General features: G+C 72.0%; 50 protein-coding genes (2 of these 50 only partly in view). 22 read left to right on the top strand and 28 right to left on the bottom strand.

Annotated elements, in window-relative coordinates; genetic code table 11:
• From ACFWZH_RS08105 to ACFWZH_RS08070, 8 genes are all read left to right on the top strand, one after another.
• On the top strand, positions 1–529 hold the 3' portion of the coding sequence (locus ACFWZH_RS08105) for a helix-turn-helix domain-containing protein (RefSeq protein ID WP_384426922.1). The gene continues 305 nt to the left of window position 1, outside the view; only the last 529 of its 834 coding nucleotides appear in the window; its start codon lies off the left edge, out of view; the stop codon is at positions 527–529.
• Positions 511–804 carry a DUF397 domain-containing protein gene (locus ACFWZH_RS08100; protein ID WP_384426921.1) on the top strand — a complete coding sequence of 98 codons (294 nt, stop codon included), beginning with the start codon at positions 511–513 and terminating at the stop codon, positions 802–804. Before ACFWZH_RS08105 ends, ACFWZH_RS08100 begins: the two co-directional genes overlap by 19 nt.
• A gap of 243 nt (positions 805–1,047) precedes the next feature.
• Entirely contained in the window at positions 1,048–2,478 is a 1,431-nt protein-coding gene (locus ACFWZH_RS08095; protein WP_384426919.1) for an ATP-binding protein, read from the top strand.
• A 2-nt stretch (positions 2,479–2,480) separates the two neighbouring features.
• A complete protein-coding gene (locus tag ACFWZH_RS08090; protein WP_384426917.1) occupies positions 2,481–2,909 on the top strand; it encodes a roadblock/LC7 domain-containing protein in 429 nt (142 codons plus the stop codon).
• On the top strand, positions 2,906–3,268 hold the full coding sequence (locus tag ACFWZH_RS08085; protein WP_384426915.1) for a DUF742 domain-containing protein: 363 nt from the start codon (positions 2,906–2,908) through the stop codon (positions 3,266–3,268). Before ACFWZH_RS08090 ends, ACFWZH_RS08085 begins: the two co-directional genes overlap by 4 nt.
• Positions 3,243–3,869 (top strand): ATP/GTP-binding protein, encoded by a 627-nt coding sequence (locus ACFWZH_RS08080; RefSeq protein ID WP_384426913.1) that lies wholly within the window; start codon positions 3,243–3,245, stop codon positions 3,867–3,869. The genes ACFWZH_RS08085 and ACFWZH_RS08080 overlap by 26 nt, the downstream gene beginning before the upstream one ends.
• Positions 3,866–5,284: a cytochrome P450 gene (locus ACFWZH_RS08075; protein WP_384426911.1), complete on the top strand. Its 1,419-nt coding sequence runs from the start codon at positions 3,866–3,868 to the stop codon at positions 5,282–5,284. Before ACFWZH_RS08080 ends, ACFWZH_RS08075 begins: the two co-directional genes overlap by 4 nt.
• Positions 5,209–6,438 carry a cytochrome P450 gene (locus tag ACFWZH_RS08070; protein WP_384426909.1) on the top strand — a complete coding sequence of 410 codons (1,230 nt, stop codon included), beginning with the start codon at positions 5,209–5,211 and terminating at the stop codon, positions 6,436–6,438. The genes ACFWZH_RS08075 and ACFWZH_RS08070 overlap by 76 nt, the downstream gene beginning before the upstream one ends.
• Positions 6,439–6,594: 156 nt before the next feature.
• On the opposite strand, the gene ACFWZH_RS08065 is transcribed toward ACFWZH_RS08070, so the two are convergent.
• From ACFWZH_RS08065 to leuA, 3 genes are all read right to left on the bottom strand, one after another.
• Positions 6,595–7,302 (bottom strand): TerB family tellurite resistance protein, encoded by a 708-nt coding sequence (locus ACFWZH_RS08065; RefSeq protein ID WP_384427322.1) that lies wholly within the window; start codon positions 7,300–7,302, stop codon positions 6,595–6,597.
• A gap of 172 nt (positions 7,303–7,474) precedes the next feature.
• The gene (locus tag ACFWZH_RS08060; protein WP_384426907.1) at positions 7,475–8,515 is read right to left on the bottom strand and encodes an SGNH/GDSL hydrolase family protein; all 1,041 of its coding nucleotides are present in this window, start codon (positions 8,513–8,515) and stop codon (positions 7,475–7,477) included.
• Between the two features lie 186 nt (positions 8,516–8,701).
• Complete coding sequence (leuA, locus tag ACFWZH_RS08055; protein ID WP_384426905.1) at positions 8,702–10,480, bottom strand: 2-isopropylmalate synthase; 1,779 nt, start codon at positions 10,478–10,480, stop codon at positions 8,702–8,704.
• 334 nt (positions 10,481–10,814) lie between these two features.
• Between leuA and ACFWZH_RS08050 the strand changes: the two genes are divergently transcribed.
• From ACFWZH_RS08050 to ACFWZH_RS08035, 4 genes are all read left to right on the top strand, one after another.
• Positions 10,815–11,900 carry a M4 family metallopeptidase gene (locus ACFWZH_RS08050; protein WP_384426903.1) on the top strand — a complete coding sequence of 362 codons (1,086 nt, stop codon included), beginning with the start codon at positions 10,815–10,817 and terminating at the stop codon, positions 11,898–11,900.
• A 121-nt stretch (positions 11,901–12,021) separates the two neighbouring features.
• Positions 12,022–12,288, top strand: a complete 267-nt coding sequence (locus ACFWZH_RS08045) for a protealysin inhibitor emfourin (protein WP_384426901.1) — start codon at positions 12,022–12,024, stop codon at positions 12,286–12,288.
• Between the two features lie 112 nt (positions 12,289–12,400).
• Complete coding sequence (locus ACFWZH_RS08040; RefSeq protein WP_384426899.1) at positions 12,401–13,795, top strand: GH1 family beta-glucosidase; 1,395 nt, start codon at positions 12,401–12,403, stop codon at positions 13,793–13,795.
• Entirely contained in the window at positions 13,792–15,042 is a 1,251-nt protein-coding gene (locus ACFWZH_RS08035) for an MFS transporter (RefSeq protein WP_384426897.1), read from the top strand. Before ACFWZH_RS08040 ends, ACFWZH_RS08035 begins: the two co-directional genes overlap by 4 nt.
• Before the next feature lie 32 nt (positions 15,043–15,074).
• Here the strand turns inward: ACFWZH_RS08035 and era are convergent, their stop codons facing one another.
• The 3 genes from era to ACFWZH_RS08020 form a co-directional block, all read right to left on the bottom strand.
• The gene (gene era / locus ACFWZH_RS08030) at positions 15,075–16,013 is read right to left on the bottom strand and encodes a GTPase Era (protein WP_384426895.1); all 939 of its coding nucleotides are present in this window, start codon (positions 16,011–16,013) and stop codon (positions 15,075–15,077) included.
• A 139-nt stretch (positions 16,014–16,152) separates the two neighbouring features.
• Positions 16,153–16,509, bottom strand: coding sequence for a cytidine deaminase (locus ACFWZH_RS08025; RefSeq protein ID WP_384426894.1), 357 nt, complete (start codon positions 16,507–16,509; stop codon positions 16,153–16,155).
• Positions 16,510–16,552: 43 nt separating this feature from the next.
• Positions 16,553–17,380, bottom strand: coding sequence for a helix-turn-helix transcriptional regulator (locus ACFWZH_RS08020; RefSeq protein WP_384427320.1), 828 nt, complete (start codon positions 17,378–17,380; stop codon positions 16,553–16,555).
• 153 nt (positions 17,381–17,533) lie between these two features.
• Between ACFWZH_RS08020 and ACFWZH_RS08015 the strand changes: the two genes are divergently transcribed.
• A complete protein-coding gene (locus ACFWZH_RS08015) occupies positions 17,534–19,036 on the top strand; it encodes an MFS transporter (protein WP_384426892.1) in 1,503 nt (500 codons plus the stop codon).
• A 278-nt stretch (positions 19,037–19,314) separates the two neighbouring features.
• On the opposite strand, the gene ACFWZH_RS08010 is transcribed toward ACFWZH_RS08015, so the two are convergent.
• From ACFWZH_RS08010 to ACFWZH_RS07995, 4 genes are all read right to left on the bottom strand, one after another.
• On the bottom strand, positions 19,315–20,640 hold the full coding sequence (locus ACFWZH_RS08010) for a hemolysin family protein (RefSeq protein ID WP_384426890.1): 1,326 nt from the start codon (positions 20,638–20,640) through the stop codon (positions 19,315–19,317).
• Between the two features lie 10 nt (positions 20,641–20,650).
• Positions 20,651–21,148, bottom strand: coding sequence for an rRNA maturation RNase YbeY (ybeY, locus tag ACFWZH_RS08005; protein ID WP_128506079.1), 498 nt, complete (start codon positions 21,146–21,148; stop codon positions 20,651–20,653).
• A gap of 43 nt (positions 21,149–21,191) precedes the next feature.
• The gene (locus ACFWZH_RS08000) at positions 21,192–22,196 is read right to left on the bottom strand and encodes a PhoH family protein (protein WP_384426887.1); all 1,005 of its coding nucleotides are present in this window, start codon (positions 22,194–22,196) and stop codon (positions 21,192–21,194) included.
• 174 nt (positions 22,197–22,370) lie between these two features.
• A complete protein-coding gene (locus tag ACFWZH_RS07995) occupies positions 22,371–23,516 on the bottom strand; it encodes a carbohydrate kinase family protein (RefSeq protein WP_384426885.1) in 1,146 nt (381 codons plus the stop codon).
• A 66-nt stretch (positions 23,517–23,582) separates the two neighbouring features.
• On the opposite strand from ACFWZH_RS07995, the gene ACFWZH_RS07990 reads away from it, so the two are divergent.
• Positions 23,583–24,920, top strand: coding sequence for a 6-phospho-beta-glucosidase (locus ACFWZH_RS07990; RefSeq protein ID WP_384426884.1), 1,338 nt, complete (start codon positions 23,583–23,585; stop codon positions 24,918–24,920).
• Positions 24,921–25,003: 83 nt separating this feature from the next.
• On the opposite strand, the gene ACFWZH_RS07985 is transcribed toward ACFWZH_RS07990, so the two are convergent.
• The 3 genes from ACFWZH_RS07985 to ACFWZH_RS07975 form a co-directional block, all read right to left on the bottom strand.
• A complete protein-coding gene (locus ACFWZH_RS07985) occupies positions 25,004–25,633 on the bottom strand; it encodes an MBL fold metallo-hydrolase (RefSeq protein WP_384426882.1) in 630 nt (209 codons plus the stop codon).
• Positions 25,633–26,718, bottom strand: coding sequence for an S-(hydroxymethyl)mycothiol dehydrogenase (locus tag ACFWZH_RS07980; RefSeq protein ID WP_384426880.1), 1,086 nt, complete (start codon positions 26,716–26,718; stop codon positions 25,633–25,635). Before ACFWZH_RS07980 ends, ACFWZH_RS07985 begins: the two co-directional genes overlap by 1 nt.
• Before the next feature lie 146 nt (positions 26,719–26,864).
• Complete coding sequence (locus ACFWZH_RS07975) at positions 26,865–28,262, bottom strand: enolase C-terminal domain-like protein (RefSeq protein WP_384426878.1); 1,398 nt, start codon at positions 28,260–28,262, stop codon at positions 26,865–26,867.
• A 252-nt stretch (positions 28,263–28,514) separates the two neighbouring features.
• Here ACFWZH_RS07975 and ACFWZH_RS07970 point away from each other — a divergent pair, with 252 nt between their 5' ends.
• Positions 28,515–29,330 (top strand): HAD family acid phosphatase, encoded by an 816-nt coding sequence (locus ACFWZH_RS07970; protein WP_384426876.1) that lies wholly within the window; start codon positions 28,515–28,517, stop codon positions 29,328–29,330.
• Between the two features lie 69 nt (positions 29,331–29,399).
• Here ACFWZH_RS07970 and ACFWZH_RS07965 read toward each other — a convergent pair whose 3' ends face one another.
• Positions 29,400–30,305: a ribonuclease Z gene (locus ACFWZH_RS07965; RefSeq protein WP_384426874.1), complete on the bottom strand. Its 906-nt coding sequence runs from the start codon at positions 30,303–30,305 to the stop codon at positions 29,400–29,402.
• 6 nt (positions 30,306–30,311) lie between these two features.
• Positions 30,312–30,671: a histidine triad nucleotide-binding protein gene (locus ACFWZH_RS07960; protein WP_384426872.1), complete on the bottom strand. Its 360-nt coding sequence runs from the start codon at positions 30,669–30,671 to the stop codon at positions 30,312–30,314.
• Between the two features lie 173 nt (positions 30,672–30,844).
• Here ACFWZH_RS07960 and ACFWZH_RS07955 point away from each other — a divergent pair, with 173 nt between their 5' ends.
• A complete protein-coding gene (locus ACFWZH_RS07955; protein WP_384426871.1) occupies positions 30,845–31,276 on the top strand; it encodes an OsmC family protein in 432 nt (143 codons plus the stop codon).
• 265 nt (positions 31,277–31,541) lie between these two features.
• On the opposite strand, the gene ACFWZH_RS07950 is transcribed toward ACFWZH_RS07955, so the two are convergent.
• The 4 genes from ACFWZH_RS07950 to hrcA all read right to left on the bottom strand — a co-directional run bounded on the left by ACFWZH_RS07950 (position 31,542) and on the right by hrcA (position 35,615).
• Positions 31,542–32,285: a 16S rRNA (uracil(1498)-N(3))-methyltransferase gene (locus ACFWZH_RS07950; RefSeq protein ID WP_384426870.1), complete on the bottom strand. Its 744-nt coding sequence runs from the start codon at positions 32,283–32,285 to the stop codon at positions 31,542–31,544.
• On the bottom strand, positions 32,282–33,370 hold the full coding sequence (locus ACFWZH_RS07945) for a nitronate monooxygenase (RefSeq protein WP_384426868.1): 1,089 nt from the start codon (positions 33,368–33,370) through the stop codon (positions 32,282–32,284). Before ACFWZH_RS07945 ends, ACFWZH_RS07950 begins: the two co-directional genes overlap by 4 nt.
• Positions 33,371–33,458: 88 nt before the next feature.
• On the bottom strand, positions 33,459–34,598 hold the full coding sequence (gene dnaJ / locus ACFWZH_RS07940; protein ID WP_384426866.1) for a molecular chaperone DnaJ: 1,140 nt from the start codon (positions 34,596–34,598) through the stop codon (positions 33,459–33,461).
• A complete protein-coding gene (hrcA, locus tag ACFWZH_RS07935) occupies positions 34,599–35,615 on the bottom strand; it encodes a heat-inducible transcriptional repressor HrcA (RefSeq protein WP_384426864.1) in 1,017 nt (338 codons plus the stop codon).
• Between the two features lie 194 nt (positions 35,616–35,809).
• Here hrcA and ACFWZH_RS07930 point away from each other — a divergent pair, with 194 nt between their 5' ends.
• Both ACFWZH_RS07930 and ACFWZH_RS07925 read left to right on the top strand, forming a co-directional pair.
• The gene (locus tag ACFWZH_RS07930) at positions 35,810–36,544 is read left to right on the top strand and encodes an MBL fold metallo-hydrolase (protein WP_384426863.1); all 735 of its coding nucleotides are present in this window, start codon (positions 35,810–35,812) and stop codon (positions 36,542–36,544) included.
• 109 nt (positions 36,545–36,653) lie between these two features.
• Positions 36,654–37,487 (top strand): DUF3097 domain-containing protein, encoded by an 834-nt coding sequence (locus tag ACFWZH_RS07925; RefSeq protein WP_384426861.1) that lies wholly within the window; start codon positions 36,654–36,656, stop codon positions 37,485–37,487.
• A 108-nt stretch (positions 37,488–37,595) separates the two neighbouring features.
• Here the strand turns inward: ACFWZH_RS07925 and hemW are convergent, their stop codons facing one another.
• From hemW to lepA, 4 genes are all read right to left on the bottom strand, one after another.
• A complete protein-coding gene (gene hemW, locus ACFWZH_RS07920) occupies positions 37,596–38,828 on the bottom strand; it encodes a radical SAM family heme chaperone HemW (RefSeq protein WP_384426859.1) in 1,233 nt (410 codons plus the stop codon).
• A gap of 420 nt (positions 38,829–39,248) precedes the next feature.
• Entirely contained in the window at positions 39,249–41,360 is a 2,112-nt protein-coding gene (locus tag ACFWZH_RS07915) for a SpoIIE family protein phosphatase (protein ID WP_384426857.1), read from the bottom strand.
• 367 nt (positions 41,361–41,727) lie between these two features.
• On the bottom strand, positions 41,728–43,617 hold the full coding sequence (locus tag ACFWZH_RS07910) for an AMP-dependent synthetase/ligase (protein ID WP_384426856.1): 1,890 nt from the start codon (positions 43,615–43,617) through the stop codon (positions 41,728–41,730).
• Between the two features lie 516 nt (positions 43,618–44,133).
• Positions 44,134–45,996: a translation elongation factor 4 gene (lepA, locus tag ACFWZH_RS07905; RefSeq protein ID WP_384426854.1), complete on the bottom strand. Its 1,863-nt coding sequence runs from the start codon at positions 45,994–45,996 to the stop codon at positions 44,134–44,136.
• Between the two features lie 450 nt (positions 45,997–46,446).
• On the opposite strand from lepA, the gene rpsT reads away from it, so the two are divergent.
• Together rpsT and ACFWZH_RS07895 are read left to right on the top strand one after the other, a co-directional pair.
• Positions 46,447–46,713 (top strand): 30S ribosomal protein S20, encoded by a 267-nt coding sequence (gene rpsT, locus ACFWZH_RS07900; RefSeq protein WP_384426852.1) that lies wholly within the window; start codon positions 46,447–46,449, stop codon positions 46,711–46,713.
• Positions 46,714–47,304: 591 nt separating this feature from the next.
• Positions 47,305–48,198 (top strand): hypothetical protein, encoded by an 894-nt coding sequence (locus ACFWZH_RS07895; RefSeq protein WP_384426850.1) that lies wholly within the window; start codon positions 47,305–47,307, stop codon positions 48,196–48,198.
• Positions 48,199–48,389: 191 nt separating this feature from the next.
• Here the strand turns inward: ACFWZH_RS07895 and holA are convergent, their stop codons facing one another.
• Positions 48,390–49,373 carry a DNA polymerase III subunit delta gene (gene holA, locus ACFWZH_RS07890; RefSeq protein WP_384426848.1) on the bottom strand — a complete coding sequence of 328 codons (984 nt, stop codon included), beginning with the start codon at positions 49,371–49,373 and terminating at the stop codon, positions 48,390–48,392.
• A 129-nt stretch (positions 49,374–49,502) separates the two neighbouring features.
• On the opposite strand from holA, the gene ACFWZH_RS07885 reads away from it, so the two are divergent.
• Positions 49,503–49,778: a hypothetical protein gene (locus tag ACFWZH_RS07885; RefSeq protein WP_384427318.1), complete on the top strand. Its 276-nt coding sequence runs from the start codon at positions 49,503–49,505 to the stop codon at positions 49,776–49,778.
• 102 nt (positions 49,779–49,880) lie between these two features.
• Here the strand turns inward: ACFWZH_RS07885 and ACFWZH_RS07880 are convergent, their stop codons facing one another.
• Together ACFWZH_RS07880 and ACFWZH_RS07875 are read right to left on the bottom strand one after the other, a co-directional pair.
• Complete coding sequence (locus ACFWZH_RS07880; protein WP_384426847.1) at positions 49,881–50,681, bottom strand: arylamine N-acetyltransferase; 801 nt, start codon at positions 50,679–50,681, stop codon at positions 49,881–49,883.
• Positions 50,681–51,166 carry an RrF2 family transcriptional regulator gene (locus tag ACFWZH_RS07875; RefSeq protein ID WP_384426845.1) on the bottom strand — a complete coding sequence of 162 codons (486 nt, stop codon included), beginning with the start codon at positions 51,164–51,166 and terminating at the stop codon, positions 50,681–50,683. Before ACFWZH_RS07875 ends, ACFWZH_RS07880 begins: the two co-directional genes overlap by 1 nt.
• Positions 51,167–51,422: 256 nt before the next feature.
• Here ACFWZH_RS07875 and ACFWZH_RS07870 point away from each other — a divergent pair, with 256 nt between their 5' ends.
• The gene (locus tag ACFWZH_RS07870) at positions 51,423–52,952 is read left to right on the top strand and encodes a PstS family phosphate ABC transporter substrate-binding protein (protein ID WP_384426843.1); all 1,530 of its coding nucleotides are present in this window, start codon (positions 51,423–51,425) and stop codon (positions 52,950–52,952) included.
• Here ACFWZH_RS07870 and ACFWZH_RS07865 read toward each other — a convergent pair.
• Both ACFWZH_RS07865 and ACFWZH_RS07860 read right to left on the bottom strand, forming a co-directional pair.
• Complete coding sequence (locus ACFWZH_RS07865; protein WP_384426841.1) at positions 52,882–55,377, bottom strand: ComEC/Rec2 family competence protein; 2,496 nt, start codon at positions 55,375–55,377, stop codon at positions 52,882–52,884. The two genes, ACFWZH_RS07870 and ACFWZH_RS07865, sit on opposite strands and share 71 nt — an antisense overlap.
• A 611-nt stretch (positions 55,378–55,988) precedes the next feature.
• Positions 55,989–56,352: the 3' portion of a helix-hairpin-helix domain-containing protein gene (locus ACFWZH_RS07860; protein ID WP_384426840.1), read on the bottom strand. 623 nt of this gene lie beyond the right edge of the window; the window shows 364 of its 987 coding nt (coding positions 624–987); its start codon lies beyond the right edge, outside the window; its stop codon occupies positions 55,989–55,991.

Below are 56,352 nucleotides of genomic sequence, written 5' to 3'. Positions count from 1 at the left end.
GTTCGCACCAACGGTGGTGCCGGGGTTGTTACAAACGGCGCCGTACGCGCGCGCAATCACTCGCGCGACCAACCCATTTGCGACGCCGGAGTATGTAGAGGACATGGTCGCCGCAAGGATGGACCGCGCGCGGATCCTCAAGAGCGCAACACGGCCTGCATATTGGGCAATCTTGCACGAATGCGTGCTGCGCATCCCCGTGGGTGGCCCAATGGCCATGGCTGAGCAACTGGACCACATCGCCGCCACGGCACGCGACTGGATCGCGCTTGTGCTGGTGGTCCCGTTCAGCGCAGGCGCCTGCGCCCTGCCCACTGGAACGCTGAAGCTCATGGAGTTCGAGGACGCGCCGCCGACTGCCTATACAGAAGCCGTGTTTTCGGGGAATTTGCTGGACGATCCGGCGATGGTGAAGCGATCCCAAGAGGCATACGATCTGCTCAGGGCCGCCGCACTGTCGCCGGAGGCGTCCCTAGCCCTGATCGAATCGGCGGCGGAGGACTACAGGCGATGCGAGAGTACGACCTGAGCACTGCCCAGTGGCGCAAGAGCAGCTACAGCGACGGCAACGGCGGGGACTGCGTCGAAGTCGCCCACAACTTCCCTGGCGCCGCCACCTGGCGTAAGAGCAGTTACAGCGACACCAACGGCGGCAGCTGCATCGAGGTCTCCGACGACTTCCCCGGCCTCGTCCCCGTCCGCGACAGCAAGGCGGTTCCCCACGGTCCGGCCGTGGCCTTCTCCGCGTCCGCATGGTCCGCTTTCGTAGACGCCGTCAAGAACGCGCGGTTCACGGCCGGCTGACCGGACTTCACCAAGCCATCACAACAAGCGCACAAGGGCCCTGCCATCTCTCCTGGATGACAGGGCCACATCACGTTATGGTCCAGGGCATACGCGGGCGGAACGTGACCTTCCGCACTTCTCCGTCGCCCCATGGGAACGCCCCTCACGGCTCGTCAACTCACCGGTAGCATCGCGTGATGATCGGCACCACGAAGCCGTGATGGCCGGCCGCCCCCCTCAGTCCCCTTATAGAGGATCTCGATGACATCCATACCGGAGGCGCTGTTGTGGTGCCTCAGCGCAGGTACGGCCGCCGCCTTGGTCCTGGCGGCGCTCATGCTCCGGGCCAACGGACAACGCAAGGCCCTGACGGTCCGTCTCACCGCCGCTGAGGAACAGAACAGCGCCACGCTCCACAGCAATACGGAGCTCTCCGCACGGCTGCGCGCCACCGAGGCCGAGATCCGGCACCTGGCCGGGACCCGGCTGCCCGACCTCACGATGGCGCTGGCACACCCGCACGTCCCCGTACGCGGGCTGCTGGACGCCCGGTTCGCCGGATCCGGGACCGACCAGGCCCTCAACGCCGTACTGGAGCAGGTCGGCGAGGCCATCACCAAGGAGCGGTCCCGGGTCGACGCGGCGGCGCAGTCCACGCTGCGCGGCGCGACCACGACCATTCAGGCGCTGCTCTACCGCCTCCAGACGGCGCTGCAGGACATGCAGCACCGCTACGACGACCCGAACGTCGCCCAGGACCTGCTGGCCGCCGACTTCCTCAACGAGCAGGCGCTGCGGCGCATCCAGGCCACCGGTGTGGTGTGCGGCGCCTGGCCGGGCCTGACGCGTGAGGACTCCTACCTCTCCGAGCTGGTGGTCGGCGCCGCCTCGCGGCTGCGCGGCTACGAGCGCGTCCAGGTCAGCAACCAGCTGCGCGACCCCGTCGCGGTGGTCGCCCGGGCCGTCGAGCCGATCGCGATCACCGTCACCGAGCTGCTCGCCAACGCGCTGCACCACTCCCACCGGGAGCTGCCCGTCACCGTCACGCTGCAGCAGGGCAACCGCGGTGCGTCGGTCATCATCGACGACTACGGCGTCGGTATGCACGACGACGAGGTCAAGGCCGCGATGGAGCTCCTCGCGAGCGACGCGGACCTGCTGCTGACCCAGCTCGGCGACCCGCCGCGGTCCGGTTTCGCGGCGGCCGGCCAGCTGGTGCGCCAGTACGGCTTCGGCGTGCACATCGAGTCGTCGCCGTACGGCGGCGTGCGGGCCGTTGTCTACATCCCGGGTGACCCCCTCCTCACCGTCCTCGACGAGAGCGCCCAGCCCATGTCCGTGATGGCTCCGATGCCGCGCCGTTCCGGCGCGTCCGAGCGGCCCGCCGTACTCCCGACCGGAGCCGCCGCCCCCACTCCCCCCACACCGCACACCCCCGCGCCGGCCGCTCCGGCACACGGCGTGCCCGCACAGCCCGACGCCGCGGCGGCCTCCGCCGAGGGCGGACTGCCGCGCAGGCGCCGCCGGCAGCCGGTGGCCGAGCAGGAGCAGAGTCTGCCGCGCACCGAGCCCGTCCACGAACGTTCCCCGGAGGAGGCCGCCTCTCGCTGGGCCGCACTCCAGCAGGGCACCGAGTCCGGCCGCGCGGCAGCCCAGTCCGAAGCCCCTCGCAGTCCCGAAGGGAACGTCTAGCCATGAACAGCCCCACCCGCCGCCGCGTCACCGAGGACAAGTCCTGGGTGCTGGCCCCCCTCTTGGAGCTGCCGCATGTTATCCACGCAGCCGTGATCTCCGGTGACGGCTTCATCGAGGGCGCCTCTCCGGGCCTGACCCGGGACTCCGCCGAGGGTGTCGCCGCGATGATGTCCGCGCTGCAGGGCGCCGGCCGCGCCGTCACCGCGGCGTTCGCCGGCAAGGACGACGCCAGGCTGCGGCAGACCGTCATCGAGTCCGACGAGGGCTTCGTCTTCGCGATACCGGCCGGCGAGAACACCTGCCTGGCCGTCTTCTGCGGCCCGGAGGTGAACATGGGCGTCGTCGCGCACCACATGCAGATCCAGGTCACGACCCTGGGCAGCAAGGTCATGAACAGCCCGGCTCGGGACCTCGGTACGCCGGCATGACGCCGCGCCAGAGCAGCGGCAGGCGCCTCGTACCGGCCTATCTGGCGACCGGCGGACGCGCCCAGCCCAGCCGTAACACGTTGGACCGGCTCACCCTGCTGCACAGCGCGGGGATGCCGATCACCAGTGAGGTACGCCCGGAAGAGCACCGCATCCTGGAGCTGCTGCAGCCCGGGGCGCTGTCTCTGGCGGAGGTCGCCGCCCATCTTCAGCTGCCCGTCAGCGTGGTGAAGGTCCTGGTCGCCGACCTCGTCGATGCCGGGCGGCTGCACGCCCGTGTCCCCATCCCCGAAGCCGAGCAATTCGACCGGCAGATCCTGGAGAGGGTTCTCGATGGACTCCGCTCTCTCAAGTCCTAGCAACGCAGCCGCCACCGACGGCATGTACCTCTCGGGAGCCGACCAGACCCTGGTCAAGCTCCTGGTCGCGGGGCCGTTCGGGGTCGGGAAGACCACGCTGATCCGCGCGCTCTCGGAGACCCCGCCGCTGCACACCGAGGAGGTGATGACGCAGTCCGGTGCGTTCGTCGACAACCTCGCCGGTGTGCGGGAGAAAACCACGACCACCGTCGCCATCGACTTCGGGCGGCTCACGCTGCCCGGTGATCTGGTGCTGTACCTGTTCGGCACCCCCGGACAGAAACGATTCCGTCCGCTGTGGCAGGACATCGCCCGCGGTGCGCTGGGCGCGCTCGTCCTCGCCGACACCCGTCGCCTCGCGGACTCCTTCGAGGTGATGGACATCATCGAGGAGGCGGGCCTGCGCTACGCGGTCGCGGTCAACACCTTCCCCGACGCGCCGCACTACGACGTGCCGCAGCTCCGCGAAGCCCTCGACCTGCACCCCGAGACGCCGCTGGTGATGTGCGACGCCCGCGACCGGGACCAGTCCGTCGATGCGCTGATCGCGCTCGTCGGGCACGTTCTCGCCCACACGCCCCAGGAGAACCAGACCTCGTGACTTCCCCGTACGAGCCGGGTGCCACCCCACCACCCGGCTGCCCCGCCCATGCCCAGGGCGGAGTGGCCACCGGACCGGCGGACGCCCTCGCCCAGGGCGCCCCCGCGCCGGGCGGCCATCCGCTGGACCAGGTCGAAGGCCACTCGCTCGTCAGGCTGTACGACCCGGAGTTCGCCGCCGACCCGCACCGTTACTACGCCTACTTGCGGCAGTACGGCGCCCTGGCCCCGGTGGAGATCGCCACCGGCGTGACCGCGATGCTGGTCATCGACTACCGGGCCGCGCTGGAGCTGCTGAACGACGAGGCCACCTGGTCCAAGGACTCCCGGGCCTGGATGGAGACGGTGCCGCCCGACACGGCGGTCATGCCGATGCTGGGCTGGCGGCCCAACGCCCTGTTCAACGACGGGGAGGTGCACCGCCGCTACCGCCAGGTGATCACCGACAGCTTCCGGCTCGTCGAGCCGCAGGAGCTGCGGGCGCGGGTCCGCAAGGCCGCGGACTCCCTCATCCAGAAGTTCGGCGCGACGGGCGAGGTGGACCTCATGTCCGCCTACGCCCAGCAGCTTCCGCTGCTGATGTTCAACAACCTCTTCGGTATGCCGGACGAGTACGGCGACCAGCTGATCGCGGCCATCGGCGGGCTGATGGACGGTGCCACGCCGGAGGAGGCGGCGGCCGCCGACGCGGCGTTCTCGGCGTACATCATGGAGCTGGTGGGCCGGAAGAAGGCGCAGCGCGGCGCGGACCTGACGTCCTGGTTCCTGGACCACCCCAACGGTCTGAGCGACGAGGAGGTCATCGCGCAGATCGTGGTGACGATGGCCGCGGGCAACGAGCCGCTGGCCAACCTCATCGCCAACGCGCTGTCGCGGATGCTCTCCGACGACCGCTACTACAGCACCCTGTCCGGTGGCGCGCTGACCGTGCAGGACGCCATCAACCAGGTGCTGTGGAACGACCCGCCGATGGGCCAGTACTCCGCGCACTACGCCCGCCGCGACGTGTTCTTCCACGGCACCTGGGTGCGCAAGGGGCAGCTGGTGCTGGTCTCCTACGCGGCGGCCAACACCCAGTTCGGGGAGGTCTCCCTGGACAGCGCCTCGGGCAGCGGCGCGCATCTGACCTGGGCGTCCGGGCCCCATGCCTGCCCGGTGCCGCGGCATGCGCTGGTGATCGCCACCACCGCGATCGAACGTCTCACCGCCTGGCTCTCCGACATTGAACTCGCCGTTCCCGTAGAGGAGTTGAGCTGGCGCCCCGGCGCCTTCCAACGGGCCCTGACCGCTCTCCCGGCCCGCTTCACTCCCATCACCCCCGATCAGGCAGGAGCCACCCCATGGGACAACAGCTCGTCGCCCTCGACCCCACCGGATCCGACGTCTACGCGGAGGCCGAGCGCCTCCGTCGGCTAGGGCCGGTCACCCGCGTCCAGATCCCCCAGGGCCCGGAGGCCTGGTCGATCACCAGCCACGCCCTGATCAAGAAGCTGCTGACCGACCCGCGCGTCTCCAAGGACCCCCGCAAACACTGGCCCGCCTGGCAACGCGGCGAGTACCAGGACGGCTGGCTGGCGACCTGGGTCGGCGTCACCAACATGTTCACCGCGTACGGCGAGGACCACCGGCGGCTGCGCAAGCTCATCGCGCCGGCCTTCACCGCCCGCCGCACCGAGGCCATGCAGCCGTCGGTCGAGCGGATCACCACGGCCCTGATCGAGGACCTCGCGGCGGCCCCGGCCGGCTCGGTCACCGACCTGCGCGCGGGCTTCGCGCACCCGCTGCCCATGCAGGTCATCTGCGAGCTGTTCGGCATCCCGAGCGACGACACCCGCACGGAGCTGGCCCGGCTCGCCGAGATCATCATGACCAGCGTCGACCCGGAAGAGGCCGGGAAGACGCTGATGGCCACCCATGAGCTGCTGCGCGGCCTGGTCGCGCTCAAGCGCCGGCAGCCCGCCGAGGACCTGACCAGCCTGCTGGTCAGCGCGCGGGACGAGGACGGCCAGAAGATGAGCGAGCAGGAGCTGCTGGACACGCTGCTCCTGGTCCTGGTCGCCGGGCACGAGACCACCGTCAACCTCATCGGCAACGCGGTGCACAACCTGCTCACGCACCCCGAGCAGCTCAAGCAGGTGCGCGCCGGGCAGGCCTCCTGGAACGACGTCATCGAGGAGACCCTCCGCTGGTCCCCCAGCGTCGCCAACCTGCCGCTGCGCTTCGCCGTCGAGGACATCGAGATCCCGGACGGCCCCACCATCCGCGAGGGCGACGCGATCCTGCCGTCGTTCGTGGCGGCCGGCCGTGACCCCGAGCAGCACGGCCCCACCGCGGGCGAGTTCTCCGTCCGGCGCCCGAGCGTGGAGCACCTCAGCTTCGGCCACGGTGTCCACCACTGCCTGGGCGCCCCACTGGCCCGGATGGAGACGCGGCTCGCCCTTCCGGCGCTCTTCGACCGGTTCCCGGATCTCGAACTGGCGGTGCCCGAGGAGGAGTTGGAGCCGTCGGCCGGGTTCATCACGACCGGGCTGCGCAGCCTGCCGATCCGTCTGACGCCGGCCACGCCTTGATGTCGGGCACTGTCTGACGCCGTTCGGCGACGCGTACGGCCGACGCCCCGCCACCTTCCGGGTGGCGGGGCGTCGGTCTGCGTGGGCCTCGGGCCGCCGCGGGGGCGTCGGCTGCGCCGGGGCGTCGCGCAGGTCGGGACGGCGTACGAACGGCCCTCAGGAGGGCGTACGGGCGGCCGCCAGCAGGCGGTGGGTATCGCCCGGCCGGAGCATCAGCGCGCTGCCGACCGTGGTGAGCGCCTCGCGTTCGGCGGGGGTGTAGGAGCCGTCGGCGAGGGCGATCCGGGCGCCTTGCAGCAGCAGCGACTCGCGGCCGGCGCGGGCGAGGTGCGGGGCGAGCGGCTCCAGGGACTCATGGAGCTCTATGGCCAGCGCGGTGCCGCAGGGGTCGAGGCCGTGGTGGCCGCAGTGGCCCGCGGTGAGCGCGGCCGAGGATCTCGGGGGCAGGCCGGTGTCGGCGGCGAGGGCGGCGAGGAGGGTGAGCAGCTGGTCCTCGGAGCAGTCCGCGAAGCCGGCCGCGCGGACCGTGTCGACGGCGGTGGCCCGCACGGCGCGGGAGGACGTACCGCCGGCGGCCAGCAGGGCGAGGGTGATGGTGTGGACGGCGTCGCGGAGCATCGCGGAGAACCGGACGGTGGTGGGGTGGTCCAGGGCGTCCAGGCCGAAGTGGCCGTGGCAGGCGGAGCACTCCAGGACGGGGCCGGTGGCGCCGCGGGAGAGCACCGGAACGCCCAGGACGGTCAGGCGGCGCTGACCGGTCCGGCGCAGGTAGTTGCGGTCCCCGCCGCAGTCCGGGCAGAAGAACTCGCCGTCGGCGACGGTACGCCAGGACGTGCGCACGCCCATCACACACATCTTGTGCATCACGCCAGCCTCCATGCCGCTGCGGCCCCGTCGCCTATTGGACGTGATGTTAGCCACATCATTGATGCGGCGTCAGCACCTCGTATCGGACAACTGGCGGGAGGGGGTGGGCTCCGCCCTTCCGGGGGAGACGGGCGGAGCCCCTTGACGCGGCGCGGAGCCGGGGGCCGCGTCAGCTTCTCGAGGACGGCTCCCGGAGCGCCTCGGTCACCTCGCGCGCCTGGTTGTCCAGGCCACGGGCGTTGGGGTGGACGAGGGTGCAGCTCTCACCGGTGCCGGGGATCTGGCGGCACGGGCCCGCGGGCGGGTCGGTCTGGTCACCGTCGCCCGTGAGGTTGTCCTTGATCCCGTACATCCACTTCGCGTCGCCGCTCTCGCACACGCCATGGCCCGTGCTGGTGCCGTAGGTGTCGACGTAGGCCGTGCCGTGGTTGTCCGCCTGCTTCTTCAGCAGGCCGTTGAGGTCGCGTTCGAGCTCGTCCACCCAGGGCATGTCGCCCTTTCTGATGGTGCCGAGCTGGTTCCAGTGCCCGTACCTGCAGCCGGAGGGGTCGGCGACGACGGCCTGATAGCCGACGACGGCGATCTTCGCATGCGGCGCGGCCGCACGGATCTTCGTCATCATCCGGTCGAAGTCGGCGTCGAGCCGGGCGAACTGTCCGTCCAGCCAGTCCGCCCCGCCACCGCCGTCGGTGTAGTAGTCGGTGCAGGGCGTGGGCTTCCACACCGGCGCGAAGGCGCCCAGTTCCAGGCACTTGGTCAGGATGGGCCCGAAGCCGAGGGAGTTGCCGCCGATGCTGACGGTGACGTAGTCGGTGTCGTGGGACAGTGCGTCGATCTGCGGGGCCTTGGCGTCCCAGCCGCCCGGTGGCGGGGTCGTCGGCGGGCCGAGGACCTTCTCGGAGGGCTGGGGCTCCAGGATCCCCTCGACGACCTCGGCCGCCCCGCAGGTGACGTCGGTCAGCTCGTAGCCGAGCCGTTCGGCGACCTGATGGGGGTAGTTGCGGTAGGAGCGCCCGCAGCCGTCGCTGTCGTCCCAGGGGCGAACGAACGAACCCGCGCTGTAGGAGTCGCCCAGCGCGACGTAGGTGGGAGGGTCGGCCGCGGCGGCCGGCGCCCCGGAGGCCGGGGTGAGGGAGGAGCCCACCACCGCGAGGGCGGCGGCCCCGGCCAGGGCCAGCCGGGCGACGACGGGCATGCGTGATCGGCTCATGTGCACGTCCTTGCTGTCCGCGCCGCGGCCGGTCCGACGAGCGCGCGCCACCGAACGTACCGGGGAGACTACGCTGGGTAACTGGGGTGGATTCTCAAACCCCACCTTCAGGTGGCCCGGGCGCACGACGGCGCCCCCGTGGCTCGGCGTGAGCCACGGGGGCGCCGGGGATGACCTGCGTCCGGGTCAGCGACCCGCGCGGTTGACCGCGGAGACGACCGCCTTCAGCGAGGCGCGGGTGGTGTTCGGGTCGATGCCGATGCCCCACAGCACCTTGTCGCCGATCGCGCACTCGATGTACGAGGCGGCCTGCGCGGAGGCGCCCTCGCTCATGGTGTGCTCCTGGTAGTCCAGCAGGCGTACGTCGACGCCGATGCCCTGCAGGGCGTCGAAGAACGCGGAGATCGGACCGTTGCCGGAGCCCGTCAGGACGGTGTCCCGGCCGTCGACGACCGCCTCGACGGTGAGCGCGTCGACGCCGTCGCGGTCGGTGGTGCTCTGGCCGTTCTTGACCTGGATGCGGCCCCACGGGTTGTCGGGGTTGGGCAGGTACTCGTCCTGGAACACGGACCAGATGGCGGCCGGGGTGACCTCGCCGCCCTCGGCGTCGGTCTTCTCCTGGATGATCCGGGAGAACTCGATCTGCATCCGGCGCGGCAGGTCCAGCTTGTGGTCGTTCTTCAGGACGTAGGCGATACCGCCCTTGCCGGACTGGGAGTTGACGCGGATGACGGCCTCGTAGGAGCGGCCGACGTCCTTGGGGTCGATGGGCAGGTACGGCACCGCCCACTCGATGTCGTCCACGGTCTTGCCGGCGGCGGCCGCCTCGGCCTCCATGGCGTCGAAGCCCTTCTTGATGGCGTCCTGGTGGGAGCCGGAGAAGGCGGTGTAGACCAGGTCGCCCGCGTAGGGGTGGCGCGGGTGGACCTCCATCTGGTTGCAGTACTCGCTGGTGCGGCGGATCTCGTCGATCTGCGAGAAGTCGATCTGCGGGTCGACGCCCTGGGAGAACAGGTTCATGCCCAGCGTCACCAGGTCGACGTTGCCGGTGCGCTCGCCCTGGCCGAACAGGCAGCCCTCGATGCGGTCGGCGCCCGCCATGATCGCCAGCTCGGCGGCGGCCACGGCCGTACCGCGGTCGTTGTGCGGGTGCACGGACAGGCAGATGTGCTGGCGGCGGGAGAGGTTGCGCGACATCCACTCGAAGCGGTCGGCGTGCGTCGACGGCGTGGAACGCTCCACGGTGGCGGGCAGGTTGAGGATGATCTCGCGCCCCTCCTCCGGCTGCCAGACGTCCATGACGCCCTCGCAGACCTCCAGCGCGAAGTCCAGCTCGGTGTCGGTGAAGATCTCCGGCGAGTACTGGTAGCCGAAGACCGTCTCGTCGCCCAGCAGCTTGTCGGCGTACTCCATCACCAGCCGCGTGCCGTCCACCGCGATCTGCTTGACCTGCTCCTTCGAGCCGCGGAAGACGACCCGGCGGAAGGTCGGGGCGGTCGCGTTGTACAGGTGGACGGTGGCGCGGTGGGCACCGCGCAGCGACTCCACGGTCCGCTCGATCAGCTCCTCGCGGGCCTGCGTCAGCACGGAGATGGTGACGTCCTCCGGGATGGCGCCCTCTTCGATGATGGAGCGTACGAACGCGAAGTCGGTCTCGCCGGAGGACGGGAAGCCGACCTCGATCTCCTTGTAGCCCATGCGCACCAGCAGGTCGAACATCGCGCGCTTACGGGCCGGCGACATCGGGTCGATCAGGGCCTGGTTGCCGTCGCGCAGGTCGGTCGACAGCCAGCGGGGCGCGGCGGTGATGCGGTTGTCCGGCCAGGTGCGGTCGGGGATGTCGACGGCTTCGTAGGGGCCGTATTTGTGGATCGGCATCCCGGAGGGGCGCTGCAGTCGCGTGGCGTTGGTGACCGGAGTTCGGCGGCCGACGGCGTTGGCTGCGGGGCTCGACGGGTTCGTCATGATGCGTGGGGCTCCTCTTATGTCCGCTGAGGATGGGGGTCCCCCCTGCTCCTTAAGAGCTTGGGGGAGGCCGACGGGGCGAAAGATCGCAACACCGAACTCCGCGGGGAGGGGGTCGGCCTACGACTACAGGCCCTCGCCGCGGCAGCTAAGGAGAAGCAGCCCGAAACGCATGATGCACAGCACCCTAGCTGAGGTACGCCCTGAGTGGCGGGTGCGTATCAGTATGCGGGACCGGGTCGGGCGTTACGGCCTAAATGCGACGAACCACACATATTCAGGAATCTCGACCGCGCCCAGTGACACCCGCACTACACAGTGCCACCGTTTGTTCATGGACCTCAACAAGACGAGCAAGAAGGCCGCCACCTCCACCCCCGTCTTCTGCACGATCATCCCGCCGCACATCCTCGACAACCTGGCCCAGTCGGACGACCCGGCCCGGCACGAGCCCGCCCGCCGGACCCTGGAGCACGACCACCTGCGCCGCACCCAGCGCCGCGAGCTGGCCGCCCGCGGCCTGACCCCCGGCCAGCCCGGCGAGGCCGCGGACAAGCCGAACCGCACCGTCTACGACGCGCAGCACCGCGAGGACCTGCCCGGCACCAAGGTGCACGCGGAGTCCGACGGCCCCTCCCAGGACGCCTCGGTCAACCGCGCCCACGCCGGCCTCGGCGCCACCTTCGAGCTCTACCTCAAGATCTACGGCCGCAAGTCCATCGACGGCGCCGGCCTGCCGCTCGACGCCACCGTCCACTACGGCGAGAAGTACAACAACGCCTTCTGGGACGGCGAGCGGATGGTCTTCGGCGACGGCGACAACGACCTCTTCGTGGACTTCACCATCCCCGTCGACGTGATCGGCCACGAGCTGACCCACGGCGTCACCCAGTACACCGCCAACCTCGACTACCAGGGCCAGCCCGGTGCCCTCAACGAGTCCGTCTCCGATGTCTTCGGCGCCCTGATCAAGCAGTACGCCCTCGGCCAGACCGCCGACCAGGCCGACTGGCTGATCGGCGCCGACCTGCTCGGCCCGGGTGTCGACAAAGGTACGGCCCTGCGCTCCATGAAGGCCCCCGGGACGGCGTACGACGACGACGTCCTCGGCAAGGACCCCCAGCCCGCCACGATGGACGGCTATGTCGACACCGCCGACGACAACGGCGGTGTACACATCAACTCCGGCATCCCCAACCACGCCTTCTACCTGGTCGCCACCGCTCTCGGCGGCAACGCCTGGGAGCGTGCGGGCCAGGTCTGGTACGACGTGCTGACCGGCGGCGAGCTCGCCAGGAACGCCCGGTTCGCCGACTTCGCGGCGCTCACCGTCGCGGCCGCCCGCGCCCGCTTCGGCGAGGGCAAGGAGCTCAAGGCCGTACAGGAGGCCTGGAACACGGTCGGCGTCCCCACCGCGTAGGCGCGGGACGCGGGCGGGGCGGGGGCGTCCGACAGGCGCTCCCGCCCCGCCCGCGATTACCGTGGCCCCAGGGGGTAGGAGCCCCCTCGCAAGGCGTCCGACGACGTCGGAGGATTCCGTTATGCGCATTCATGTCCACCGCACCGGCGGCTTCGCGGGCGTCGACCGCCGTGCCGAGATCAACACCGCGGACCGCCCCGACGCGGCCGACTGGCAGACCCTCGCCGAACGGGCCGTGGCCACCGCCCACACCGAGCCCCCCGTCGGGGTCCCCGACGGCTTCAGCTACCAGATCACCGTCGACGGCAACACCGTGTACTGCTCCGACCCCCGCCTCACGGCCGAACAGCGGACGTTGATCACGCGGGTGATGAAGGAAGGGGCGTAGGGGCGCGTCGCCGCGGGCGGCGCCGTGGCCGGAACCGTAGCCCCCTGCCGCCCCAACTGCCCGTCCCCGCCGCCCCCTTGACACTGTTACCGGCGGTAAGGAAGATCCGGCCATGACTACGGTGCCGGTCTCGTCCGCCTCGCTGCCGCGCTTCCCCCGGGACTTCGTGTGGGGGGTGTCGACCTCCGCCGCGCAGATCGAGGGCGCGGTGGCGGAAGAGGGGCGGGGGCCCTCGTCCTGGGACGTGTTCGCGGCGCAGGCCGGACGCATCAAGGACGGGTCCCACGCGCGGGTGGCCACCGACCACTACCACCGCTACCGCGAGGACGTGGCGCTGCTCCGCGGGCTCGGGGTCGGCGCGTACCGGTTCTCGGTGGCGTGGCCGCGGGTGGTGCCGGACGGCGACGGCGCGGTCAACGCGGCCGGGCTGGACTTCTACGACCGGCTGGTGGACGAGCTGCTGGCGGCGGGCGTCGCGCCGGTGCCGACGCTGTTCCACTGGGACACCCCGCAGGCCCTGGAGGAGCGCGGCGGCTGGCTCGTACGGGAGACGGCCGAGCACTTCGCGGCGTATGCGGACGCGGTGGCGGCGCGGCTCGGGGACCGGGTGGCGCGGTGGATCACGCTCAACGAGCCCGCCGAGCTGACGCTGCTGGGCTACGGGCTGGGACAGCACGCGCCGGGGCGGCGGCTGCTGTTCGAGGCGCTGCCGGCGGCGCACCACCAGTTGCTGGGGCACGGCCTGGCCGTACAGGCGCTGCGGGCCCGGGGAGCGGGCGGCATCGGCATCGCCAACTCGCACGGTCCGACCTGGGCGGCCTCCCGGGACGAGGCGGACACCTCGGCCGCGGAACTCTACGACCTGCTGCTCAACCGGCTCTTCGCGGAGCCCCTGCTGCTGGGGCGCTATCCGGATGAGGAGTGGGACCTGGCGGGGATGCTGCCGGGTCCGGTCGCCGAGGACCTGAAGGTCATCGCGCAGCCGCTGGACTGGTACGGGATCAACTACTACCAGCCGACCTCGGTGGGCGCCCCACGGGAAGCGGGCGGCGGCGAGCCGGCCGACTTCGCCGGGATCGAGATACCGGCCGAACTCCCCTTCGCGCCCCGGCAGATCGAGGGCTACCCCCGGACCGACTTCGGCTGGCCGGTGGTCCCGGAGGCGCTGACCGAGCTGCTGGTGACCTTCCGGGAACGGTACGGCGACCGGCTGCCGCCCGTCGTCATCACCGAGAACGGCTGCTCGTACGAAGGGGTCGAGGACGGCGAGCGGATCGCCTTCCTGGACGGGCACCTGCGGGCGCTGCACGCGGCCATGGCGGCCGGGGTCGACGTCCGGGGGTACTTCGTGTGGTCGCTGCTGGACAACTTCGAGTGGGCGGAGGGGTACGCGCGGCGGTTCGGGCTGGTGCACGTCGACTACGAGACGCTGACGCGCACGCCCAAGGCGTCGTACCACTGGTTGCGGGAGGTGCTGCGGGAGCAGGCCCGGCAGGACCGGGGATGAGTCCGCCGGCGGCTTCGGGGGCGCTCGCGGAGCCGTCGCGGCGGGTGGGGCGCGGCTGGACCGCGTCGCTGTCGCTGGCGAACGGGGCCATCTGGGTCGGATGGTACGGGCCGCTGCAGATCCTGCTCGCGTGGCAGGCGGCCGAGCTGGCGCCGGCGGGCACCGCCAAGGAGTCGGTGCTGGCGTGGGTGGCGGGGGCCGGGGCCGCCGTCTCGATGGTCGCCAACCCGCTGTTCGGGGCGCTGTCGGACCGTACGACGTCGCGGTTCGGGCGGCGGACGCCGTGGATCGTCGCCGGGGTCGCGGGCGGGGCCGGGGCCCTGGTGCTGCTGGCGGGGGCCCGGAGCGTGCCGGGGATGGCGGTGGGATGGTGCCTGGTGCAGCTCACCTTGAACGCGGCGTTCGCGGCGATCACCGCCGCGGTGCCCGACCGGGTGCCGCACCGGCAGCGGGGGGCGGTGGGCGGCTGGCTGGGGGCCGCGCAGATTCTGGGCGTGGTGGCCGGGACGGGGCTGGCGACGGCCGGCGGCGGGGTGGTCGGCGGCTATCTGGCCTGCGCCGGGTTCGCGGTGCTGGGGACGCTGCCGTACGTGCTGCTGCACCGGGATCCGGTGCTGCCGGCGGCGCGGCGGCCGGCGCTGACCTGGCGGGCGTTCCTCGGCGGGTTCTGGATCAGCCCGCGCCGCCATCCCGACCTGGGCTGGGCCTGGCTGACCCGGTTCCTGGTCAACCTCGGGAACTCGCTGGCGCTGCTGTACCTGCTGTACTACCTGCGGGATGTGCTGCGGCGGCCGGACCCGGGCGGCGGGGTGCTGGTGCTGACCGCCGTCAACGGCGTCACCCTGCTGGCCACGGTCGTGGTGGGCGGGATCTGGTCGGACCGGGCGGGGCGGCGGCAGCCGTTCGTACTGTGGGCCGGGGTGATCATGACGGTGGCCACCGGGCTGCTGGCCGTGTGGCAGACGTGGCCGGGGGCGGTGTGCGCCGCGGCGCTGCTGGGCCTGGGATTCGGCGTCTTCACCTCCGTCGACCTCGCGCTGATGACCGAGGTGCTGCCGGCCGCCGCGCACCGCGGCAAGGACCTCGGCATCATCAACATCGCCAACTCGCTGCCGCAGGTGGCCGCCCCGGCCCTGGCCGCGCCGATCGTCGGCCACCTCGGCGGCTACCGGGCGCTGTACGGCGTGGCGGCGGCGATCGGGCTGGTGGGGGCGCTGCTGGTGCGGCGGATCCGGGGCGTGGCGTAGGGCCTGTCCCAGGGGCCTGTCCCAGGGGCCTTTCAGAAGCCGAGCTTGCGCAGCTGCTTGGGGTCGCGCTGCCAGTCCTTGGCCACCTTGACGTGCAGATCGAGGAAGACCGGCGTGCCCAGCAGCGCCTCGATGTGCTTGCGGGACTTGGTGCCGACCTCCTTCAGGCGCTTGCCCTTGGGGCCGATGATGATGCCCTTCTGGCTGGGGCGCTCGATGTAGACGTTGGCGTGGATGTCGAGCAGGGGCTTGTCGGCGGGGCGGTCCGCGCGCGGCAGCATCTCCTCGACGACCACCGCGATCGAGTGCGGCAGCTCGTCGCGTACGCCCTCCAGGGCGGCCTCGCGGATCAGTTCGGCGACCATGACCTGCTCGGGCTCGTCGGTGAGGTCGCCCTCCGGGTAGAGCGCGGGGCCCTCCGGGAGCAGCGGGACGAGGAGGTCGGCGAGGAGGGAGACCTGGGTGTCGCCCACCGCCGAGACCGGGATGATCTCGGCCCACTCGATGCCCAGCTCCTTGCCGAGCTGGTCGATCGCGATCAGCTGGGCGGCCAGCGCCTTGGAGTCGACCAGGTCGGTCTTGGTGACGATGGCGACCTTGGGGGTCTTCTTGATGTCGGCCAGCTCACCGGCGATATAGCGGTCGCCGGGGCCGATCTTCTGGTCGGCGGGCAGACAGAAGCCGATCACGTCGACCTCGGACCAGGTGGTGCGGACGACGTCGTTGAGGCGCTCGCCGAGCAGCGTGCGCGGCTTGTGCAGACCCGGTGTGTCGACGAGGACCAGCTGGGCCTCGGGACGGTGCACGATGCCGCGCACCGTGTGGCGGGTGGTCTGCGGGCGGTTGGAGGTGATCGCCACCTTCGTCCCGACGAGAGCGTTCGTGAGGGTGGACTTGCCCGCGTTGGGGCGGCCGACGAAGCAGGCGAAGCCGGCGCGGTGCGGGGCGGAGGAGTCTGTACGAACGCTCATGGCGCCCATTCTCCCCGATCCACGGCGCCGCTCCGACCACGCCGGGCGATGATCAGTGCGGTGTGGGGCCGCGGCACACGGCGGATGCGGGGGTCCCTCGTGCGGGTCCGCTCCCGCGCGTCCCGCGGCCGGGTACGTGCTACTCGCCCGCCGGGACCGCGGCGCGCAGGGTGCCGTCGGGGCCGGCGACCAGGACGGGCGTCGCGGGGCCGCCGAGGTCCCGTACGGCCGCACGGTCCGCGTCGGCGGCGCCCTCGGCGTCGGTGACCACGGCCGCGGCCTCCAGGGACGTCGCCCCGCTGGCGACGGCCATCGCGACGGCGGTCTGCAGCGCGCTGAGCTTGAGCGAGTCCAGGGCGACGGTGCCGGCGACGTACGTGCGGCCGGTCTCGTCACGCACGGCGGCGCCCTCGGGCACGCCGTTGCGCGCCCGTGCCGAACGCGCGAGCGTAATGATCTTGCGGTCTTCGGGGTCCAGCGGTGCGGCTTCGGTCATACGGGCGAGCATATGCGTCGCCGCCCCGGCGGCCGTACGGGGATCACCCCGCCACCGAGTACATCCCTCCCCGCCGGCCCTCAGGCGAGGTCATCCACTGAAGCTTCGTCGCGGTGTCGGTCTCCGGGCACGCGTTGTGCAGCACGATGTTCAGGTCCGGCCGGACCGGGATCCGCAGCTGGGTGGTCTCGAACCGCAGGGCGCCGACCAGCGGATGGTCCATCTCCTTGTGGAGCTGGCCACCGTCCTGCACATCGCCGCGCGCCCACAGCTCGCAGAAATCCGCACTGAGCGCGGAGGCCTCGCGGACGATCTCGTCGAAGCCCTCGTCGCCGGGGCGCGCCGAGCACGCGGCGCGGTACTGCGCGACGACCAGCGGGGCGTTCGCCTCCCAGCTGGCGGCCCGTGCGCGGTACACGGGGTCGGTGAAGAAGGCGATCAGGCAGTTGGGGGAGACGCCGGGGCGGCCGTGCCCCATGACCAGGTGCGCCGCCTCGTTGTAGGCGATGGTGTTCCAGTACGGGTCCATGATGTGCGCCGGGAACGGCATCCAGGCGTCGATCAGCCGCTGCAGGCCCGCGCAGACATCCGTCATGCCCGGCTCCTCGGCGTCCTGCCGCAGCGGCGGGTTCAGCCCGGCCAGTACGTACAGATGCCGCCGTTCGGCGCCGTTGAGCCGCAGCACCCGGGCGACCGCGTCCAGCACCTGCGGCGAGACGGTGATGTCGCGGCCCTGCTCCAGCCACTGGTACCAGGACGCGCCGACCCCGGCGAGGACGGCGACCTCCTCGCGGCGCAGTCCTGGTGTGCGGCGGCGGCCGCCGTCGGGCAGGCCCGCCTCGGCCGGGGTGACCCGGGCGCGGCGGCTCATCAGGAAGTCGCGCAGCTCCTGGCGTCGGCGCGAGGTGTCGTGGGCGGCGGTGTTCGGGGCCACGTTTCTCCCCCTGTCTGCGTGGCTGGTGGTGCGGACACCACGATAAGTTCCCGCTCCCCACCGCGTGTTCCGGGCCCACAGGCTCGTCGTATGCCGACAACCGACACCTCCCTCGCACCCGATACCCGGCCGGCGGGCGCGCCGGCCGACCCCGCCCGGCCCGTCGACCGCGCCGCCGCCGACGCCGGCGCGCGGCTGACGCCGCGCGACCGGCTGGTCCTGCTCCTGCTGTGCGCCGCGCAGTTCGTCATCGCGCTGGACTTCTCCATCCTGAACGTGGCGCTGCCCGTGCTCGGCAAGGACCTGGGCATGGGGCAGGCCGATCTGCAGTGGGCGGTGACCGCGTTCGCGCTGCCCTCGGGCGGCTTTCTGCTGCTGTTCGGCCGGATCGCCGATCTCTTCGGGCGGCGCAGGCTGTTCCTGACCGGGCTCGCGCTGTTCACCGCGGCCTCGGTGCTGGCCGCGCTGGCGTGGTCCCCGGCGGCCTTCCTCGGCGGGCGGGCGCTCCAGGGCCTGGGTGCGGCGATCATCGTGCCCACCGGGATGTCGCTTTTGACCACCACCTTCGCCGAGGGGCCGCAGCGCGAACGCGCGCTGGGCATCAGCGGGACGCTGATGTCGACGGGCTTCACCATCGGCATGGTGCTGGGCGGGATGATGACGGACGTGCTCGGCTGGCGCTCCACGATGGGCCTGCTGTCGCTGGCCGGGGTGGCGGTACTGGCCGCGGCGCCGGCGCTGCTGCCCGAGTCCCGGCACCCTTCGCGGCCGCGGATCGACGTGCCCGGGGCGGTCACCGTCACCGGCGGACTGCTGTCGCTGATCTACGCCCTGTCCACCGCCGCCCAGCGGGGCTTCGGCCGCCCGGACGTGATCGTGACGCTGGTGGCGGGGGTGGCGCTGCTGACCGCCTTCGTGATCGTGGAGTCGCGGGCCGAACAGCCGCTGGTGTCGCTGCCGATGCTGCGCCGCCGTACGGTCGCCTGGGGCAATCTGGCGGGTCTGACGACCTTCGCGATGATGAGCGCCGTCATCTTCCTGCTCACCCTCTACCTGCAGGAGGTGCTGCGGCTGTCCGCGTTCCGGACCGGCCTGGTCTTCGGTGTGCAGGGCGCGGTCTCGGCGGTCGCCGGGGTCCTCGCGCCCAGGGTCATCGGCCGGCTCGGCGCCCGACGCACACTGCTGACCGGACTGCTGCTGCAGGCCGGTTTCACCGCCGCGCTGCTGGGCCTGGGCACCGCGAGCGGCCTGTGGCTGGCCCTCGTCGGGGTGACCCTCGCCAGCCTGGGCCACCTGTGGGCGATCGTCTCCTACGGCGTGACCGCCACCTCCGGTGTCCCGGACACCGGGCAGGGCCTGGCGACCGGCCTGGTCACCAGTTCCCAGCAGCTGGGCCTGACCGTGGGCATTCCGCTGCTGAGCGCGGTGGCCTCGGCCCGTATCGCCGCGCTGCGGGACGGGGGCGGCGGCCTCGCGGACGCCACCCTCGGCGGTATCGAGCTGGGGCTGGGCCTGGACGCGGCGCTGGTGGCCGTGGTCGCCCTGCTGGTGGCGGCCGGACTGCGGACGGCGCGGACGGCCCGCCGCGGCTGAGGAGGAAGAAGGTGGTTGCCCCGGTACCCCCGTAGCCGGGGCAACCTGCGCTGCAAGATTTCTCAGACGATTTCTCTCACGCATGGCGGCCGCATTACGACGGCCACTCGAAGATCCTTCCATGGCACGCGGGGAAGAATCCAGCCCCCTCGGCGATGACTTGCAGAACATTTCTGGTGCACTGGAGATAAGTGCCCAGGTGCAATTTTCTGCACCTATGCGCCGTGTGCAAATTTCTGCACATCGACGGCGGAGAACGCTCCCGAATTCTCCGGGGATTACCCGGAGAGTTCCCCGGCCTCGCCGGCGACCTTGGCGCGGACCGGCTCGCAGACCACCGTGATGATCTTGTTGCGGCGGCCGGCCGGCGACTCGGCCGTCAGCCGGAGCGCGGTCAGCCCCGCATCGGCGTCCGCACCGGAGAGGTCCACCTCAGCGGTGGCGCCGGCGATCGGGACCCGGCCCAGGAGCTTGGCGAGCAGTCCGCCGACGGTCTCCACGTCCTCGTCGTCCAGCTCGGGCAGGCCGTAGAGCTCACCGAGGTCGCCGATGTCCAGGCGGGCGGTGACGCGATAGCGGCCGTCACCGAGATCCTCGACCGGCGGCAATTCGCGGTCGTATTCATCGGTGATCTCGCCGACGATCTCCTCGAGGATGTCCTCGATGGTCACGATTCCGGCGGTGCCGCCGTATTCGTCGATGACCACCGCGACGTGATTGCGGTCCTGCTGCATTTCGCGCAGCAGATCACCGGCGTTCTTGGTGTCGGGGACGAAGACGGCGGGCCGCATGGCCGTCGAGACCAGCTCGGTCTCGGCGTCGCGGCTGATGTGGACCTTCCGGGCGAGGTCCTTGAGGTAGACCACGCCGACGATGTCGTCCTCGTTCTCGCCGGTCACCGGGATCCGGGAGAAGCCCGAGCGCAGGGCGAGGGTCAGCGCCTGGCGGATGGTCTTGAAGCGCTCGACGGCGACCAGGTCCGTACGCGGCACCATCACCTCGCGGACGAGGGTGTCGCCGAGCTGGAAGACCGAGTGCACCATCCGGCGCTCCTCGTCCTCGATCAGCGACTCCTTCTCGGCGAGGTCGACCAGGGAGCGCAGCTCCGCCTCGGAGGCGAACGGGCCCTTGCGGAAGCCCTTGCCGGGGGTCAGGGCGTTGCCGATGAGGATCAGCAGCTGCGGGATGGGGCCCATGACGCGGGCCAGCGGCAGCAGGACGTACGCGGCGGCCGTGGCGGTGTTCAGCGGATGCTGGCGGCCGATCGTCCGCGGCGAGACGCCGACCGCGACGTAGGAGACCAGCACCATCACGCCGATGGCGACGGTCAGCGCCTCCCAGGTCTCGTCGAAGGAGCGCAGGCAGGCGTAGGTGACCAGGACACCGGCGGCCATCTCGCAGCCGACCCGCACCAGCAGCGCGACATTGAGGTAGCGGGTGGGATCGGCGGCCACCGCGGCCAGCTTGGTGCTGCCGCGGCGCCCGGAGCGGACCGCCTCCTCGGCGCGGAAGCTGGTGGTACGGGCCAGGCCCGCCTCCGCGCAGGCGGCGAGCCAGGCGATCACGACGAGCAGGACCGCGACCGCGATCAGCTGGGTGGTCATCGCGGCACCGTCAGGTGACGGTGGGGGCGGGCGACGGGCCGGTCAGGCCCCGCTCGGCACGCCAGCCGTCGATGATCGCCGCCTGCAGGCCGAACATCTCGGCCTTCTCGTCCGGCTCCTCGTGGTCGTAGCCGAGGAGGTGGAGCACGCCGTGGACGGTCAGCAGCTGGAGCTCCTCGTCCATGCTGTGCCCGGTCGGCGCCTCCTCGCCCTGCTTCTTGGCGACCTCCGGGCACAGCACGATGTCACCGAGGAGCCCCTGCGGGGGCTCCTCGTCGTCCTTGGCCGGCGGACGCAGCTCGTCCATCGGGAAGGACATGACATCGGTCGGGCCCGGCAGGTCCATCCACTGGATGTGGAGCTGCTCCATGGCCTCGGCGTCCACCACGATGACGGACAGCTCGGAGAGCGGGTGGATACGCATCCGGGCGACGGCGTAGCGGGCGACGTCCAGGATGGCCTGCTCGTCGATGTCCGTACCGGACTCGTTGTTGACGTCGATGGACATGGGGGCGTTGCTTCTCACTTCTCGTTCGCTCGGTGCGTCCGGCTCACTGGCCGTTGCGGCTGTCGTACTTCTCGTAGGCGTCGACGATACGGCCGACCAGCTTGTGGCGGACCACATCCTGGCTGGTGAGCAGGGAGAAGTGCACGTCGTCGACGCCGTCCAGGATCTCCCGGACCTGGCGCAGACCGCTCTTCGTACCGCCCGGAAGGTCGACCTGGGTGACATCGCCGGTGATGACGATCTTGGAGTCGAACCCGAGGCGGGTGAGGAACATCTTCATCTGCTCGGGGTTCGTGTTCTGCGCCTCGTCGAGGATGATGAACGCGTCGTTGAGCGTCCGGCCGCGCATGTACGCCAGCGGCGCGACCTCGATCGTGCCCGCGGCCATCAGGCGCGGGATGGAGTCGGGGTCGAGCATGTCGTGCAGCGCGTCGTAGAGCGGCCGCAGATACGGGTCGATCTTCTCGTAGAGGGTGCCGGGCAGGAAGCCCAGCCGCTCGCCGGCCTCGACCGCGGGGCGGGTCAGGATGATGCGGTTGACCTGCTTGGCCTGCAGCGCCTGGACGGCCTTGGCCATGGCCAGATACGTCTTGCCGGTGCCGGCCGGGCCGATGCCGAAGACGACGGTGTGCTTGTCGATGGCGTCGACGTAGCGCTTCTGGTTGAGGGTCTTGGGCCGGATCGTGCGCCCGCGGTTGGAGAGGATGTTCTGGGTGAGCACCTCGGCGGGCGTCTCGCTCACCGCGCCCCCGCCGTCCTCCGCCGCGCGCAGCATGGCGATCGAGCGTTCCACCGCGTCCTCCGTCATCGGTTGTCCGGTGCGGAGCACCAGCATCATCTCGTCGAAAAGGCGCTGGATGAGGGCGACTTCCCGGGCGTCGCCGACAGCGCTGACTTCGTTGCCCCTGACATGGATGTCGGTCGCCGGGAAGGACTTCTCGATCACGCGCAGTAGCGAGTCTCCGGACCCCAGGACCGTGACCATCGGGTGCTTGGCCGGGACGGTGAACTGGGCGGACGCCTGCGGTTGCGTGGGTGTCTGGGTCATAGGGCGGCTCGAGGCCTGCTCAACCCCCATCCTTTGCTCATCGGAGGAGCCCTCAGAGGTGCCTGCCTGCACTGACTCCTTGCGCTACAAGAGTACGACGGGGCACTGACAAGCCCGAGGGCTTTTCCCGGCCGCTCCGACCGGCGAAGGCCGCGGGCCCGCCGTCGGCGCAGCTCAGGCCGGGCGGCGGAAGCCGATCGTGGGGACGGCACGGGCCAGCGGAGCGGGCCGGTAGGCCGCGGGCAGCACCTCGTCGAGGAAGGCGTACTGGCGGCGCAGCGCGCCCGCTGTGCCGGTCTCGTAGGCCCGCACCTGCCGCCACCAGGCCGCGATCTCCGCCCAGCCCGGCGCGGAGAGCGAACCGCCGAACTCCTGCACCGACAGCGCGGCGCTCAGCCCCGCGAAGGCCAGCCGGTCGGCGAGCGGCCAGTCGGCCAGGGTGCCGGTGACGAATCCCGCGACGAAGACGTCGCCGGCGCCGGTGGGGTCCAGCGCCTCCACCGCGATCGCGGGCACCTCGGCGCTCTCGCCGGTCCGCCCGTCCACCGCGTACGCCCCCTCCGACCCCAGCGTGACGACCGCGAGCGGCACCAGGTCGGCGAGCTTGCGGGCGGCCGCGCGCGGGCAGTCCGTACGGGTGTAGCGCATCGCCTCCTCCGCGTTGGGCAGGAACGCCTCGCAGTGTTCGAGGTCGGCGAGGTCGGCCGGGTCCCAGCGGCCGCTGTCGTCCCAGCCCACGTCCGCGAAGATGCGGCTGCCGCGGCCCGCCGCGCAGCCCAGCCAGCCCTCCCGGCGGCCCGGTACGAGCGAGGCGACGCAGGCGCGGGACGGCGGCGGGCAGCCCGGCGCGTGCTTGCCGTCGAAGGCGAAGTCGGGCGGCGGGGCCTCATGGCCGTGCGAGACCATCGTGCGCTCGCCCTCGTACGCCATGGAGACCGTCACCGGGGAGTGCCAGCCGGGGACCGTGCGCGACAGCGCCAGGTCGATGCCCTCGCCCTGTTCGAGCGCCTCCCAGCAGTACTCGCCGTACTTGTCGTCGCCGAAGGCCGCGGCGAGGGACGTGCGCAGCCCCAGCCGGGCCAGCGCGGTGGCCATGTTGGCGACGCCGCCGGGGCTGGAGCCCATCCCGCGGGCCCAGGACTCGGTGCCGCGCACCGGCGCGGAATCCAGGCCGGTGAAGACGATGTCCAAGAAGACCGTGCCGGTGAGGTAGACGTCGGTGTGCGGATCGCCCTCGGCGCGCACCTCGGCCAGCGGATCGAGGGCCGGTGGCACTTCGGCCGGGCCCGCGGGCGGATGGACATCGCGTCGGCTGCTCACCGTGCACGCCCCTCTCATATCAGCACGTGCCGCCAGTGTGCCTGATGCTGCGGTACGTTCCGCCTCATGAGGCTCACGATTCTCGGCGGCGGCGGTTTCCGGGTGCCGCTGGTCTACCGCGCGCTGCTGGCCGACGCGACGGGATCCGTCTCCGAAGTGGTGCTGCAGGACACCGACACCCGCCGGGTGGCGGTGATCGCCGAGGTGTTGACGCGGCTGGCACAGGGGCACCGGGCGCCGGTGCCCGTACGGGTCGCGACGGGGCTGGACGACGCGCTGGCCGGCGCCGACTTCGTCTTCTCCGCGATACGGGTGGGCGGTACCGCCGGCCGGATCCGCGACGAGCGGATCCCGCTGTCCGAGGGGGTGCTCGGCCAGGAGACGGTCGGCGCGGGCGGCGTCCTGTACGGCCTGCGGACGATCCCGGTGGCGCTGCACATCGCCGAACGGGTCGCGGCGCTCGCCCCGGACGCCTGGGTCATCAACTTCACCAACCCCGCGGGCATGGTCACCGAGGCGATGTCCCAGGTGCTCGGCGACCGCGTCATCGGGATCTGCGATTCACCCGTGGGGCTGGTGCGCCGGGCGGCCCGGGCGGCCGGGGCGGACCCGGCGGCCTTCGAGCACGGCGACGTCGGCTACGACTACGTGGGGCTCAACCACCTGGGCTGGCTGCGGTCGTTGACGCTTCAGGGCAAGGAGCTGCTGCCGGGGCTGCTCGCCGACGACAGGGCGCTGGGCTCCTTCGAGGAGGGCCGGCTCTTCGGCCCGGACTGGCTGCGCACCCTGGGCGCGCTCCCCAACGAGTACCTGCACTACTACTACTTCCGCCGCGAGACCCTCGCCTCGGTACGGGACACCCCCGAGACCCGCGGCGAGTTCCTCGACCAGCAGCAGGGCGGCTTCTTCGAGCGGGCCGCCGCGGCCGGCGGCCCGGAGGCGGTGTACGCGCTGTGGGAGCGGACGCGGCTGGAGCGCGAGGAGACGTACATGGCGCACAGCCGGGAGGCCAGCGGCGGCTGGCAGCGCGACAGCCACGACCTGGAGGGCGGTGGCTACGACCGGGTGGCGCTGGCCCTGATGCACGCCATCGTGGGCGACAGCGGGACCCGGCTGATCCTCAACGTCCGCAACGGCACGACGGTGCCGCAGCTGGCGCCGGACGCGATCGTGGAGACGGTGTGCGAGGTGACCGCCCGCGGCGCCCGCCCGCTGCCCTGCGCGCCGCTGCGGGAGGACCAGTTGGGACTGATGCTGCAGGTCAAGGCGGTGGAGCGGGCGACGGTCCAGGCCGCGGTGGGCAAGGACGCCGGCGCGGCGCTACGGGCGCTGGCGCTGCATCCGCTGGTGGACTCCCCCGCGGTGGCCGCCCGCATTCTGCGGCGGGCGGCCACCGGGGCGTGACCCCCGGGAATGCCACCCGCCCCCACCCCGTTGAGGCCCGCAAGGGGCCCGCCCGCCCCCTAAGGGATGTGTTCGCCCACCCCCTAATGCCCGCGCTTGATCCACTCGTCCAGGTGCGGGGCCTCGGCACCGATCGTGGTCGGGTCGCCGTGGCCGGTGCGTACCGCCGTCTCCGGTGGCAGGGTCAGCAGCCGGTCCCGGATCGAGTCGACGATCGTCGGGAAGTCCGAGAAGGACCGGCCGGTGGCGCCGGGGCCGCCCTGGAAGAGGGTGTCGCCGGTGAAGACCGTGCGCAGGTCGGGCGCGTAGAGGCAGACCGCGCCGGGTGCGTGGCCCGGGGTGTGCAGCACGTGCAGGTCCGTACCGGCGATGGTCAGGACCTGTCCGTCCGCCAGTTCCGTGTCCGGCGCGGTGTCCGGGTGGGTCTGCTGCCACAGCGGCAGGTCGGCGGGGTGCAGATGGATCCGGGCGCCGGTGCGGTTCGCCAGCGCGGGGGCGGCGTCGATGTGGTCGTTGTGCGCGTGGGTGCAGATGATCGCGCGCAGCGTCCGGCCGCCGAGCGCCGCCAGGATGGCCCCGGCGTCATGGGCGGCGTCGATGACGATCGCCTCGTCGTCGTCGCCGACGATCCAGACGTTGTTGTCGACGTCCCAGGTGCCGCCGTCGAGCGAGAAGGTTCCGGAGGTGACCAGGTGGTCGACGCGGGCCGTCATCAGAGCGTCACCACCGAACGCAGCACGTCGCCGGCGGCCATCCGCTCGAAGGCCCGCTCGACCTCGTCGATGCCGATGGTCTCGGTGACGAAGGCGCCGAGGTCGATCCGGCCCTGCTGGTGCAGGTCGATCAGCATCGGGAAGTCGCGTGAGGGCAGGCAGTCGCCGTACCAGGAGGACTTGAGGGCGCCACCGCGGCCGAAGACGTCCAGCAGGGGCAGCTCCAGGGTCGTCTCCGGGGTGGGGACGCCCACCAGGACGACGGTCCCGGCCAGGTCGCGGGCGTAGAACGCCTGCCGGTAGGTCTCCGGCCGGCCGACCGCGTCGATGACGACGTCCGCGCCGAAGCCGCCGGTCAGCTCGCGGATCGCCTCGACGGGGTCGGTGGTACGGGAGTTGACGGTGTGTGTGGCGCCCATGGTGCGCGCGGTCGCCAGCTTGCGGTCGTCGATGTCCACCGCGACGATCCTGGCCGCCCCGGCCAGCCGCGCGCCGACCACGGCGGCGTCGCCCACTCCGCCGCAGCCGATGACGGCGACCGAGTCACCGCGCCCGACCCCGCCGGTGTTGATGGCGGCGCCGATGCCCGCCATCACCCCGCAGCCCAGCAGACCGGCCACCGCGGGCGACACCTCCGGGTCGACCTTGGTGCACTGTCCGGCGGCGACCAGCGTCTTGTCGGCGAAGGCCCCGATGCCGAGGGCAGGGCTCAGCTCGGTCCCGTCCTTCAGCGTCATCTTCTGGCGGGCGTTGTGGGTGTCGAAGCAGTACTGGGGGCGGCCGCGCAGACAGGCCCGGCACGCCCCGCACACCGCCCGCCAGTTGAGGACGACGAAGTCGCCCGGCGCGACGTCGGTGACACCGGGGCCGACCGACTCCACCACTCCGGACGCCTCGTGCCCGAGCAGGAACGGGAACTCGTCGTTGATGCCGCCCTGCTTGTAGTGCAGATCGGTGTGGCACACCCCGCACGCCTGGACCTTCACCACGGCCTCGCCGGGACCCGGATCCGGCACCAGGATCGTCTCCAGCCGGACCGGTTCGTTCTTCCCCGGCGCAATCACGCCGCGCACTTCCTGTGCCATCGGAACAGCCCCTTTCAAAGATCACATACGGGACCACTGTGGCGCACACTGCCACTGAGCCGTGCCTCACCGTACGCGTGCGGGGCTACCGTGCGCAGGACCACGGCCGGGTCCGTGATCTCGGGCCGGGAGCGCGCGCACGGAGGTCACCAGCGCGGGACGGCGGGGGCGGTCCAGTCGGGATCGGCGCGCCGCATGGCGGCGGCGTCGTCGCGGTCGCGCAGGCCGCCGTCGTCGGCGAGCCAGCGGCGGTGCAGCGCGGCGAGCCGGTCGCGGTCGAGGGTGACGCCGAGGCCGGGGGCGTCGCCGACGTCCACCCGGCCGCCGTGGAAGGTGAGCCGCTCGGTCAGGACGTCCTCGGTCTGCCAGGGGTAGTGGGTGTCGCAGGCGTGGGCGAGATCCGGCATGGTCGCCGCGACCTGGGTCATCGCGGCGAGGCTGATGCCCAGGTGGGTGTTGGAGTGCATGGACAGACCGACGCCGAAGGCACGGCAGACGGCGGCGAGTTCGCGGGTGCGGCGCAGTCCGCCCCAGTAGTGGTGGTCGCAGAGCACGATCTGGACGGCGCCCCGGGTGAAGGCCGCGGCGATCTCGTCGAAGGTCGTCACGCACATGTTCGTGGCCAGCGGCGGTCCCGCCCGCCGCCCGCTCCCGTCCGGTCCCCCGGCGGCCCGCCCCGCTCCGCGCAGTCCGGCCGCCACCCGCGCCATACGGTCCGTGCCGCTCGCGGGGTCCTCCAGGTACTCCAGGACGTCGTGCAGTTCGTCGGCGACCCGCAGCGACGTCGCCACGCTCCAGGCGCCGTTGGGGTCCAGCCGCAGCGGCCGCCCGGGGAACGCGGCCGCCAGCGCCCTGATCGCCGCCACCTCCTGCGCGGGTGGGAAGACCCCGCCCTTGAGCTTGAAGGACGTGAAGCCGTAGGTGTCGGCGAACCGGCGGGCCTGCGCGACGACGCCGGCCGGGTCGAGCGCCGCGCCCCAGTCGTCGCGCTCCCCGCGGCCGCCCGGGTGCTGCGCCCACCGGTAGAAGAGGTAGGCGCTGTACTCCACGCGGTCGCGGACCTTGCCGCCGAGCAGGGCGTGGACGGGCAGGCCGGCGGCCCTGCCCCAGGCGTCGAGGCAGGCGACCTCGAAGCCGGAGAGGACCGAGAGCCGCAGCTTGCCGGCGGTCTGGACGCCGCGCAGCCCGCCGGCGTCGACCGCGTCGGCGGGCTGCGCGGCGTTGGGGTCTCCCCTGCTCGGACGTAGTGGAGAGCTTGGGGAAGAGTCCCCGCACACCTCGGCGGCGAGTGCGGGCAGAGTGTTCAGGTCCGTGACCGATCGGCCGATCAGCGCGGTCGCCAACGGCTGGGCCAGATCGAGGTACTTGGTGTCCCCGTAGGTCTCACCGAGGCCGGTCGCACCGCCTTTTGTGGTCAGCTCGATGATCAGTCGGGGGGTGTAGGGCTGGTGCACGCCCTGGGTGTTCAGCAGCGGCGGATCGGCCACCAGGATCGGGGTGAGGCGGACCTCGGCGATGGCGAGGGCGTCCTTGGCGTCGGTCATCCGGGGCTCCTACGGGCCGGGGCGTCGCGACCGACACCCCTACCGTTCCTGTATGTAGATGACATCCATGGATGGAGTCGGAGGCTAGGGATCGGACATCCCGGCCGTCAATACCCACGGCCGCGCGTCCCCTTGGGCGTACCCACCCACCCGACCGAGCCTTTGCCAATCATTGAATCTTCGCGCGTAGATAGGCATTTAAGGCTCTGTTAGACCTACCGGTGACCACTCACCCCCCTGAAGGAGCCGCGCATGCGCCGTTTCGATCGCTTCCGTCCCGCCCTCTCCCGTCGCGCCCGCCTCGGCGCCACGACGGTCGCCGCCCTCGTCACCGGCACCGCGGTCTTCGGCATAGGCCAGGCCACCGCCGAACACTCCGTGCCGCGCACCGACAAGGAGATCCCGAACCTCACGCAGGTCCAGGACAAGATCAAGGCGTACTACGGCGACACGGTGACGGCCGACGGCGAGCACTACGCCTCCCCGAAGAGCAACTACGCCCGCCAGGTCCGCGGCATCGAGGCCAAGGCCCGCGCCTACCTGACCAAGGCCCTGGCCAAGCACTCCAAGGGCGACGGGCGCGCCAAGCCCGCCATCGTCCTGGACATGGACGACACCACCCTGCTCACGTACAACTACGAGCTCCAGGTCGGCTTCAACTACACCCCGGCCAGCCAGGACAAGTACCTGGAGACCACCGACATGGACCCGGTCTTCGGCATGGACCGCCTGGTGAACTGGGCGCACGACAAGGGCGCCGAGGTCTTCTTCATCACCGGCCGCAAGGAGTCGCAGCGCGACTGGAGCGTGCGCAACCTCAAGAACGTCGGCTACGACGTGGCGCTGGACCGCACCCACGTCTACCTGAAGAACAAGGAGAACCCGCCGGCCTACCTGCCCTGCGGCGCCACCTGCACCACCATCGAGTACAAGTCGGGCACCCGCAAGCACATCGAGTCCCTCGGCTACAACATCGTCGCCAACTTCGGGGACCAGTACAGCGACCTGAGCGGCGGCGCCGGCGACCGGACGTTCAAGCTGCCGAACCCGATGTACTACCTGCCGTAAGGCGATGCGCCGCCTGCCGTGAGGCGGGGCGCCCGGTGTCCCGCCTCACGGCAGGCGGCCACCGGGCGCCTAGGGCCGCTTGGGCAACGGCACCCGCATCAGGTCCCTGGCAATGGTCAGTTCGCCCGTATAGCCGGCCGCCCGAGCCTGCCGCTCGAACTCCTCGGGGTCGGAGTACCGCTGCGAGAAGTGCGTCAGGACCAGATGCCGTACGCCCGCCCGCGCGGCCACCTCGGCGGCCTGCCCGGCGGTCAGATGGCCGTGGTCCACGGCCAGTTGGACGTCCTCGTCCAGGAACGTCGACTCGATGACGAGCATGTCCACGCCCTCGGCGAGCGCATGGACCCCCGGGCACAGCCGGGTGTCCATCACGAACGCGAACCGCTGGCCGGGGCGAAGTTCGCTGACCTCCTCGACGGTGACGCCGTTCAGCTCGCCCAGCCGCTGCAGACGTCCGACGTCCGGCCCGGTGATGCCGTGCTCCGCCAGCCGCTCCGGCAGCATCCGGCGGGAGTCCGGCTCCACCAGGCGGTAGCCGTAGGACTCCACGGGGTGCGAGAGCTTGCGCGCCTCCAGCAGATACGACTTCGAGCGGTCCAGCTCACCGTCCTCGACGACCGGCCGCTGGACCAGCCGGACCGTCTCCCGGTACGCGGTGGCATAGCGCAGCCGGTCGAAGAAGCGCTCCCCGCTGGCCGGGTAGTGGGCGGTGATCGGGTGCGGCACCCGGTCCAGATTGATCCGCTGGATCACCCCCGCCAGGCCGAGCGAGTGGTCACCGTGGAAGTGCGTGACACAGATCCGGTTGAGGTCGTGGGCGGCGACCCCGGCGCGCAGCATCTGGCGCTGGGTGCCCTCACCGGGGTCGAAGAGCAGCCCCTGGCCGTCCCAGCGCAGGAGATAGCCGTTGTGGTTGCGGTGCCGCGTGGGGACCTGGCTCGCGGTACCGAGGACGACCAGTTCGCGTACGGACACGGTCGGCTATCCGGGGGGCCATTGGAGGCCGCGGCCTCCCAGGACGTGCAGATGCGCGTGGAAGACGGTCTGGCCGGCGCCGGCGCCGGTGTTGAAGACGACCCGGTAGCCCCCCTCCTCGATCTCGTCCTCGGCGGCGACCTCGCGGGACTCGCGCAGTATGTCGGCGATGACCTGCGGTGCGGCGGCGGCCAGGGCGGCGGCGTCCGGGTAGTGCACCTTGGGGATCACCAGGACGTGCGTCGGGGCCTGGGGGTTGATGTCGCGGAACGCGACGGTGGTCTCGGTCTCCCGGACGATGGTCGCCGGCACCTCCCCCGCCACGATCTTGCAGAACAGGCAGTCGGCCTGCGGTTCTCCCGCCACCGGTGGCTCCTCCCGGGTCATCCGTCATGCGCACGGTACGCACGGCTTGGGATGCTACCGGGCGGTCGGCACGGCGGTGGAACGGGCGCGCCCCGCCCATCGGCGCCACACGGCCTTGGGGATCACTAAGCTGACCGGTGATCGCTTTCGCCCACAACCGGGAGTTATGCACCATGGCAACCACGCGCACCGCCCAGACCCACTGGGAAGGCAACCTCCTGGAGGGGAAGGGCACCGTCGCCCTGGCGTCCTCCAACATCGGTACGTACGACGTGAACTGGCCCGCCCGCGCGGAGCAGCCGAACGGCGTCACCAGCCCCGAGGAGCTGATCGCGGCGGCCCACTCCTCCTGCTACTCGATGGCCTTCTCCCACGGCCTGGCGGGCAAGGGCTACACCGTGGCGTCCCTGGACACCCGGGCCGATGTCACCTTCCAGCCCGGTGAGGGCATCACCGCCATCGCCCTGACCGTCAAGGCCAGCGTCCCCGGCCTGTCCGAGGCGGACTTCCAGGCGGCGGCCGAGGACGCCAAGAAGAACTGCCCGGTGAGCCAGGCACTGGCGGGCGTCAAGAACATCACGCTGGAGGCGGAACTGCTGGCCTGAGGCGTCGGCCGGCACGGTCCGGCCGCCCCTTGCATGAACGGCGGTGGGGCGCGCCCGGCCGGGGGCCCGGGGGGGGCCCCCCCCCGGGTGAGTGGGCGGGGGGGCGAATAATTTTAGGGTACGGCGCGGGGGGGGTGGCACGCCCGGGCCGCGCGCCCTGCCCGCCCGCGGGCCGGCGCCCGCGGCGGCCCCCGGCCCCCCCCCCCCCCCCGCCGCGTTGTCAGTGGGCCGTGCGACGATTCTTTTCGGCAGCGGCCTCGGGGAGCTAGCTCCAGCGGCCCGTGCGCCCCAGCAGCAGGGCCGCCGCCGCCGTGCCCGCGGTGGAGGTGCGCAGGACGGTCGTACCCAGGCGGTACGGCTTGGCGCCGGCCTCGGCGAAGACGGCGAGCTCCTCCGGGGAGACGCCCCCCTCGGGACCGACGACGAGCACGATGCGGCCGGTGGTGGGGAGTTCGGCGGTGGCCAGCGGAGTGCTGCCCTCCTCGTGGAGGACGGCCGCGAAGTCGGCGTCGGCCAGCAGCGCGGCAACCTGCTTCGTCGTCAGCGGGTCGGCGACCTCGGGGAAGGTCAGCCGACGGGACTGCTTGCCCGCCTCACGGGCCGTGGCGCGCCATTTGCCCAGCGACTTGGCGGCCCGCTCGCCCTTCCACTGGGTGACGCAACGCGCCGCCGGCCAGGGCACGATGGCGTCCACACCGGTCTCGGTCATCGTCTCGACGGCCAGCTCGCCGCGGTCGCCCTTGGGGAGCGCCTGGACGACGGTGATGACCGGGTCCGGCGGGTCGTCCGTGCGCAGCTCCGCGACGGCGACGACGAGCGTGTCCTTGCCCTCGACGGAGGCGACCGTGCCGTAGGCCCCGGTCCCGTGACCGTCCGTCAGTACGACCTCCTCGCCGGCCCGCAGCCGCCGCACCGACACCGCGTGCCGACCCTCGGGGCCGTCCAGGGTCAGCGTGCCGCCGGCGCGTGCCTGCGCGAGCGAGTCGACGAGGAAGACGGGCGCGGTCATGACGCCCCGCCGGCGCCGGGGAGGGCCAACGCCGCCCGTGCCGCGTCGATTTCGGCCGCCAGGACCTCGACGAGCTGCCCGGCCGGCAGCTCCCTGGCCAGCCGGTGCCCCTGCCCCGCCCACAGGTTCATGGCCTGCGCGTCGCCCGCCTTGGCCGCGGCCTTGCGCACGGTGGAGGTGAGGTAGTGGACGGCGGGGTAGGCGGCCGGGGCGTACGGGCCGTGTTCGCGCAGGAAGCGGTTCACCAGCCCGCGGGCCGGGCGTCCGGAGAACGCCCGGGTCAACTCCGTATGCGTGAACAGGGGGTTGTTCAGCGCCTGCTTGTGCAGCGGGTTGGCGCCCGACTCCGGGGTGGCGAGGAACGCCGTCCCCAGCTGCGCCATCGTCGCCCCGGCGGCCAGTACGGCGGCGATCTGCGCCCCGCGCATCAGCCCGCCCGCGGCGATCACCGGGATCTGCACGGCCTCGCGGACCTGGCCGAGCAGCGCCAGCAGCCCCAGCCCCGCACCGGTCCCGTCCGCGTGCGGATCGTCCCGGTGGGTGCCCTGGTGGCCGCCGGCCTCCACGCCCTGCACACACACCGCGTCCGCGCCCGACCACTGCGCGGCCTGCGCCTCGGCCGCCGTGGTGGCCGTCACGACGGTGTACGTACCGACCTTGGCGAAGGAGTCGAGGACGGCGCGCGAGGGGCAGCCGAAGGTGAAGGACACCAGCGGCACCGGGTCCTCCCGCAGTATCGCGAGCTTGGCCTCGTAGCCGTCGTCGCTGGGCCCGTCGGTCTCGCCGAGTTCGGTCTCGTACCAGGCGGCCTCGCCCGCGAGCTGCTCGCGGTAGACCTCGACGGCGGCGGTGTCGGCCAGGGACGGCTGCGGCATGAAGAGATTGACGCCGAAGGGCCGGTCGGTCAGCGACCGCAGCTGTTTGATCTCCTGGTACATGCCGTCGGCGGTCTTGTAGCCGGCGGCGAGGAAGCCGAGACCGCCGGCGCCGCAGACGGCGGCGGCCAGCTCGGGTCCGGAGCCGCCTCCCGCCATCGGCGCCTGCACGATCGGATGGCGGCAGAGATCGGTCAGTGCGGTGGACATGAGCACATCGTGTCACGGGAAACGCCGAGCCCCCGCATCAGGGGCTCGGCGCAGGTACGCGCCTGGGCGCGCCGGCTCGGGCCGTGGCCTACCGCCCGTTGAACGCGTCCTTCAGCCGCGAGAACAACCCCTGCTGCCCCGGCTGGAACTGGCCCGTGGGCCGCTCCTCGCCGCGCAGCTTGGCGAGCCGCCGCAGCAGCTCCTCCTGCTCGGGATCGAGCTTGGTCGGGGTCTGCACCTCGACATGGACGATGAGATCGCCGCGGCCGTTGCCCCGCAGATGCGTCACCCCGCGCTGGTGCAGCGGAATCGACTGCCCGGACTGGGTGCCCGGCCGCACATCGATCTCCTCCACCCCGTCCAGCGTCTCCAGCGGGCACTTCGTGCCCAGCGCCGCCGCCGTCATCGGGATGGTGACCGTGCAGTGCAGATCGTCGCCGCGCCGCTGGAAGACCGGGTGCGGCAGCTCGTGGATCTCGACGTAGAGGTCACCGGCGGGTCCGCCGCCGGGGCCGACCTCGCCCTCGCCCGCGAGCTGGATCCGGGTGCCGTTGTCGACACCGGCCGGGATCTTGACGGTCAGCGTGCGGCGGGAGCGGATCCGCCCGTCGCCCGCGCACTCGGGGCACGGCGTCGGCACGACCGTGCCGAAGCCCTGGCACTGCGGGCACGGCCGCGACGTCATGACCTGGCCGAGGAAGGACCGGGTGACCTGCGAGACCTCACCGCGGCCGCGGCACATGTCACAGGTCTGCGCCGAGGTCCCCGGCGCCGCGCCCTCACCGGTGCACGTCGTGCAGACCACGGCGGTGTCGACCTGGATGTCCTTGGTCGTACCGAAGGCCGCCTCGTTCAGCTCGACGTCGAGCCGGATCATGGCGTCCTGGCCGCGGCGGGTGCGCGAGCGCGGTCCGCGCTGCGAGGCCGTGCCGAAGAAGGCGTCCATGATGTCGGAGAAGTTGCCGAAGCCCGCGCCGAAGCCGCCCGCGCCGCCACCGGCTCCGCCCGACTGCGACAGCGGGTCCCCGCCGAGGTCGTAGACCTGCTTCTTCTGCGGATCCGACAGGACCTCGTAAGCGGCGTTGATCTCCTTGAACCGCTCCTGGGTCTTGGGGTCCGGGTTCACGTCCGGGTGCAGCTCGCGCGCCAGCCGGCGGAACGCCTTCTTGATCTCGTCCTGCGAGGCATCGCGCCGTACGCCCAGGACCGCGTAGTAATCCGTGGCCACTTACGACTCCGCCAGGATCTGTCCGACGTAACGTGCCACTGCGCGTACCGCTCCCATCGTTCCGGGGTAGTCCATGCGGGTCGGTCCGACCACGCCGAGTTTGGCGACTGCCTCGTCGCCCGAACCGTAGCCGACCGTGACGACCGATGTGGACGTCAGGCCTTCGTGGGCATTCTCATGCCCGATACGTACGGTCATGCCCGAGTCCTTGGCCTCGCCGAGGAGCTTGAGCAGCACCACATGCTCCTCAAGGGCCTCCAGCACCGGACGGATGGTCAGGGGGAAGTCGTGCCCGAAGCGCGTGAGATTGGCGGTGCCGCCGATCATCAGCCGCTCTTCGGTCTCCTCCACCAAAGTCTCCAGCAACACCGACAGCACTGTCGAGACCGTGCCGCGGTCGTCCTGTTCGAAGGACTCCGGGAGATCCTGCACCAACTGGGGCACATCCGTGAAACGGCGTCCCACGACCCGGCTGTTGAGCCGCGCCCGCAGGTCCGCCAGCGAGGTCTCGGCGAACGGCGTCTGGCAGTCGATGAGCCGCTGCTCGACCCGCCCGGTGTCCGTGATCAGTACGAGCATCAACCGGGCCGGTGCCAGTGCCAGCAGCTCGACGTGCCGGACCGTGGACCGCGTCAGCGACGGGTACTGCACGACCGCGACCTGCCGGGTCAGCTGAGCCAGCAGCCGTACCGTGCGTCCCACCACGTCGTCGAGGTCGACGGCACCGTCCAGGAAGTTCTGGATCGCCCGCCGCTCCGGGCTGGACAGCGGCTTGACGCCGGCCAGCTTGTCGACGAAGAGGCGGTAGCCCTTGTCGGTCGGGATCCGCCCCGCGCTCGTGTGCGGCTGGGCGATGAAACCCTCGTCCTCCAGGGCTGCCATGTCGTTGCGGACGGTGGCCGGGGAGACCCCCAGCTGATGCCGCTCGGTGAGCGCCTTGGAGCCGACCGGCTCCTCCGTCCCGACATAGTCCTGGACGATGGCGCGCAGCACTTCGAGCCTGCGTTCACTGAGCATCCCGCGCACCTCCAGTCCGGCCGTCCGCCGTTTCGTTACTCCTGGCACTCACGCAAGCCGAGTGCCAGACCCGGAGCCAGTGTACGGCCGGGTAGCACGGCCACGGCAAGGGCGACCTTGCGCGGCGCCCGCCCGATGACCGTGTTCGGCCGATCCGCCGGGCAACGCTATCGCGATGGAGCTAGCGTCTCGGTATGGGCACTGCTTGGGAAGAGGCCGGGTGGGAACAGCTCGGTGACGGTGTCGCCAGGCGCCGGATGCCGGGCTGGGACGAGACGATCGGCGTGATCACCGGCTCGGCCGGCGTCATGATCGTGGACACCGGTGCGAGCATCCGCGACGGCGCGGATCTGCGCCGGGCGATCCGTGGCGTGCTGGGTCGGGAAGTGACGCATGTCGCGCTCACCCATCCGCATTTCGATCATGTGCTGGGCACCGCCGCCTTCGCCGGCGTCGAGGTGTTCGGCGCGGCCGGCCTGGGCGAGCTGCTCCGGCGCGGCAAGGACGAGCTGCGGCACGACGCGATGCGCCACGGCGTCTCGCGGGACGCCGCCGCGGAGGCCGCCGATCTGCTGGTCGCCCCGCACCACCATGTGCACGGCCAGCTGACCGTCGATCTCGGCGACCGGCAGGTGCTGCTCGCCAACGTCGGTCCCGGCCACACCGCCCACGACCTGGCGGTCCTGGTGCCCGGCCGGCACGGCGCCGCCGAGATCGTCTTCTGCGGCGACCTGGTCGAGGAGTCCGGCGAACCGCAGGCCGGCCCGGACGCGCTGCCCCAGCAGTGGCCCGCTGCCCTGGACCGCCTGCTGGCCCTCGGCGGCGAGGACGCGGTGTACGTCCCCGGTCACGGCGCCGTGGTGGACGCCGCCTTCGTCCGCGCCCAGCGCGACGCCCTGGCCGCCCTCTTCGGCGTCCCGCCGTCCTGAGCGCCGGCCCCTCCCCGACCGGGGCCTGTCGTGACTGATCGGGTCCCGCCGCGGTCAGGTCCCGCCGTCATCGGGTCCCGCCGCCGGGAACTCGTACTAGAACAGGCCCATGCAGAGCAAGCGCTACAGCCCCGACCTGACCCCGTCCTGGAAGAAGCAGCGCCCCGCGCCCGAGGTGCCGGCCGACCCCGATCTGGTCGTCGAGGAGGTCACCACGGGCTTCTGCGGCGCCGTGATCCGCTGCGAGAAGACCGCCGAGGGGCCGACGGTCACCCTGGAGGACCGCTTCGGCAAGCACCGCGTCTTCCCCATGACCCCGCGCGGCTTCCTGCTGGAGGGCAAGGTCGTCACCCTCGTGCGCCCGCAGCACCGGCCGGCGCCGGACGGTCCCGCCCGTACGGCTTCCGGGTCACTCGCCGTCCCCGGCGCCCGCGCCCGGGTCGCACGCGCCGGGCGCATTTACGTGGAGGGCCGGCACGACGCCGAACTGGTCGAGCGGGTCTGGGGTGACGACCTGCGCATCGAGGGCGTCGTCGTGGAGTACCTGGAGGGCGTCGACGACCTCCCGGCGATCGTCCGCGGCTTCTCCCCCGGCCCGGACGCCCGGCTGGGGGTGCTGGTGGACCACCTCGTCCCCGGTTCGAAGGAGTCCCGGATCGCGGCCGAGGTGACGGGCGAGCACGTGCTCGTCGTGGGCCACCCGTACATCGACGTGTGGGAGGCGGTGAAGCCGTCGTCGGTGGGCATCGCGGCGTGGCCCGCCGTCCCGCACGGCCAGGACTGGAAGACCGGGGTGTGCCGGGCGCTGGGCTGGCCGCAGAACACGGGGGCGGCGTGGCAGCGCATCCTGTCCTGCGTACGGTCCTACAAGGACCTGGAGCCGCAACTCCTCGGGCGGGTCGAGGAGTTGATCGACTTCGTCACGGTCGGCGGGGACGGGTGACGCGGGGGGAGGGGTGACGCGGGTGGGGACGGGTGACGCGGGTGGGGACGGGGCGCGGGTCCGCCGGAGCGGGGGTGCGGCTCGCCGTGGGATCACTCAGCCGGGTGATCAGTCCACCAGGTCCCGCACCACCGCGTCGGCCAGCAGCCGTCCCCGCAGGGTCAGCACGGCCCGCCCCGCCTCGTAGGGCGCCGGCTCCAGCAGCCCGTCGGCCAGCGCCCGCGCCGCCGCACGCGCCCCCGCAGGGGCGAGGATGCCGAGCGGGCAGCCGTCCGACAGCCGCAGCTCCAGCAGGATGCGTTCGACGCGGCGGTCCTCGTCGGCCAGCACCTCGCGCCCCGCGCCCGGGGAGCGGCCCTCGGCCAGGGCCTGGGCGTAGGCACCCGGATGCTTGACGTTCCACCAGCGGACGCCGCCGACGTGGCTGTGGGCGCCGGGGCCGGCGCCCCACCAGTCGGCGCCGGTCCAGTACAGCTCGTTGTGGCGGCAGCGGGCGGCCTCGGTGGTGGCCCAGTTGGAGACCTCGTACCAGGTGAAACCGGCGGCGGAGAGCTTCTCCTCGGCCATCAGGTAGCGGTCGGCGTGGACGTCGTCGTCGGTCATCGGGACCTCGCCGCGGCGGATCCGTCGGGCCAGCTGGGTGCCCTCCTCAACGATCAGGGCGTAGGCGGAGATGTGGTCGGGGCCGGCGCCCAGGGCGGCGTCGAGGGACGCCCGCCAGTCGTCGTCGGTCTCACCGGGGGTGCCGTAGATCAGGTCGAGGTTGACGTGCGCGAAGCCGGCCGCGCGGGCCTCGGCGACGCAGGCCTCGGGGCGGCCGGGGGTGTGCGTGCGGTCGAGGATCTTCAGGACGTGCTGCCGGGCGCTCTGCATGCCGAAGGAGACGCGGTTGAAGCCGCCCGCGCGCAGCTCGGCGAGGTAGCGGGCGTCGACGGACTCGGGGTTGGCCTCGGTGGTGATCTCGGCGTCCGGCGCGAGGCCGAATTCGTCGCGGATGGCCGCCAGCATGCGGGCGAGGTCGGCGGCGGGCAGGAGGGTGGGTGTGCCGCCGCCCACGAAGACCGTCTCGACCGGGCGCGGGTCGTCGCCCAGCACCTTGCGGGCCAGGCGGATCTCCGCGACGACGGTGTCGGCGTAGTTGTCGCGGGAGGCCAGGGCGCCGCCGGAGCCGCGCAGCTCGCTCGCGGTGTAGGTGTTGAAGTCGCAGTAGCCGCAGCGGGTCGCGCAGTACGGCACATGCAGATAGAAGCCGAGGGGCCGCCCGGCCGCCCCCGCCAGGGCATGACGGGGCAGCGCCCCGTGCTCGGGCATCGGCTCACCATCAGGCAGTGCGGAAGGCATGGGAACCATTGTCCGTCATACGACACGGAGCACGGTTCACCTGGCGGGACGCCTGGCAGGACGCCCGGCAGGGCGCCCGGCAGGTCGCCTGGCAGGAGGCCTGGCAGGAGGCCCGGCAGCCTGGCGGAACGCCTTACGGTGCCTGTGCGGGGTCCCGGTCGGGGGTCCCGGTCGGGGGTCCCGGTGAACGTCCCGGGGGCCTGCTGCCCGGAGGGCGGACATCGCTCTGCTGCCCTCCTGCGCCTCCGCCCGCCCTTCGGCTCCCCGCGCACCCGCTCCGGCGGCCCCAGGCCCGACGCCCGCGGGAATAGCCTCCCCGCCCACCCCGTTGTGGCCCCGCAGGGGGCCCAGGCATCCCCTACGGGATCTGTTCGCACCAGCCCTACGGGAAGCGCCCCGCGCTCCGGATGCCGCCCCGCCCTACGGCGGACCGCTCGCCGCCTGGAGGACCAGGAGGGCCAGGTCGTCGTCGGGCGGGGTCGGGTCGAAGGCGTGGACCGTGTTGCGGATGTGGTCGGCCAGGGCGGTGGCGCCGAGGCCTGCGCCGGCGGCGAGGGCCGTGGCCAGGCCGTCCTCGTCGTCGAAGAGCCGGCGCCCGGAGCGGCGCTCGGTGACCCCGTCGGTGACGCACAGCAGCGTCTCGCCGGGGCAGAGGTCAAACGATTCGCTGACGTATGCGGCGTCCTCGACCACCCCGAGCAGCATCTGCGGTGCCGCGACGACCCGGACCGCGCCGTCCGCGCCCAGCACCAGCGGCAGCGGGTGGCCGGCGCTGGCGAGGGTGCAGCGGGCGCCTCCCGAGCCACCGGGGTACGGGACGATCTCGCCGTAGAGGAGCGACAGGAAGCGGGCCTGTTCGCCCTCCTCGCGGATCTCCACCGGCGCCTCCGCCCCGGCGCCGGCCGCCGCCACCGCCGCCGCGACCGCCGCCACCGAGTCCGCCGCCTCCCTGGCCATGGTCTTGTTGAGCCGGTCGAGCACCTCCGCCACGCCGAAGCCGTCACGGGCCAGCAGCCGCAGCACCGGCCGGGCGAGCCCGGTCACCGCGGCCGCCTCGGGCCCGCTGCCGCAGACGTCGCCGAGCGCGAAGCACCAGCGGCCGTCCCCGGCGTCGAAGAGGTCCCAGAAGTCGCCGCCCGCCCAGGCGCCCTCGCGCGGCTCGTAGACCACCGCCGACTCCACGCCGGGCACCTGCGCCCGCCCCCGGGGCAGCAGCCGGCGCTGCAGCACCTGGCTGATGCGCTCCTGGCGGCTGTACGCGCGTGCCGTGGCCACCGCGCGGGCGACCCGCCGGGCCAGGTCCTCGATCAGGACGACGACCTCGTCGGGGATGCGCGGCAGTCCGCCCCGGCCGAGCAGCAGCGTGCCGAGGCGGCGGCCGCCGGCGACCAGCGGGCAGGCCAGCGCCGCGCCGCCCGGCTCCGCGCCCCCCGGTTCGTCCGGCCAGGGCCAGGGGACCGCGGCGGGCGCGCGGCCCGGCGAGGCGGCGCCGGGTACTTCCGGCGGCTGTTTCTCCAGTGCCGTGCGCAGCGAGTCGACCCGGCTCTCGCTGGTGTGCCAGACACGGGCGAGCCGCTGCTCCTCGCCGCTCGCCGCGATGCCCCGGCCGGGCGCGCCGCCGTCGCCGTCGTAGAGCCAGACGGCGCACCAGTCGGCGAGCCTCGGCACGATCAGCTGGGCGGCGAGTGCCGCGACCTGATCGGCGTCGAGCTGGCCGGAGAGCAGGTCGGAGGCCTCGGCGAGGAACGACAGGGCGCCGGTCTCGACCCGGTCGGCGTCCAGCTCGCGGCGGGCGGCGCGGCGCGGTGCGGGGGCGAGGAGTTCGGCGGCCCGCAGTTCGCGCTGCAGCAGCTGATCGGCGTAGGCGATCTCCGGCTCGGGCCGTGCGCCGGCGTCCGGCGCGTCCACCGGCAGGCGGAACCATACGGTCTTCATCGCCCGGCGGTAAGTGATGCCCCAGGATTCGGCGACCGCGCTGATCAGCTGCAGTCCGTGGCCGCCGCTTTCGGAGCCGTCACCGTCGGCGGCGGCGCCGTCGACCAGGCAGCCGCCGGACAGGGAGCCGTCGGACAGGGAGCCGTCGGATACGGGGCTGCCGGACGCGGTGCGTTGCGCACGAGCGCGGATCGGCTGTGCCGGATGGTGGTCGGAGACCTCGATGATGACGCCGAGGAGGGGAGCCGGGTCGGCCTCGTCGTCCCGCTCGCCCGCCGCCTCCAGTCGGCAGCGCAGCTCGACGGTGGTGCCCGCGTGCACCACCGCGTTCGTCACCAACTCGCTGACCAGCAGGACCGCTTCGTCCGCGAGCCGATCGGTGAGCCCCTCCGTGCCGGGCAGCCGCTGGGCGGCCCAGTCGGCGAAGGCGGCCCGGACGAACTGCCGGGCGGCGGCAGCGGCCTGCGGGTCCCCCGGCAGGCTGGCCCGCAGCGAGCGGGCGGCGGGTCCGGCCGCGGATGGGCCGCCGGCCCCTTCCGTCGTCGCGCGCGTCGCCGTGACGTCGTCGTCCCGTGGAGACGAAGTGGTCGTCCGCATTGAGCAACTCCCGAGCAGCTCCGCTACAGCGCCGGATGCGCCACCGACAGAGTGACAGAACGAGCGCACCCATAAGCACTGAGTCACGGAAGTGGGTGGTCACAGCGGTCAATTCGGCTGACGCGCCGGGGGAGTTGGCCGACGCGCCAAGTGCGGCCCGGGGAACCTCGGCATGCGAGGCGGTATGACTCGGCGTGCGAGGCGGTATGACTCGGCGTGCGAGGCGGTATGGGGCGGGCTTCCTGGAGGGAGGGGCAGTACGGGGAGCGCGATACGGGGGCCGCGATACAGGGATCGCAATACGGGGGGCAGTATGGGGAACGGGCCCGCGCAGTCCGGCCCGTTCCCCATACCGCCCCCGCGTCCCCTACGCCTCCCGTGCCCCCGCGTACATCTCCTCCAGCAGGTCCTTGAACGTCCGCTCCACCACCGGCCGCTTGACCTTGAGGCTGGGGGTCACCTCGCCGTGCTCGATGTCCAGGTCGCGCGGCAGCAGCCGGAACTTGCGGATCTGCTGCCAGCGCTGGAGCCCCTCGTTGACCCGCTCGACGTAGCCGTCGACCAGCTCGCGGACCTGGTCGGTGGCGACGACCTCGGCGTACGACTTGCCGGCCAGGCCGTGCTCCTTGGCCCAGCCCATGATCGTCGGCTCGTCGAGGGCGATCAGCGCGGTGCAGAAGTTCCGGTTGGCGCCGTGCACCAGCACGTTGGAGACGAACGGACAGACCGCCTTGAACTGGCCCTCCACCTCGGCCGGTGCGATGTACTTGCCGCCCGAGGTCTTGATGAGGTCCTTCTTGCGGTCGGTGATCCGCAGATAGCCGTCGGCCGACAGCTCGCCGATGTCGCCGGTGTGGAACCAGCCGTCCTCCTCCAGGACCTCGGCGGTCTTGTCCGGCAGGCCGTGGTAGCCCTGCATGATGCCGGGGCCGCGCAGCAGGATCTCGCCGTCCTCGGCGATCCGGACCTCGGTGCCGGGCAGCGGCTTGCCGACCGTGCCGGTGCGGTAGGCCTCGCCGGGGTTGACGAAGCTGGCGGCGCTGGACTCCGTCAGACCGTAGCCCTCCAGGATGTGGATGCCGGCGCCGGAGAAGAAGTAGCCGATCTCCGGGGAGAGCGCGGCGGAGCCGGAGACCGCGGCGCGCAGCCGCCCGCCGAAGGCGTCGCGCAGCTTGGCGAAGACGAGGGTGTCGGCGACCTTGTGCTTGACGCCGAGCGCGAACGGCACCGAGGCGTTGCCGGTGCGCTGGAAGTTGTCCTGCGAGGCCTTGGCGTACTCGCGGGCCACCTCGGCGGCCCACTGGAAGATCTTGTACTTGGCGCCGCCGCCCGCCCGGGCCTTGGCCGCGACTCCGTTGTAGACCTTCTCGAAGATCCGCGGTACGGCCGCCATGTACGTCGGCTGCACCACCGGCAGATTCTCGATGATCTTGTCGACCCGGCCGTCCACGGCGATCACATGCCCGAGCGCGATCTGCCCGGCGGTCAGCACCTTGCCGAAGACATGCGCCAGCGGCAGCCAGAGGTACTGCACGTCCTCCTCGGTGACCAGCCCGGTCGCCTGGATCGCGCGGGCCATGTACGACCAGCAGTCGTGCGGCAGCCGTACGCCCTTGGGGCGGCCGGTGGTGCCGGAGGTGTAGATCAGCGTCGCCAGCTGGTCGGCGCGCAGCGCGGCGACCCGCTCCTTGACGCACTCGGGGTGCTTCTCCAGGTACGCGGCGCCGCGTTTCTCCAGCTCGGCGAGGCTGAGCACCCAGTCCTCGGGGTCGTCGTCCGCGGGCTCGACGCCCTTGTCGTCGATGACGACGACGTGCGCCAGGTCGGGCAGCTCCGCGCGCCGCTCACGCGCCTTGGCGAGCTGTCCGGCGTCCTCCGCGATCAGCACCCGGCTGCCGGAGTCGGCGAGGATGTACCCGGTCTCCTCGGCGTTGGTGCTCGGGTAGACCGTGGTGGTCGCGGCGCCGGAGCAGAGCACACCGAGGTCGGCGAGGATCCATTCGACGCGGGTGTTGGCGGCCAGCGCCACCCGCTCCTCGGGCCGTACGCCCAGTGCGATCAGCCCGGCGGCCACGGCGTAGACCCGGTCGGCGGCCTCGGCCCAGCTGATGGCCTTCCAGTCGTCCGGACCCTGGCCCGAGGCGGGCGGGACCGGATACCGATAGGCCTCGATATCGGGCGTGGCCGCGACCCGTTCCAGGAAGAGGTTCGCCACCGAAGGCGGCCGGTTTTCGATCAGCGTGTAGGTGTCCGTCACGGCGTCCTCCGGGGCCCGCTTCGTTGCTGGTGACTCGCGAGTAACCTTGAGCGTGATCAGAGTAGAGCGCGTCGGGCCGCCGCGTAAGGGCCTGAGACCGACTCGTTCACGATGTGACCAGTGCGATAGGTGTACGTAGCACGCTCATCGCCCGATATGCGAGCCGGGCCGGTCACCGCCCACGAGACCACAGCAGGCGACAGCGGTCACGCCGCGGCGGAACGGCGCGCTCCGCATTCATCCCGATGCACGTTCCGACGCCCGGTGTGCGCCCGCACGCCCCGGTACGTGTTCAGCAGCCCGGTCCGCGTTCAGGCACCCGTACGCCGCACGCGCCCCGGAAGAGTGCGTATGCGGTCCAGACGGAGGCCGCACGGGGACCGGAAGACGAGGACAGGGCGCCGGCCCCATCCGGGGGGCCGACGCCCTGTCCTCGCTCTTGCCGCCTACTTCTACTTCTCGCTGCCGCTACTTCTTCTCGCTGCCGCTACTTCTTCTCGCTGCTGCTTCCTGCCGCTACTTCTTCTTCTCGCCGTCGGAGTCCGAGGACAGCACCGCGATGAAGGCCTCCTGCGGGACCTCCACGCTGCCGACCATCTTCATCCGCTTCTTGCCTTCCTTCTGCTTCTCCAGCAGCTTCCGCTTACGGGAGATGTCACCGCCGTAGCACTTGGCGAGGACGTCCTTGCGGATGGCGCGGACCGTCTCACGGGCGATGACACGGGAGCCGATGGCGGCCTGGATCGGCACCTCGAAGCCCTGCCGCGGGATCAGCTCGCGCAGCTTGGCCACCAGCCGCACGCCGTACGCGTACGCCTTGTCCTTGTGCGTGATCGCGGAGAAGGCGTCGACCTTGTCGCCGTGCAGCAGGATGTCGACCTTGACCAGGTCGGAGATCTGCTCACCGGTGGGCTCGTAGTCCAGCGAGGCATAGCCGCGGGTCTTGGACTTGAGCTGGTCGAAGAAGTCGAAGACGACCTCCGCCAGCGGGAGGGTGTAGCGGATCTCGACACGGTCCTCGGAGAGGTAGTCCATGCCGAGCAGGGTGCCGCGGCGGGTCTGGCACAGCTCCATGATCGCGCCGATGAACTCGCTGGGCGCCAGGATCGTGGCCCGTACGACCGGCTCGTGCACCTCGTCGATCTTGCCGACCGGGAACTCGCTGGGGTTGGTGACCTCGTGCTCGGCGCCGTCCTCCATGATCACGCGGTAGATCACGTTGGGGGCGGTGGCGATCAGGTCGAGGCCGAACTCGCGCTCCAGGCGCTCGCGGACGACCTCCAGGTGCAGCAGGCCCAGGAAGCCGACGCGGAAACCGAAGCCCAGGGCGGCCGAGGTCTCCGGCTCGTAGACCAGCGCGGCGTCGTTGAGCTGGAGCTTGTCCAGGGCCTCGCGCAGCTCCGGGTAGTCCGAGCCGTCCAGCGGGTACAGACCCGAGAAGACCATGGGCTTGGGGTCCTTGTAGCCGCCCAGCGGCTCCGTGGCGCCCTTGGTGAGCTGGGTGATGGTGTCGCCGACCTTGGACTGGCGGACGTCCTTCACACCGGTGATCAGATAGCCGACCTCGCCGACGGAGAGGCCGTCGGCGGCCGTCATCTCCGGGGAGTTCGTGCCGATCTCCAGCAGCTCGTGGGCCGCGCCGGTCGACATCATCTTGATGCGCTCGCGCTTGTTGAGCGTGCCGTCGACGACCTTCACATACGTCACGACGCCGCGGTAGGAGTCGTAGACCGAGTCGAAGATCATCGCGCGGGCCGGGGCGTCCTTGGTGCCGACCGGGGCCGGGACCTCGCGGACGACCTTGTCCAGCAGCTCGGGCACGCCCACGCCGGTCTTGGCGGAGACCCGCAGCACGTCGGACGGGTCGCAGCCCACGAGGTTCGCCAGCTCCAGGGCGAACTTCTCGGGCTGGGCGGCCGGCAGGTCGATCTTGTTGAGGACCGGGATGATCGTGAGGTCGTTCTCCATCGCCAGGTAGAGGTTGGCGAGGGTCTGGGCCTCGATGCCCTGGGCGGCGTCCACCAGGAGGATGCAGGCCTCGCACGCGGCCAGCGAGCGGGAGACCTCGTAGGTGAAGTCGACGTGACCAGGGGTGTCGATCATGTTGAGGATGTGGGTCGGGCCACCTTCCTCGTCGGTGCGGGCCCAGGGCAGTCGGACCGCCTGGGACTTGATCGTGATGCCGCGCTCGCGCTCGATGTCCATGCGGTCGAGGTACTGCGCGCGCATCTGCCGCTGGTCGACGACGCCGGTGATCTGGAGCATCCGGTCGGCGAGGGTCGACTTGCCGTGGTCGATGTGCGCGATGATGCAGAAGTTACGGATGAGAGCCGGGTCGGTACGGCTCGGCTCCGGCACGTTCGTAGGGGTCGCGGGCACGCAGGGTCCATTCAGTGAACGCGGGTAGGCGGGACTCGGTTATGTGACGTCTCCCCCATGGTCCCATGAGCGGCGGGGTCGGTCGGGTTTGGGCGGGGTGCCGGTCGTACCGGGTCGGTCGCGGGGCTGTGCGGGGGCTCGTGCGGAGGGCTCCACGGGGGCCGGGTGGGGGCTCGTACGGGCAGGGCCTCACGGGGCCGGGCGGGGGATCGTACGGAGGCCGATGCGGAAGCGTGGGCCGGCCGCTCCGGCGGGGGCCTCGGCGGCTCCGACGGGGGACTCGGCCGCTCCGGCGGGGGCCTCGGCCGCGCCCTGCGAGGGCTCCCGACCCCACTGCGGGCCCGGTTTGGGGCGCTGTGGACCCTGCTGGTAGCCTGGTCCACTGCGCTTCGTGCCCTCTCTCGTGCGTGGCGCAACTCGAAACTCCAACGAACCTGAAAAGGCTCTTTCGTGGCGAACATCAAGTCCCAGATGAAGCGGATCAAGACCAACGAGAAGGCTCGTCAGCGCAACAAGGCTGTCAAGTCCGCTCTGAAGACCTCGATCCGTCGCACCCGCGAGGCCATTGAGGCCGGTGACCTGCAGAAGGCCACCACCGCCCAGGCCGAGGCTGCCAAGAAGCTCGACAAGGCCGTCAGCAAGGGTGTCATCCACAAGAACGCCGCCGCCAACAAGAAGTCGGCGCTGGCGAAGAAGGTCGCGGCCCTCAAGGGCTGACCTTCCCCCCGGAAGAAGATCGCCGGCCTGTCCAAGGCCCTGATCTTCCTCCACCCGCAGCACCAGCTGCACGCAGCATCCCTGCCGACAGGGACCCAGCGGCCCCTCTCTCCGCTCCCTGGTCGGTGCACCACCGCGCCGCACACGGCCTGCGTTCGCCACGCGGGTGCGGCGCACCCGGCTCGCCCGGCGGCCACCACCGCCGACGAAGCCGCAGTCGCTTGACGCGAAGGCCCCGCCACTCCCCTTCCCCGGGGTGGGCGGGGCCTTTCGTCGTACCTGCGCCCCTCACGCGCTTGAGCCTGCGCCCTTCACGCACTTGAATCTGCGCCTTTCGCGCGCTCATGCTTGCGCCTTCGCCCGCTGTGCGTGCGCCCTTCGGCTCTGCCTGCGTCCGTTCCTTCCTCCACTTACGTCTTACGTCCGTTCCTTCACTTACGTCCGTTCCTTCCTGCGCTTAAGTCCGTTCCTTGCTCGCTCGCACCTGCCCTTCCTCAGGCCACGGTCCCCCGTTCCGGCCGCCGCGGCGATGGACGTAGATGCGGTCGTATATTCGGTTCAGCTGTCAGTGGGGTCCGCTACGCTGCGGCCATGTCCATCTCGGGGGATCCGAACAATCCCTACGCCCAGCCGCAGCCCAACCCCTACGGCCAGGTGCCGGCGGCGCAGAACCCGGTGCCGCCCCAGCAGAATCCCTACACCCAGCAGGCCCCGCCGGCGCAGCCCCCGGGCGTCGGCTACGGCTATCCGGCACCCGGCGTGCCCGCCGCCCCCACAGGGGCACCCGGTGATTCCGGCGGCTCCGGCCGCGGCGGCTCCGGTTGGCTCTGGGCGATCGGCGGTGCGGTCGCCGCGTCCGCGATCTGGGGGTCGCTGCTGTTCGCCACCGGCGGCTTCTCCTCCGAGCCCAGCCCCGACCTCGCGGGCTACGGCTACACCAGCGATCTGTGCGCGGCCACCTCGATGACCCCGTTCGAGAACGCCGACTTCGAGACCAAGAAGAACACCGGCTCAACCTCGAAGGACGCAAACCCGCAGCACAGCGGCGCGCAGCAGAAGTCGCTGGACACGATGTGGTGCAACGTTTCGCTGCAGCGGAAGAACGCCGGCAGCTCCGACTACTCCTCGACCTGGCTGTACAACACCGCCACCCTGCACAAGAAGACCGACCCCGCGCCGGAGTTCGCCGACGGCTACCGCTCGTACGAGAAGCAGGAGACCTCGGTCGGCTACAAGGTCGAGTCCGTTGCGGGCCTCGGCGACGAGGCGTATCTGGTGACCAGGAACGACGAGGGCGGCAGCAGCACCAGCTCCTATGTGATCCTCGGCGTCCGGGACGGCTGGATGACCTACCAGTCGACGTGGTCGAGCTACGCATCGAGCAGCAGCTCCAGCAAGCCGCCCAGCTCCTCCGAGGTCGCGACCATGCTGAAGACCAGCGCGACGGAGACCCTCAAGCGACTGCAGAACTCAGGATCGCGGTAGTCCCCAACGGCCACGGAAACGGCAACGGGCCCGGCGGCGGACCCGGCAACGGACCCGGCGGCGGACCCGGCGGCGGCAAGGGGCACGGCGACGGCAGCGGCGCGCGGGGGGGCTGCGTGTCACCGCACCCCACACACACGCCCATACGTCAGCACGTCACGCCGCCGTCGTACGTCCTCGGCTCCCGCGCATCACCGCGACCGCGCCGCGCGGGCCACCGCGACGATGGCCTTCTCCAGGGCGTACGCCGGATCGTCCCCGCCGCCCTTCACTCCCGCGTCGGCCGCCGCCACCGCCCGCAGCGCCGTGGCCACGCCGTCCGCCGACCAGCCGCGCATCTGCTGCCGCACCCGGTCGATCTTCCATGGCGGCATGCCCAGGTCACGGGCGAGGTCACCGGGGCGTGCGCCGCGCGGGGCGGAGGCCAGCTTGCCGATGGCCCGGACGCCCTGGGCGAGCGCGCTGGTGATCATGACGGGGGCGACGCCGGTCGCCAGCGACCAACGCAGCGCCTCCAGCGCCTCCGCCGCCCGCCCCTCGACGGCACGGTCCGCGACGGTGAAGCTCGACGCTTCGGCCCGGCCCGTGTAGTAACGCCCGACGACGGCCTCGTCGATGGTGCCCTCGACATCGGCCGCCAGCTGCGAACAGGCCGACGCCAGCTCACGCAGATCGCTGCCGATCGCATCGACCAGCGACTGGCAGGCCTCCGGCGTCGCCGACCGCCCGGCCGTGCGGAACTCGCTCCGCACGAACGCCAGCCGGTCGGCGGGCTTGGTCATCTTGGGGCAGGCCACCTCGCGCGCCCCGGCCTTACGAGCGGCGTCCAGCAGGCCCTTGCCCTTGGCGCCGCCGGCATGGAGCAGGACGAGCGTGATCTCCTCGGCGGGCGAGCCCAGATACGCCTTGACGTCCTTGATGGTGTCCGCGGACAGGTCCTGGGCGGCCCGCACCACCACGACCTTGCGCTCCGCGAAGAGCGAGGGGCTGGTCAGCTCGGCGAGGGTGCCGGGCTGCAGCTGATCGGGGGTGAGGTCGCGTACGTCGGTGTCCGCGTCGGCCGCCCGCGCGGCCGCCACCACCTGCTGTACCGCGCGGTCCAGCAGCAGGTCTTCCTGGCCCACCGCGATCGTGACGGGAGCGAGGGGGTCATCGTGAGCTGTCTTCCTGGCCATCGCGGTCCAGCATCCCACGCCCCACTGACAACGCCGCCCGGACGGTTCCCCGGTCCACCGATGCCCGATCCACCGATGCATCGATGCACTGGCCCACCGATGCCCCCGCCCGCCGGAGCCACCGGCCTCCTGCCGGACAATGGCCGAGTGAACGACAACGCCCGCGCCGCACGCCATGTCCTCGTCCTGCCCGACCGCGACGCCGCCGAGGAGGTGGCCGAGGCCCTGGCCGACCGCTTCGGCGTCACCGAGGAACCGCAGCTCGTACGGGACGCGCTGGCCGGTGAGGACGACGCCGAGGACGCCCAGTGGCTGGTGGTGGTCGAAGACCCGGACGCCACCCACGACCCGGCGCGGCTGGACGGCCTCGCGGCGGAGTACGAGGGCTGGCTGGAGACCGAGTAGCACCGGCGGGCACGGGGCCCATGCCCTCGCCTGCGCACGGGCCCCCGCCCTTGCCTGTGTCTGTGCCCTTGCCTCTGCCCTTGCCTCTGCCTTTACCTATGGCTATGGCTGGGTGCCCGCACCGGGCACCCGCACCTTGGCCACCACGGGCTCCCGCTCCAGAACGATCCCGAAGTGCTCCCGATAGGCGGCGAGGACCTCACCCTCTTCCACCTGTCGCTCCTCGCGCGCACCGTCCGCCCCAGTGATCACGAGCGTACGGCCGGAGAGCGTCACCCGGCCGGTCTCGGACAGCCGTGAACACACCAGGGACTGTGTGAAGTGCGACTTCGGCGAGGTCTGATGCCACCAGCAGCCGACCTCGAACTCCGCGTACGCACGCGGACGCTGCTCAAGCCGGTACTGGGGCCTGCCGTCCCGCAGTACGTCGAGGTCCCCCTCCGCCGTCTCCTCGATCCGGAACACACCGGCGGGATCGCTCTGCTCGGCACGGCTGTCCCAGCGCAGCGGGAGGTGGCTGTTGCGGCCGAAGCCGACGTCCGCGAGCCATGGCCCGCTGGGTGTCTGGACGCGCAGCGCGAGATGGTCGTACGGAATCCCGGGCCCGTCGGGACCGAACACCCGGGCCGCGAGCAACTCGACGTCGTAGCCGAGGGCCCGCAGCAGCATCGCGAAGGCGCCGTTGAGCTCGTAGCAGAAGCCGCCGCGCCGGGCGCCGACGATCTTGTCCAGCAGTGGCTGCTCCGCGAGCACGATCTCCTCGCCGAGGTGGACGGAGAGGTTCTCGAAGGGGACGGTGCGCAAGTGCCCGAGGTGCAGGGCGCGCAGCGCGTCGGCGTCGGGGGCCGCGGGCCGTACGACCCCGATACGGTCCAGGTAGGCGTCGACGGCAGTGGTGTCCATCAGGTGTGCGTCCTCTCCGTAGCGAACCAGCGGCGGGTCTGCTCCACCGCGGAAGCGGGGGTCCCCGCAGCGAGATCGGCGATGGTCTGCGCCGCCAGCTCACGCCGCCAGGCCAGTTCGGCCTTGCGCATCGCCGTGGAGATTCCGCACGGCCGGCCGAACTCCCGGCCGGGGTGCTCGGCACCGGCCCCCTGCCGGCGGATCTCCTGACAGCGGAAAGCGTCTTCGGTGCCCTCGATCGCCGCGACCACGTCCATCAGCGTGATCCGCTCCGGCGCCCGCGCCAACTGGAAGCCACCCCGGGCCCCGGGCGTGGACGTCAGGATCCCGGCCCGCACCAGGGCCTGCAGCCGCTTGTTCAAGTAAGCCGCCGGCAACGCGAACGAGGCAGCCAACCGAGCCGTGGAGACCGGCCCTTCCCCCTCCAGCCAGGCCAGCGTCACACAGCAGTGCAGGCCCCACTCGACGCCTTCGCCCATCCTCATAACCTGGAGTCTACATATCCTGTTTCCGCCGAGCGCCCTGATTTATTCGACGCACGGGCCCTACGGAATCGCCTGGTGAGTCGGGACGAGGAACAGAGTCCGGTCCAGGAGAGGGCGCTTCCAGAGGGGCTCCTTCACCAAGACGAAAGGACGACGGATGAACCTCTGGTGACGGGCTGCCGAAGAGGTCTCGGGGTGTGGTGGGGGTCCTTAAAGTTTTGACATCCCGTCGTCCGATCATCTGTGCGAGGTTGCCGTGGCTCTGCCGGACACCGAGACGATCCTCACCGCGGCCGGGCTCGTGGCGACGGCCGTGGTGTGGGCCGTGGAACGGTTTCTGCCGGGCCGCAAGCGGATCGGCTATCGGGTCCAGATGGACACCGCGATCGGTATGAATCCCCAAGACGCGCACAGCCTCGTGCAGTTGCGGCTGCTGCGGCAGGATCAGGAGATCAGCGACGCGACGCTGGCGCTGCTGCGGTTCGAGAACGACGGCGGCAAGGACATCGTCCGGCAGGACTATCAGGAGGCGCTGACCGTCGAGTTCGCCGGACGCACCGTCATCGGCGCCGAGGTGCCGGACGCCAACCCGACGGACCTGGTGCGCATGCTGACCCGCAACGGCGGTGGGCTCCGGCACGACGGCGGCCGACTGTTCATCCCCAAGGTGCCGCTGAACAAGCGGAACCACTTCAAGCTGCTGGTGCTCCTCACGGGCTCCGATACGGACCAGGGCCCCGAGGGCGGACGCGCCGGCAGCGCGACCGGGGCCGTGACCGTCGGCGGATTCATCAGCGGCGGACGGATCCGGCGCAACGCCCAGCGCTGGGGGCCGCGCAAGCTCAGCCTCGCACTGGGTGGCACCTTCATCGTCCTGCTGGGACTGCTCGGCGGGCTGCTGCTCAGCGGCCGGGTGACGCCGGTGCCCGGCGAATGCGCCGCCGGGCGGCTGACCGTCGACGGGTCCACCGCGTTCGCCCCGCCGATGCGGGAGATCGCCCGGCAGTATCGGGCCCGGTGTGCGGCCGCCGACGTCACGGTCCTGGAGAGCGGCAGCCTGTCCGGCCTGGGCAACCTCAGCCGGGAGGCCGGGCCCGCGTCCACCGAGGGCCCCGGTTTCATCGCCGTGTCGGATGTGCCGGCGCCGTCCCTCTACCGACGGCTGGAGGGCGACCCGGTGGGCGTCATCGTGCTCAGCCTCGTAGCCAACGACAAGGCCGGCGTCGACGGTCTCACCTCCGCCCAGGTGCGGAAGATATACGACGGGACATACACCAACTGGAAGCAGCTGAACGGGCACGACCTGCCGATCCGCCTCGTCAGCCGCGACGCCGGGTCGGGCACCCGCCGGGCCTTCGAGACGTCCGTTCTGCGCCGTTCGGAGCCGGGCGTGGTGTCGTCCTACGACTGCGGCGACAAGGACCGCGACGAACGAGCGCGCCTGACGCGCTGCGAGGTGAACAGCACCAAGAGCCTGCTGGACGCGGTCGACCGGGTGCCGGGGGCGATCGGTTACGCGGAGGTCTACGCGGCGGCGCAGCGGCACCACGTGGTCAGTGTGCGGCTGAACGGGAACGAACCGGACATCGAGTGGGGACGGCAACGCGACTACCCCTTCTGGACGGTGGAGTACCTCTACACCTACGGGCGGCCCGAAGACGGCTCGCTGACCGCGAAGTTCCTGGCCTTCATGGACTCCGACACGGCGAAGAACATCATGCGGATGTATAAGCACGTGCCCTGCGCCGACCGGCAGAGCCTGCCGGTCGCCGTATGCCGGCCGTGAGGGGGCGGCTGGCGGGGTCCCCGGGACCGGCGACCGTGGCCGAGAGCCCGGCCGGACCGCCCAGGACCGCGATCGCACCGTCGGTGTCCGTGCGCAGCACCCGGGCGCCCTGGGCACGCAGCGCCGCGATGGTCCGGTACGCCGGATGTCCGTACGGATTGCCGGCCCCGCAGGAGATCAGCGCCAGGCGCGGCGCCAGCCGGTGTATCAGCGGCGGGTCCTGATAGGCGGAGCCGTGGTGCGCCACCTTCAGGACGTCGACGGCCCCCAGCTCGGGGTGGGCCGCAAGCAACGCCTGCTGAGCGGGCGGTTCGAGATCGCCGAGCAGCAGCAGGGTCATTCCTGCCGTGCGGACGAGGAGGGTGACACTGGAGTCGTTGGGGCTGTCGGCGCCGTCGCGGCTGCCGGTGGCAAGGGGGCCGCCGGGCCCCGGTGCGGCCGGCGGAGCGGGAGGCCACAGGACTTCCCAGGTGAGGGGGCCCAGGCGACGCCGCTCCCCCGGTGCGGCGAGGACGACCGGGATACCGGCGGCCGCAGCCGTGCCGCGTACGAACCGGGCCTGCCCCGGCGGCTGTTGGAGCGTCGTGGTCTCGATGGCGCCGACCGAACGGCCGCGGAGCGCGCCGGGGAGCCCGTCCACGTGATCGGCGTGGAAGTGGGTGAGGACGAGGAGCGGGATGCGGCGGATGCCCAGCTCGGTGAGGCAGCGGTCGATGGCGCGCGGCTCGGGACCGGTGTCCACCACCAGCGCCGTGCCCTCCCCCGCTGCCAGCACCAGTCCGTCGCCCTGCCCCACGTCGCAGACCACGGCACGCCACCCGGGTGGCGGCCAGCCCGTGATGACGCGGGTCAGCGGGGCGGGCCGGCAGACCGCCAGGATCACGGCCAGCGCGCACAGCACGCACATCCAGGGGCGGCGCAGCGTCCGGCGGCCGACCGCCACCAGAGCCGCAATCACGACCGCGAGCACCAGCCCGCCCACCCAGCCGCCGGCCCAGCCGAACTCGGCTCCCGGCAGCGCCGCCCCCGTACGGGCCACACCGGCGATCCACTCGGCCGGCCAGCCCGCGCACCACGCCAGGGCCTGGGCGACCGGCGGCGCAACCGGGGCGGCGGCGAGGGCGGCGAAGCCGAGAACCGTGGTGGGGGCCACCGCCAGCTCGGCCAGCAGATTGCAGGGCACGGCGACCAGGCCCACACGGGCCGCGAGCACGGCGACGACGGGGGCGCAGAGGGCCTGGGCGGCGGCCGCGGCGGCGATCACCTCGGCCAGCCGGGGCGGTACCCGGCGCCGCTGCAGAGCCGCGCTCCAGCGTGGCGCGAGCAGCAGCAGCGCGCCGGTGGCCAGGACGGAGAGCAGAAAGCCGTAACTTCGGGCGAGCCAGGGGTCGTAGAGGACCAGCAGCAGCACCGCGGCGGCGAGTGCGGGCAGCAGCGAGCGGCGGCGTCCGGTGCCGATCGCCAGCAGCGTGATCAGGCCGCAGGCGGCGGCCCGCAGCACGCTCGGGTCCGGGCGGCACACGACGACGAAGCCGAGCGCGAGGGCCCCGCCGATGACGGCCGTCCCACGGAGCGACAGGCCGAGGAGCGGCGCCAGCCCACGCCGCTCGGCACGCGTGGCCAGATGCGGCGGGCCGATCAGCAGGGCGAGCACGATCGTCAGATTGCTGCCGGAGACGGCCAGCAGATGCGTCAGGTCGGTCGCGCGGAAGGCGTCGTCCAGGTCCGGTGGCACGCGTGAGGTGTCGCCCACGACCAGACCGGGCAACAGCGCCCGGGCATCAGGCCGCAGACCGTTGGTGGCGTCCCGGAGCCCCGCGCGCAGGCTTCCCGCCAGCCGCTGAAGGGTGCTGGGAGCGCGGACTTCGGCCGGCGGCGCGTCCGCGGCGACCCGCAGGACGGCTGCCAGGCGGTCGTTCGACGACAGCGGCGGTACGGCGCGGGCCACGACCCGGATACGGGTCGACGGCAGCAGCCCGCGCCATGCCGAGGTCAGCCCATGGCGCCCCTGCGCGCGCGGAGCCATCACCGGCTCGCCCGCAGCGGCGGAAGCTGACGGGCGGGCGTCGGCGGAATCCCGCACGGCGGCGCCACCCGGGTGCTCCGCCCCGTCCCGCAGGCCACCCTCGTCGTCGCCGCGGGGCTGCACCACTACCAGGGTCGGCGTGCGGACGGCCGTGATCTCGCCGCCCGGCGCGGTGACGCGGACGGCATCGGCCGTGAACACCACTGCCGAGGGCGTCCGTTGGGATCCGCGTACCCGAGGCCTGGTCAGCCGGGGGTCGCCGGTCACCTCCAGCTCCGCGGTGACCCACGCGTACCGCCCCGCCAGGACGGGCAGCGGCCCACGCCGGACATCCGCTGCATGCAGCGCCGCGGACGCCGCACCCGCGGCGGCACACAGCAGCACCGCGGCCAGTGCCACAAAGGCACCCGCGGACCACTTGCGGGGAGGACGGGGGCGGGGCGGCTGCGCTTCGCTCGGGCCGGTGCCGGGCCGTGGCCGTAGTCGCAGTCGTAGTCGTAGTCGTGACCCATCACGCGGCGGTCCGTCACGTCCCGGCTCGCCCCTCCGCGCCTCAGAAGCTGACGCACCAGGGGTTGATGCTTCGGGGGCTGACGGGTCAGGGGACAGCGCCTCACAGGCTGGTGGAAGGTCTGGTGGCTCAGGGTGTGGTGGCTCAGGGGCTCGCGTCTCAGGGGCTCGTACCTCAGGCGTTCGTGCCTCAGGATGTGGTGCCTCTGGATCTGGCGTCCCGAGTTCCGCAGTCGCGACCCCAGGCAAGCCACCGGCCCCGGGCTCACGCTCCGTCCGGCGCCGGCCCACGGCCACCCGTAACGCGACCGCTGCGAGAACCACGGCCGCACCGCAGACCACGGCCACCGAAGCACCGGGCACACCCAGGGCGATCGCCGCAGCCGCCCAGGCCGCCAGTGCGGGCGCGACCAGGCGCAGATCGGCCGGGCCGTCCTGATGAGGGTCCGAGGCGCCGCGCACGGAAGCCGCCATGGCGTGCACCGGGGGCCGCGGGCTGGTCACGGCGCCACCAGCGGGCGGAGGTCGGCGAAGCGGCGCTCTCCGATACCGGTCACCTGGCGGAGCTGATCCACCGAGGTGAACCCGCCGTGCTGGGTGCGGAACTCGACGATGTGGCGGGCCAGGACGGGCCCCACCCCTGGCAGTGCGTCGAGCTGCTGCTCGGTCGCCGTACTGAGGCTCACCGGCCCGCTCGGCCCGCTGGGCCCGGCTCCGACACCCGATGCCCCACCGGTCCCCGCCGCGGGGGGGGCGCCCCCCCCCCCCCCCCCGCCCCCCCCCCCCCCCCCCCCCCCCCCCCCCCCCCCCCCCCCCCCCCCCCGCCCCCCCCCGCGGGGGGAGATAAAAAAAAGACGGGGCCGC

Source organism: Streptomyces sp. NPDC059008, from assembly GCF_042749045.1.
Lineage (GTDB): Bacteria > Actinomycetota > Actinomycetes > Streptomycetales > Streptomycetaceae > Streptomyces.
This window is presented reverse-complemented; position numbering and strand designations above follow the sequence as displayed.

Bases quoted from the DNA above. Each gene is read 5' to 3' on its own strand.
- ACFWZH_RS07975 (WP_384426878.1), bottom strand. From the start codon at position 28,262: ATGACCGACGCCAAGGACGCCCTCGCCATCGCCGAGGTCCGCCTCACC.
- hemW (WP_384426859.1), bottom strand. From the start codon at position 38,828: ATGCCTTCCGCACTGCCTGATGGTGAGCCGATGCCCGAGCACGGGGCG.
- hrcA (WP_384426864.1), bottom strand. From the start codon at position 35,615: ATGCTCAGTGAACGCAGGCTCGAAGTGCTGCGCGCCATCGTCCAGGAC.
- ACFWZH_RS08090 (WP_384426917.1), top strand. From the start codon at position 2,481: ATGAACAGCCCCACCCGCCGCCGCGTCACCGAGGACAAGTCCTGGGTG.
- ACFWZH_RS07915 (WP_384426857.1), bottom strand. From the start codon at position 41,360: ATGCGGACGACCACTTCGTCTCCACGGGACGACGACGTCACGGCGACG.
- ACFWZH_RS08020 (WP_384427320.1), bottom strand. From the start codon at position 17,380: ATGAGCCGCCGCGCCCGGGTCACCCCGGCCGAGGCGGGCCTGCCCGAC.
- ybeY (WP_128506079.1), bottom strand. From the start codon at position 21,148: ATGTCCATCGACGTCAACAACGAGTCCGGTACGGACATCGACGAGCAG.
- ACFWZH_RS08015 (WP_384426892.1), top strand. From the start codon at position 17,534: ATGCCGACAACCGACACCTCCCTCGCACCCGATACCCGGCCGGCGGGC.
- ACFWZH_RS07955 (WP_384426871.1), top strand. From the start codon at position 30,845: ATGGCAACCACGCGCACCGCCCAGACCCACTGGGAAGGCAACCTCCTG.
- ACFWZH_RS07970 (WP_384426876.1), top strand. From the start codon at position 28,515: ATGCGCCGTTTCGATCGCTTCCGTCCCGCCCTCTCCCGTCGCGCCCGC.
- ACFWZH_RS08025 (WP_384426894.1), bottom strand. From the start codon at position 16,509: ATGACCGAAGCCGCACCGCTGGACCCCGAAGACCGCAAGATCATTACG.
- ACFWZH_RS08060 (WP_384426907.1), bottom strand. From the start codon at position 8,515: ATGAGCCGATCACGCATGCCCGTCGTCGCCCGGCTGGCCCTGGCCGGG.
- ACFWZH_RS07985 (WP_384426882.1), bottom strand. From the start codon at position 25,633: ATGACGGCCCGCGTCGACCACCTGGTCACCTCCGGAACCTTCTCGCTC.
- ACFWZH_RS08070 (WP_384426909.1), top strand. From the start codon at position 5,209: ATGGGACAACAGCTCGTCGCCCTCGACCCCACCGGATCCGACGTCTAC.
- ACFWZH_RS08065 (WP_384427322.1), bottom strand. From the start codon at position 7,302: ATGCACAAGATGTGTGTGATGGGCGTGCGCACGTCCTGGCGTACCGTC.
- ACFWZH_RS08080 (WP_384426913.1), top strand. From the start codon at position 3,243: ATGGACTCCGCTCTCTCAAGTCCTAGCAACGCAGCCGCCACCGACGGC.
- ACFWZH_RS07875 (WP_384426845.1), bottom strand. From the start codon at position 51,166: ATGAGGATGGGCGAAGGCGTCGAGTGGGGCCTGCACTGCTGTGTGACG.
- ACFWZH_RS08040 (WP_384426899.1), top strand. From the start codon at position 12,401: ATGACTACGGTGCCGGTCTCGTCCGCCTCGCTGCCGCGCTTCCCCCGG.
- leuA (WP_384426905.1), bottom strand. From the start codon at position 10,480: ATGACGAACCCGTCGAGCCCCGCAGCCAACGCCGTCGGCCGCCGAACT.
- ACFWZH_RS08035 (WP_384426897.1), top strand. From the start codon at position 13,792: ATGAGTCCGCCGGCGGCTTCGGGGGCGCTCGCGGAGCCGTCGCGGCGG.
- ACFWZH_RS07980 (WP_384426880.1), bottom strand. From the start codon at position 26,718: ATGGCACAGGAAGTGCGCGGCGTGATTGCGCCGGGGAAGAACGAACCG.
- ACFWZH_RS08085 (WP_384426915.1), top strand. From the start codon at position 2,906: ATGACGCCGCGCCAGAGCAGCGGCAGGCGCCTCGTACCGGCCTATCTG.
- ACFWZH_RS08095 (WP_384426919.1), top strand. From the start codon at position 1,048: ATGACATCCATACCGGAGGCGCTGTTGTGGTGCCTCAGCGCAGGTACG.
- ACFWZH_RS08050 (WP_384426903.1), top strand. From the start codon at position 10,815: ATGGACCTCAACAAGACGAGCAAGAAGGCCGCCACCTCCACCCCCGTC.
- ACFWZH_RS07895 (WP_384426850.1), top strand. From the start codon at position 47,305: ATGTCCATCTCGGGGGATCCGAACAATCCCTACGCCCAGCCGCAGCCC.
- era (WP_384426895.1), bottom strand. From the start codon at position 16,013: ATGAGCGTTCGTACAGACTCCTCCGCCCCGCACCGCGCCGGCTTCGCC.
- ACFWZH_RS07945 (WP_384426868.1), bottom strand. From the start codon at position 33,370: ATGTCCACCGCACTGACCGATCTCTGCCGCCATCCGATCGTGCAGGCG.
- ACFWZH_RS08000 (WP_384426887.1), bottom strand. From the start codon at position 22,196: ATGACCCAGACACCCACGCAACCGCAGGCGTCCGCCCAGTTCACCGTC.
- ACFWZH_RS07880 (WP_384426847.1), bottom strand. From the start codon at position 50,681: ATGGACACCACTGCCGTCGACGCCTACCTGGACCGTATCGGGGTCGTA.
- ACFWZH_RS07930 (WP_384426863.1), top strand. From the start codon at position 35,810: ATGGGCACTGCTTGGGAAGAGGCCGGGTGGGAACAGCTCGGTGACGGT.
- ACFWZH_RS07990 (WP_384426884.1), top strand. From the start codon at position 23,583: ATGAGGCTCACGATTCTCGGCGGCGGCGGTTTCCGGGTGCCGCTGGTC.
- ACFWZH_RS08010 (WP_384426890.1), bottom strand. From the start codon at position 20,640: ATGACCACCCAGCTGATCGCGGTCGCGGTCCTGCTCGTCGTGATCGCC.
- ACFWZH_RS07925 (WP_384426861.1), top strand. From the start codon at position 36,654: ATGCAGAGCAAGCGCTACAGCCCCGACCTGACCCCGTCCTGGAAGAAG.
- ACFWZH_RS08045 (WP_384426901.1), top strand. From the start codon at position 12,022: ATGCGCATTCATGTCCACCGCACCGGCGGCTTCGCGGGCGTCGACCGC.
- ACFWZH_RS07950 (WP_384426870.1), bottom strand. From the start codon at position 32,285: ATGACCGCGCCCGTCTTCCTCGTCGACTCGCTCGCGCAGGCACGCGCC.
- holA (WP_384426848.1), bottom strand. From the start codon at position 49,373: ATGGCCAGGAAGACAGCTCACGATGACCCCCTCGCTCCCGTCACGATC.
- ACFWZH_RS08100 (WP_384426921.1), top strand. From the start codon at position 511: ATGCGAGAGTACGACCTGAGCACTGCCCAGTGGCGCAAGAGCAGCTAC.